Here is a 56146-nt window from a genome sequence, read left to right on the forward strand (position 1 = left end):
CCGCTCGGCGGCCTGCGTGGCACGCTCGAAATCGAACGCCCTGCCGAAGCACCGCGCCAGCGCGACGCCAACGCCCGCACGCCGCAAGGCGGCTGGGTGCGCGATCTCCTGACCGGAGCATCGCGCGAGGAGGAAGTCGCCAGGCCGGCAGCGCCCGCGGAAGCACCGCGCGCAACTCCCGCCCAGCGCTCGCCGCTGCATGTCATGGAGTCGCTCAACTCGCTCTCGGTCGATATTGCCCGGGCGATCGACCACGACGCCTCGATCGAGCTGTGGAACCGCTACCGGCGCGGCGAGCGTGACGTGTTCACGCGCCGCCTCTACACGCTCAAGGGCCAGCAGACCTTCGACGAAATCCGCCGCAAATATCAGGCAGAGGCGGAGTTCCGCACCGCTGTCGACCGCTACTGCGACGATTTCGAGAAGCTGCTCAAGGACGTCTCGCGCAACGACCGCGACAACATCATGGCGCAGACCTACCTGACGTCGGACACCGGCAAGGTCTACACCATGCTGGCCCATGCGAGCGGCCGTTTGCACTAGCTACGATTGCTGCATCAAAATGAAAAAGGCGGGAAATTTCCCGCCTTTTTCGTTTGTCATGGATCGAACAATGACGAGCGCAAAGAACTCAGGCTGCCCTTGCTGGCGCGATGGGCTGCAAGCTATGCCTCCAGCATGAGGAAATACGGTCGCACCTTTCATCTGCCGATATCGGTCGGAGCCACCAGCGACGACAAGGTCATGGCGTCGCTTGAAGGACTAAGGGTGGCTGATCTTGTGGTCACCGAGAAGATGGATGGAGAGAACACAACCCTTCATCGCGATGGCTCTCACGCGCGCAGTCCCGATAGCCGTTATCATCCATCCCGAGACTGGCTGAAGGCATTTGCAGCAAATGTTTCACCGCAACTTGCTGACGATGAACGGATCGTCGGCGAGAACCTCTATGCCCGACATTCGGTTGCGTATGATGCGCTGCCGTCATTTTTTCTTGGCTTTGCATGGATCATCGGGGCCGAAATTCAACCGTGGGATTTGACCCTGGCCCGGTTTGAGGAACTGGGCATCACTCCTGTTCCCACGCTCTATCGTGGGCCTTTCAGCCCCAACCTCTTCGATAATCTGGCTGCGTCCCTGGATAAGGCCAAGCAAGAAGGCTTTGTGGCTAGGGTTGCCGAAGCATTTGCTGAGGCAGACATGCCCATTCGCATGGGCAAATATGTACGGGCAGGACATGTCCAGAGTGAAACCCACTGGATGAAGGCAGAACTGATCACCAACCGTCTGCCAGGCGGCTAAGGTTCCTGGGTCTCAAGCGCCTCGCCGGGTTCGCTCAGATCACCGAATCCGTCCAGCCCACAATATCCTTCGCCGCCTCGCCGAAGGCGCTGTCGAGCGCGCTGACATAGGCCGGATTGCCGCTGCCCGAGACGGGAGCGGATGCGGTGAAGCTCTTCGAGGCGCGCACCTCGCCGTTGCGGTCGTTCAGGATGCGCACGAAGAGATTGACCTCGGCATGCTCGCCACCATTGACGCGGACTTCGAAGGAGCGGATCTCGACGATCACCTGGTAGTCGATCGCCAGCCCCTCGCCCGGCTTGCCGACGCCGGCAAAGCTTCCGGAGCGCTGGAAGGTTTCGGCGAGCCTCGCCTGCACGATCAGCGGCAGCCGGTCGGCCCATTGCGCGCCCTTGAGATACTGGATCGAGCGATCTGACGGCTTGATGACGATGTTCTGGCTGTCCAGCGCCTTGAGCGCGGATGGCTGGGCGATCAGGATCTGGCGGCGGCTGTGGCCATGGGCGTCGATCGACGGGGCGGACAGCTCGAACGTATCGAGCGGCGCCGGCTTGCCTCCCAATGCCGCGCAACCAGCCAGCGTCAGGCCAAGCAAAACGGCCGCCGATCTATACCCACCCAACCCGAACGTCACGCGTGATCCCCACTGTCCCCGGATCGTATGATGAATCCGCATCCGCGGTCCATGTAATTGCTGCGGGCGGGCACGGAAGTCAACGCCGTGCCCTGCCATCGAACTGCCGGACCTCGCCGTCGCCGCCCGACAGGATGCGCTGCGGGTTGCGGCTGAGATCGGTCACCGCCTCTTCGATGCGACTGATCGAACGCCGGCTGTCCTGGACCAGCGCCTCGACATTCGACAGGCCCTGGCCCGAGAAGCGCGCGATGTTGTCGGTGATCGTGCCAAGCCGGGCGTTCAGCGTGTCGGCGACCTGCTTGAACGACTTCAGCGTGTCCCTGGCATCGGCCATGACGCCGTCGGCCTGGCCCGAACCGAGCAGCGTATCGACCCTTTTCAGGATGCCGTCGACGCGCACCGAGGCATCGTTGAGGCGCGACGCAAGCTGTTTGGCGTCCTTGATCGTCTCGTCGATGTCGTCGGCCCGGTCGGCGAACTTGTCGGTCACCTTGGCGATGTCGGCGGCGGCCTTGTTGGCATTTTCGCTGGCCTTCTGAATGTTGGCGAGCGCCACGCGCACCTGCGCCGGATCGATGCCGTCGAGCACATTGTCGACCTTTGCCAGCGTGCCTTGCGTGCGCGTGGCGAAATCGTTGACCGAGCCGACCGCGGTATCGACGTTCTTGATCACTCCGTCGAGCTGTCCGCTGGTCTCCTTCAGATTGGCGGTGACGGCGTCCACATTGGCGACGATGCTCTTGATCTTGTCCTTGTCGACGGCATTGAGCAGGCCTTCGGCAGCCTTCAGCGTGCCGTCGAGCTTGCCGGAAACACCCTTCAGCTCATCCGACAGCGCGCTGACGGCGGTCAGGAACTTGTCGATGCCGTCGGCATTCCTGGCCAGCGCATCGGAAAATGTCTGGGCGTTCTTGACGGTCTGGGTCAGCGGCCCGCGCACATCCCTGGTGAAACCTTCTAGGTCGGAAAGCACCTTGTCGGCGCGGGTGAAGATGTTCTGCGCCGTCTGCAGCAGGTTGGTGACCGCCGACGGATTGGCGATGATCTCGGCCGTCCTGCCTTCCTTTGCCGCCTCTTCCAGCAGGTTCGGTTCCTTGGGATCGGCGCCCTTCAATTCGATGTTGACCTGGCCGGCAAGGCTGGCGATGCCGATATCGGCCTGCGTCGATTTGGTGAGCGGCGTTGTCTGGTCGATCTCGGTCGTAGCAATGGCGGCATTGGGGTCATTGCGGTCGAAATAGACGCGCTTGACCACCCCGACCTTGACGCCGTTGAACAGCACCAGACTGCCGGGGCCGAGGCCGGAGGCCGAACCCTGAATGCGCACGCGCAGCTCCGCCGTCTCGCCGCGATCACCGATCTGGGCGGTCCAATAGACGAACCCGAACGCCGCCAGGATCGCAGCCAGGGTGAAAATGCCGACAATTACGTAGTTGGCTCTGGTTTCCATTGCCCCACTTATGTCTATGCGCGCGCGGCAAGATCAAGTTGCCGAGCGCGTTTTCCGCGGAAATAGGATTTGACCCACGGTTCTTCGCTTTTCAGCATGTCGTCGATCGTGCCTTCGACCAGGATTTTCTTGTTGCCGAGCACCGCCACGCGGTCGCAAGCGGTAAACAGCGTGTCGAGATCGTGCGTCACCATATAGACCGTCAGATCCATCGTATCGCGCAACTTCACCACCAATTCGTCGAATTCGGACGCGCTGATCGGGTCGAGGCCGGACGTCGGCTCGTCGAGGAAGACGATGTCGGGGTCGAGCGCCAGCGCCCGCGCCAGGGCGGCGCGCTTGATCATGCCGCCCGAAAGCTCCGAGGGAAATTTTTGCGCGGCGTCCGGCGGCAGGCCGACCAGTTCGATCTTGAGCAAGGCCAGCTCGTCCATCAGTTTCTTCGGCAGATCGAGATATTCGCGCATCGGCACCTGCACGTTTTCCTGCACGGTCAACGCCGAAAACAGGGCGCCGTGCTGGAAAAGCACGCCAAGGCGCATGTCGATGCGCAACCGCTCGATGTCGCTGGCCTTTTCGAGGTCGAGACCAAACAGCTTGATCGTGCCGGACTGCTTGTGCAGCAGGCCGAGAATCGTGCGCAGCAGCACCGATTTGCCGGCGCCCGAGGCGCCGACGAAACCGAGGATTTCGCCGCGCTTGATGTCGAGCGCCAGTTTGTCGAGGATCAGCTTGTCGTCCAGGGCAACGGTGATATCGCGCACCGACAGCACGATATCGTCTTCTTCCATTCCCTGCACAGCCTTGGTCGCCTTTGAGTTTCTGCGCATCATGTCAGAACTCGATCGATGCGTAGAAGATGGCAAAAAGGCCATCGAGGATGATGACGACGAAGATCGATTTCACAACCGAGGCGGTGACGTGCAGACCCAGCGATTCGGCGCTGCCGCCGACCTTCATGCCTTCTACGGAAGCAATGGTGCCGATGATCATGGCCATGAACGGCGCCTTGATCAGCCCGGCGAAGATGGTGCTGATATCGATTGCCCCGCGCAGCCGGTCGATGAAGGCCGTCGGCGCAATACCGGAATAAAGCCAGGCGGCTAGGATGCCGCCGCCAAGAGCGGCAAAATTGGCGACGATGGTGAGACAGGGCAGCGCGATCACCAGCGCCACCAGGCGCGGAAACACCAGCACGCCGATCGGGTTGAGGCCGATGACCTTCAGCGCGTCGACCTCCTCGCGCATCTTCATCGAGCCGATCNCCAGCACGCCGATCGGGTTGAGGCCGATGACCTTCAGCGCGTCGACCTCCTCGCGCATCTTCATCGAGCCGATCTCGGCGGTGATGGCGCTGCCGGAGCGGCCGGCGATCATGATGGCGGTCATCAGCACGCCGAGTTCGCGCAGGATCAGCACGCCGACCAGATCGACAACGAAAATGTTGGCGCCGAAATAATTGAGCTGGTAGGCGCCCTGCTGGGCGACGATGGCGCCGACGATCGCCGACATCAGCACCACCACGGGGATGGCGCCGACCCCCATGCGATCGATCTGGTTGAAGATCGCCGCCGGATTGATGGCATGGCCGCGCCCGAGCTTCATCTGGGCGCCGCCGATGGTGGCGCCGAGGATGTTCATCGAGGCGAGGAAGTCGTCGCGCATCTCATAGATGCGGCGGCCGACCGCCTCCAGCCCGCGGAGGATGATGTTGGGGCGCCGGACGCCGCGCGATTCGGGCTCGCGCCGGACAGCTTCGCCAACGGCGCCGAGCAGGATCGAGGCGACATCGCTTTGCCCCTGCATCTTGATCTCGACACCCTTCTTTTCGAAGACACTGACCAGGCGATCGATCAGCCAGGCGCCGGCGGTGTCCATCTTCTCGATGTGGGAAAGATCCAAAGCGAGCGTCTGGAAGCCTTTGCGCTGCTCGATCTTGCGCATCTCGGCGTCGATCAGCGCCACTGTCGTCGTCGTCCAGATGCCGGAGAAAGCGCAGCGGAGGACGCCGCCCTCCTCGCCGACCGCAACGCGGGGCTGGTGGTCGGCCTCCTTGGCGGCGTTGCCGCTTGCGTCGCGTTTGCCGATGGTCAACATGGCGTCCTGTTTAGCCTGACGGGTCGTACCTGTCGATTTGCCGACGACGCGTTGTCGCATAGCCGGAGCAGAAAATTATGGCGCGTGTCATTTCGGTTGAGGCCGAGCGTTTTCCCATTGCCGGCACCTTCACCATCTCGCGCGGGTCGAAGACCGAAGCCGAAGTCATTACCTGCACGATCAGTGATGGGGACAATCGCGGATGGGGCGAATGCGTCCCCTACAAGCGCTATGGCGAGACCATGGAGGGGGTGCGCGACGCCATCGAGGCCATGCGCCGGCAGATAGAAGGCGGCATCAGCCGCAAGGAACTGCTCGATGCGATGCCGGCGGGTGCTGCCCGCAACGCCATCGATTGCGCCTTGTGGGACCTGGAGGCCAAGATCAGCGGCGTTGCGGTCGCGGACGCCATCCACGTTGTGCCCTTGTCGGCGCTGGAGACGGCCTACACGCTGTCGCTGGGCGAGCCGGAGGCAATGGCGGCGCAAGCCCGCGCCAATGCCGGGCGGCCGCTGCTCAAGGTCAAGATTGGCGGCGACAACGACATGGCCCGCATCCGCGCCGTGACCGAAGCGGCGCCCGACAGCCGCATCATCCTCGACGCCAATGAAGGCTGGATCGATGCCAACATCATCGAGAATCTCGCTTTCGCCGCCGAACATGGCATAGCCCTGATCGAACAGCCGCTTCCCGCCGGCCATGATGCCATCCTGCGCCACATCGCGCATCCGGTGCCGATCTGCGCAGACGAAAGCGTCCACGAGGCGAAGGACCTCGAAACGCTTGTCGGCCTCTATGACGCCGTCAACATCAAGCTCGACAAATCCGGCGGCCTGACCGCCGCCCTTACCCTTCGCAACCGCGCCCGGGAGCTGGGATTCGGCGTGATGGTCGGCTGCATGGTCGGCACGTCGCTGGCGATGGCGCCGGCAGTGCTTTTGGCGCAAGGCGCCGACTTCGTCGACCTCGACGGTCCGCTGCTGCTTGCCCGCGACCGCCAGCCCGGCCTCGTGTACCAGGGGTCGCTGGTGTCACCGCCTGACAGGATGCTGTGGGGCTGAACGCGCGGCGAGCCCGATCAGCGCCAGGCCGACGATGGCGATCGGGATCATCGCCAGGAAGCCGTCGACGCCGTAGCGCTCGTAAAGCGGGCCGGACGCCAGCGTCACCGCCGCCATGAAGAAGCCGTTGAAGAAATAGGCAATGCCTTGCGCCGCACCCGTGCGTTCTTCCGAAACCGTTTCGCCGATCATCTTCTGCAGGCCGATCAACACCATCGCCACCGACACCGAATGCAGGGTCTGGACGCCGAAGAAACCGGCAACGCCAAGCCCGAGTGGCCAGATCAACGGAAAGGCGATCCAGCGCACGATGGAGCCGACGCCGGCGATCAGCATCACCTTGACGACTGAGACGGAGGCAAAAATACGGTTGAAAAACACGAACATGCAGACCTCGGCCACCACGCCCCAGGCCCACAGCAGGCCAACGACGGAATCGCTGATGCCGACCGATTTCCAGTAGATTGAGACAAAGCCGTAGAGGAAGGCATGGCTGGCGGTGATGATGCCGACGCCGAGGGTGAAATACAGGAAATACGGATTGAGAAGGCTCGGCGCCTGATGCTGGATGTCGGCGGCCGAAAGCGGCGAAGCCCGGCGCGGGCGGCCAAGCCGCGGCGCCAGCAATCCGGCGACGAGCGCGGCAGACAATGCCGCAAAGATGATTACCGGCACGGCCTGCGGGCTCGTCCAGGCGAGGATAAAGCCGCCTGCGACATTGGCGCAGAGATAGGATATCGAGCCCCATTTGCGCATCGCGGTGTAGTTCGAGCCAAAGCGGCGCACACCCGACAGCGCGAGCGAATCGGCGATCGGCGAATGCGGCGTCCACACCACCGTGAGCGCCAGCGATACGGCAAGCACCGCCGCATAGGTGGGAGTGAAGAAATAGCCGGCGGAAAGCACCATCGTCGCGGCCACCAGCGCAATATAGACATCGGCCCTGTCCTTCGCCCGGTCGGCCAGCGCGGTCAGCAGCGGCGTCGTCACCACGCGCAGGAACATCGGCGCCGCCAGGATGATGGCGATCTGCTCGGCGTGGAAACCCTGGGCATGCAGCCACAGCGGGAAATAAGGCACATGCGTTCCCAGCGACACGAACAATGTCGCGAAGATCAGGCTCATGCGCAGTTCGAAATGGCGCGGCTTGACGAGTTGTTCAGGCGAAAGCGGCGGCAGCGACATGAATCGATCCAATTACGCTGCACAAAGGGCTGCAACGCAGATCGATCCCTTAACATGCGCGAAAGCGGTCCGAAACTGCCTGGACCAGTCGATTAACAGGAGGGTTATGCCGCTTCGACGACCCTGTCTTCGATCAGCAAGGGGATGAACGGCTCGTCCGGTGCTTCGGGCAGCACCAGCGCCCAGTGGATGATCTCCATCTTGCCGTCGAAATGTTCGACCACCGCCGTGCAGCTCTCCACCCAGTCGCCGGTGTTGATGTACTGCACATCCTCATAAGTCTCGATCACGGCGTGATGGATGTGGCCGCAGATGACGCCGTCGACATGCGAGCGGCGGGCCTCCTCGGTCAGCACCGTCTGGAACGAGCCGATGAAGTTGACCGCCTTCTTGACCTTGACCTTGGCCCAGGACGAGAACGACCAGTAGGGAAGCCCAAGCAGGTGGCGCAGCCTCGTCACCGCGCGGTTGACCAGCATCGCCGCGTCATAGGCGTAATCGCCGAGATAGGCCAGCCAGCGTGCATTGTGGACGACGGTGTCGAACTGGTCGCCATGGATGACCAGCAGGCGCCTGCCATCGGCGGTTTCGTGGATGGCGCGGTCGGCAACGACGATGCCGCCGAAATGCACGCCTTGGAACTGGCGCGCGAATTCGTCGTGATTACCGGCGATATAGGTGATCGAGGTGCCCTTGCGCGCCTTGCGCAGCAGTTTCTGGACGACGTCATTGTGGCTCTGCGGCCAATGCCAGCTGCGCCGCAGACGCCAGCCGTCGACGATGTCTCCGACGAGATAGATGATATCGGCATCGTGATACCGCAGGAAATCGATCAGGAACTCGGCCTTGGCCGCCTTCGATCCGAGATGCAGGTCGGATATGAACATGCTGCGGAAAGTGCGGGTTTCTGTACCGGACATCAGATCGTCACCGTTGCTTTCGCGCAGGCTATGCCCCGATTCATGCAACAACCGTATGACGGTTGCGATTGGGCCAGCCAAAGGGCTAGCGTGCCGCGCCATTCACAGGAGAAAATCGTCATGGATCTTGGCATCAAGGGCAAGAAGGCCATCGTCTGCGCATCGAGCAAAGGGCTTGGCCGCGGCTGCGCCACGGCGCTGGCCGAGGCCGGCTGCGATCTCGTTGTCAACGGCCGCAATGCCGAGCTGCTGGCAAAAACCGCAGCCGAACTGCGCGAACGCTACGGCGTGAAGGTGACCGAGATCGTCGGCGACGTCTCGAAACCCGAGGTGCAGAAGGCAATCCTGGCCGCCTGCCCCGACCCGGATATCCTGGTCAACAACAATGGCGGCCCGCCCTTGCGCGATTTCCGCGAACTCGACCGCGCAAAGATCCTCGAAGGCGTGACGCAGAACATGGTGACGCCGATCGAACTGGTGCAGGCCGTGATCGACGGCATGGCCAAGCGCGGCTTCGGCCGCATCGTCAATATCACCTCGCTGTCGGTCTACGTCCCGATTCCCGGCCTCGATCTGTCGTCCGGCGCGCGAGCCGGGCTGACCTCGTTCCTGGCCGGCGTGGCGCGCACGGTGGTCGACCGCAACGTCACCATCAACAGCCTGCTGCCGGGCAAGCTCGACACCGACCGGCTGCGCGGCCCGCATGAGGCCGGCACGATAGAAGACCCGGCAGCGGCCGCTGCGCGCAAGACCCGCATCAGCGCCGACGTTCCGGCCAAGCGGCTCGGCACGCCGGAAGAGTTCGGCCAGATCTGCGCCTTCCTGTGCTCGGTCCATGCCGGCTATCTCACCGGTCAGAACATCCCGGTCGATGGCGGCCTCTATGTCAGCGCGTTCTAAAGGGCTCAGTGCATCCTCAGCAGGATTTCCGCGCAACCGATTGAAATAATTCGGTCTTTTAGGCCCCGGTTGTTTTAGCCGCCCTTGCGTCATTTGGCGTCGCGAAAAACCATTTTTGCGTGCTAAAAGGCTGCAAAGCAGGTTTGAGGGAGCGGCCGCATGGAAGGCGAGAACAAGAAAACGGCACGTTCGGACCTCGACGAAGCCGCCCTCTACTTCCATAAGCATCCAAGGCCGGGAAAGCTCGAGATCCAGGCGACCAAGCCACTCGGCAACCAGCGCGATCTGGCGCTGGCCTATTCGCCTGGTGTTGCCGCCCCCTGCCTCGAAATCCGCGACGATCCGGCGACCGCCGCCGACTACACGGCGCGCGCCAATCTGGTCGGCGTCGTCTCCAACGGCTCGGCCGTTCTCGGCCTCGGCAATATCGGCCCGCTCGCCTCCAAGCCGGTGATGGAAGGCAAGGCGGTGCTGTTCAAGAAATTCGCCGGCATCGACGTCTTCGACATCGAGATCGATGCGCCGGGCATAGAGCGCATGGTCGAGACGATCTCGGCGCTGGAACCGACTTTCGGCGGCATCAATCTCGAGGACATCAAGGCGCCCGAATGCTTCGAGGTCGAGGCGCAGTTGAAGGCCCGCATGGGCATTCCCGTCTTCCATGACGACCAGCATGGCACCGCCATCATCGTCGCCGCCGCCGTGCTCAACGGGCTGGAATTCGCCGGCAAGAACATTTCGGACATCAAGATCGTCACCGCAGGCGCCGGTGCGGCAGCGCTCGCCTGCCTCAACCTGTTGGTCTCGCTTGGCGCCAAGGTAGAGAATATCTGGGTCACCGACCGCTTCGGCGTCGCCTACAAGGGCCGCACCGACGAGATGGATCGCTGGAAAGACCCCTATGTGAAGGACACCGAGGCGCGCACGCTGGCCGATGTGATCCCTGGCGCCGACGTTTTTCTCGGCCTGTCGGCCGCCGGCGTGCTGAAGCCGGAATTGCTTGAGCATATGGCGCCTAAGCCGTTGATCCTGGCGCTGGCCAACCCCAATCCCGAGATCATGCCGGAGGTCGCGCGCGCCGCCCGTCCCGACGCGATGATCTGCACCGGCCGTTCCGATTTTCCCAATCAGGTCAACAACGTGCTTTGTTTTCCTTACATCTTTCGCGGCGCGCTGGATTGCGGCGCCAGCGCCATCAACGAGGAGATGAAGATGGCCGCGGTTCGGGCGATCGCCGCGCTTGCCCGCGAAGAACCATCCGACGTCGCCGCCCGCGCCTATTCCGGCGAGACGCCGATCTTCGGACCCGACTTCCTTATCCCCTCGCCCTTCGATCCCCGCCTGATCCTGCGCATCGCGCCGGCGGTGGCCAAGGCTGCCTGCGACACCGGCGTCGCGACCCGGCCGATCACCGACTTCGCCGCCTATATCGACCAGCTCAACCGCTTCGTCTTCCGCTCCGGCCTGGTGATGAAGCCGGTGTTTTCGTCGGCCAAGGCGTCGACCGCCAAGCGCGTCATCTATGCCGACGGCGAGGACGAGCGCGTGTTGCGCGCAGCCCAGGTGGTGCTGGAGGAAGGCATTGCCGAGCCGATCCTGATCGGCCGCCCGCACGTCATCGAGGTCAGGCTGAAGCGCTACGGCCTGCGTATCAAGCCGGGCGTCGATTTCGGCCTGATCAACCCGGAAGACGATCCGCGCTACCGCCATTATGTCGACCTGTTGATCGAGCTTGCCGGTCGGCGCGGCGTGACGACGGAGGCCGCGCGCACCATGGTGCGCACCGACAATACGGTGATTGCGGCACTGGCCCTCAAACGCGGCGACGCCGACGCCATGATCTGCGGCCTTGAGGGCCGTTTCGAGCGGCATCTGCGCAATGTGACGCTGGTCATCGGACCACGCGCGGGCGTCAAGGACCGCGACCTGTCGACGCTGTCGATGCTGATCTCGCAGCGCGGCATCATCTTCCTCACCGACACCCATGTCTCGGTCGACCCGACGGCCGAGGAAATCGCCGAAATGACCATATTGGCGGCGGAGGAAATCCAGCGCTTCGGCATCGAGCCGAAGGCAGCGCTGCTGTCGCATTCGGATTTCGGCTCGCGTGATTCTCCCAGCGCGCTGAAGATGCGGCAGGCAGCGGCGATCCTGGCGCGCGTTGCGCCCGACCTGCAATGCGACGGCGAGATGCATGCCGATTCAGCCCTGTCGGAGCATCTGCGCCAGCGCGTCTATCCGCATTCGCGGCTGAAGGGCGAAGCCAATCTCCTGGTGTTCCCCAACCTCGACTCCGCCAACATCACGCTGACCGCGCTGCGCACGATGATGGACGCGCTGCATGTCGGGCCGATCCTGCTTGGCACCGACAAGCCGGCGCATATTTTGACGCCGTCGGTGACCTCGCGCGGCGTCGTCAACATGACGGCGCTTGCGGTGGTCGAGGCGGCGCACAAGGCGCAGGCGGTGGTTGATTTCAACTGACGCCGTCAGGCAGGCACGAAACGGTAATACCCGGTCTGCGTGAAGGCAAACAACGTGTCCTCCTCGCGGGCGCCCGCCCCGATATTGTGGATGACCAGCGCTCGTTCCGGCACGTCCGCCGAGCGTTCGGATGAGACGATGACGATGTGCGGCAGGTTGCCGGGCAGCATCTGGGTGACGATATCGCCCGGCTGAAAGTCGGGAGGATACTCGCTGGCGGGCAAGGAAACTCCGTTGCGCCCGAAAAAAGCGGCAAGATTGCCGACCCGTCGGTGGTCGATGTTGCGGTCGGTCGCTTTCAGGCCCCAGGTCTTGGGATAGGCGGCGAAATTGGCCGCCATGTCCTCATGCACCAGTTTCTGCAGGTCGAGATTGAAGGCGCGGCGATAGGCGCGCACGATGACATCCGTGCACACGCCCCTATCCGGCGCGACGTCGCCGCCGGGATAGCCGAGGCGGACATAGGCCGGGTCGTAGAAGGTGGTGACGCCGACCTGCTCACGCGCGGCTTCGACCAATTTGCTGCGCCAGTCCGGAGCGGCTGGATTTTCCTGCGCCAAGGCTGCGGGCGCCGCCAGGCACAGGAGGCCGAACTGCAGTGCGGTTCGACGGGTAATCGCGGTCATGCCAGCTCCCCGGGGCATTGCTGGATCGTGGGATAATTCCGGGGCGATTGCGCCTTTTTCATGCAGCGGTGAGATCGCACAGTTGCCGCCCTATCCAAACGCCTCCTGCAACGCCTCTATGGGCTAAGACCATCTTTGGTTGTAGATTGAGGGAACGGTTAACCGCGAATCCGGTAGACAGGCAGGCAAGCGGGGTTCGGGCAATGACGGGCGGACGATGGAGGCTGAAGCACCTGGCTGCGCTGCTCGGCGCGCTTGTGCTTTCGGCCGTCGCCACCACTGAACCGCAGGCCGCCTCCCGCGTTTGCCGTCAACTGGAAGCCGAGCTTGCTTCTTCATCGAATGGCGGCGGCAATTCCAGCATGGTGCGGAAGTATGACAAGGCCATCTCCCGCCAGTTCGAACAGCTATCAAAGGTGCGCGGTCGTGCGAGCGATGCGAATTGCGGGTTTTCGCTGTTTTCGCGCAATGTCAGCCAATGTGCTGCGCTGAACAGCAGCATCGATCGCATGAACGCCAATCTCGATGCGTTGCAAGCCAAGCGCGCGCAGCTTGCCGGCGGCGGCTCGCGGGGCGACCGCGGCCGCATCCTGGCCGCGCTCGACGCCAATGGCTGCCGCGACGAGCCCGCGCCGCGCCGGGAGCCGCTGCAGGAAGCCAGCCGCGAACCCGACGACGGCAATCTGTTCGACCAGCTTTTTGGCGGCAACCGGCAGATCGACACGCTCGATCAGCCCGATGATCCCGGCGAGGAGCGCAATGTGCGCCGCGTCCTCAACCAGCCCGGCGTGCCGGATTTCCCGACGGTTGGCGGCGAGTTTCATACGAGCTGCGTGCGCACCTGCGACGGCTATTTCTTCCCGATGTCGAACTCGGCTTCGCTCGGCGATTTCGAGCGCGACCAGAAGAATTGCGAATCGAGCTGCCCCGGCACCGAAATGCAGGTGTTCTATTCGCGCGGCATGGAAGACGATTCGGCCAACATGACGTCGTCGGTGACCGGCAGGCCCTACAGCGAGTTGCCGACCGCCTATCTCTACAAACAGCCCAACATGTCGCGGCCGCTGGCTTGTGGCTGCAATGCGCAGGCCGGAAATTTCGAGATCATCGGCGGCAACCCGCCACCGCCCGAGCAATCGCAGCCTGATACCGAGACAACGCCATTCATTCCGGTGCCGGCGGCCAAACCCGATCCGGGCGCGGATCCGGAGACGCTGGCGAACGTACAAGGCGGGCTCGACCGCGCCGCCATCAAGCGCCTTGCCGTCAAGCCGGTGGTGTCGCCGGTGTCGCTGATCCCGCCGGACCAGCGCAAGGTCAGGGTCGTCGGGCCAGCGTTCCTTCCCGACCCAGCAGCGGCAATAGATCTGCAAGCTCCGGCCCGGAAGCAAGTCCGGTAAGCGCCAACCTGAGCGGCATGAACAGCGCCTTGCCCTTGCGGCCGCTGGCTTCCCTGATCCTGGCCGTCCAGTCTTTCCAGACCGTACCGGTCCACGGCTCTTCCGGCAACAGGTCGAAGGCCTGCTGCAGGAAGTCGCGATCCTCGTCGGAAAATTCCGGCGCCGGCTGCGGGCCGTCGGCAAGGATGCGCCACCAGCCGACCGCGTCGCTCAGCCGGTCGAGATTGCCGCGCACCGCCAGCCAGAACGGCTCGGCCTTGTCGCCGGAGATGCCGAGCACGATCAGCCGATCCCGCGCCTCGGAAAACGGCATGTGGTGCATGAGCGCACGATTGAGCACGAACAGCTCGTCCGGGTCGAATTTGGCCGCCGATTTCGACGTGGCGGCGGGATCGAAGCGCGCGGCCAGTGCCGGCATGTCATGCACCGCCGCGACATTTTCCGAGGTGCCGACAAGGACGGCCAGCGAAGCCACAGCCATCGGTTCGATGCCCTCCTCGCGCAGGCTTTCGATCGACAGCGCACCGCTGCGCTTCGACAGGCCCTCGCCCGAGGCCGTGGTCAAGAGATTGTGGTGGCCGAAGACAGGCGGCTCGGCGCCCAATGCCTTGAACAGCGCGATCTGCACGCCGGTGTTGGTGACGTGGTCGTCGCCGCGAATGACATGACTGACCCCCATCTCGATGTCGTCGACGACCGAAGGCAGCGTGTAGAGATAAGTGCCGTCCTCGCGCCGCAGCACCGGATCGGACAGTGAGGCCAGATCGACGGTTTCCTCGCCGCGCACCAGATCGTTCCAGTGGATTTCGGTGCGTTCGGGCTGCAGCGGATCGCTGCTGAAATTCGGCAGCAGAAAGCGCCAGTGCGGCCGGCGGCCATCGGAGCGGTATTCGGCGATCTGCTGCTGCGAAAGCGCCAGCGCCTCGCGGCCATAGACCGGCGGCAGGCCGCGCGTGCGGCGCACCTTGCGGCGCAGGTCGAGTTCTTCGGGGGTCTCGTAGCAGGGATAGACAACGCCGGCCCTTTGCAGCCGCTCCACTGCCGCGTCGTAAGTTTCGAAGCGCCGCGACTGGTATTCGGTGGCGTCGGGAAAAATCCCCAGCCAGTGCAGGTCGTAGAGGATGGCGTCGGAAAATTCCTGCCTCGAGCGGGCAATGTCTGTGTCGTCGAAGCGCTGGATGAAACGGCCCTTGTTGTTCATGGCAAACAGCCAGTTGAACAAGGCGGTGCGGGCATTGCCGATATGAATGCGGCCGGTTGGTGAGGGGGCAAAACGGACGGTAACTGTCATGGGCGGGGCGTAACGGATGCTCTTGGAATTGACAAGACGCGCCCCCGCGCGACGCCAAAGACATAATGCACGCCAGCTAAAATGAAAAGGCTGTGAGCCAGAATCCGGCCGGGCCTGTCTCGGGTGAACCGCTCACCAGCGGTCCACGCCGGCAGAATCGGGCTTCCCTCAGCCGCTTTTTGTCCCCGTTATCCACATATGTGACACACAAGATGTTGGGGTCACAAAAGCTACGCAAACGAATCCTTGACGACGCAAACCGAGTCGCCTTTTATGTGCCATGTGCTCTTGTTGAGGGCGCGACCGGAGAGTTTCGAGCCCGGTCATTTTCCCGGATTTTGTGCGTTTTGGCCATGATTTCCGCCTGTTTACGAGGCTGGCGGAAGCGTTGGATCGTGGGGCTTCGGGAGCGAAAAGGGAGATTTGTCGGACTGGAATAAATTGTCTGTTAACACTATATTTAGTGTTTGCAGGCAGGTTCGACGCTAGATAGTGTGAATTTCCCTCGGTCGAGGGAATCGAGGAAAAATTCAGTTTTGAGGGACCCGCAGGGTTCGGCGCAGAGTTGGAACAGCGGCTTCGTAAGAAGCTCGACCAGCAAGGCGACGAAGAGTGCGACAAGGAGAGCCGGTGTTTTCGAACGCCGGCAGACGGCGGACATGCGCGTTTCGCATTGGGGGCAGAAATCCCCGGGGAAAAGCGCTATATATAGACAAAAGGGACCGGACCAATGCGCATCGAGCGTCGTTTCACCAAGCCAGGCCAATCAGCTTACGCGGAGATCGAATTCCGCAAGGCGCTTTCGGAGATCAAGAATCCGGACGGCTCGGTGGTGTTCCGCTTGGACAATATCGATGTGCCGGCGCAGTTCTCGCAGGTTGCCGCCGACATCCTGGCGCAGAAGTATTTCCGCAAGGCCGGCGTGCCCGCGCGCCTGAAGAAGGTCGAGGAGAACGACGTCCCCTCCTTCCTGTGGCGCTCCGTCGCCGACGAGGCCGAGCTTGCCAAGCTGCCGGAAGCCGAGCGCTACGGTTCCGAAATCGACGCCCGCCAGGTCTTCGACCGGCTGGCCGGCACCTGGACCTATTGGGGCTACAAGGGCGGCTACTTCAAGTCGGAAGAAGACGCGAGCGCCTTCCGCGACGAACTCGCCTATATGCTCGCCACCCAGCGCGTTGCGCCGAACTCGCCGCAATGGTTCAACACCGGTCTGCACTGGGCCTACGGCATCGATGGTCCGAGCCAGGGCCACTATTATGTCGACCCGTTTACCGGCAAGCTGACCAAGTCGAAGTCCTCCTACGAGCATCCGCAGCCGCATGCCTGTTTCATCCAGGGCGTGCAGGACGATCTCGTCAACGAAGGCGGCATCATGGACCTGTGGGTGCGCGAAGCGCGCCTGTTCAAATACGGCTCGGGCACCGGCTCCAATTTCTCCATGCTGCGCGGCGAAGGCGAAAAGCTGTCGGGCGGCGGCCGTTCGTCCGGCCTGATGAGCTTCCTCAAGATCGGCGACCGCGCGGCGGGCGCAATCAAGTCGGGCGGCACCACGCGTCGTGCGGCCAAGATGGTCATTGTCGACGCCGACCATCCCGATATCGAGGAATTCATCGACTGGAAGGTCAATGAAGAGCAGAAGGTGGCGTCGCTGGTCACCGGCTCCAAGATCGTGAAAAAACATCTCGAAGCGATCATGAAGGCCTGCATCAATTGCGAAGGCCATGATGACGATTGCTTCGACCCGTCGATCAACACCGCGCTGAAGCGCGAGATCAAGGCGGCCAAGAAGTCGGCCGTGCCGGAGAACTACATCTACCGCGTCATCCAGTTCGCCAAGCAGGGCTACACCGCGATGTCGTTCAAGACCTACGACACCGACTGGGATTCCGACGCCTACCTCACCGTTTCCGGCCAGAACTCCAACAATTCGGTGTCGCTGAAGGACAACTTCCTGCGCGCCGTCGAGGACGACGCCGACTGGCATCTGACCGCCCGCAAGGACGGCAAGGTGCTGAAGACGCTGAAGGCACGCGACCTCTGGGAAAAGATCGGCTACGCCGCCTGGGCTTCCGCTGATCCGGGCCTGCATTTCAACACGACGATGAACGACTGGCACACCTGCGCTTCGGCCGGTGCGATCCGGGCCTCCAACCCGTGCTCGGAATACATGTTCCTCGACGACACGGCCTGCAACCTGGCCTCGATCAACCTTTTGCCCTACCGCAATGCCGACGGCACGATCGATATCGCCGCCTATGAGCACACGGTACGGCTGTGGACCGTCGTCCTCGAAATCTCGGTGATGATGGCGCAGTTCCCGTCGAAGGAGATAGATCGGAAGAGCACACGTCTNCGCCATCATGACCGGCATTGCCTATGCCACATCGGCCGAGATGGCCGGCGAGCTCGGCGCCTTCGCCGACTACGACCGCAACGCCCAGAACATGCTGCGCGTCATGCGCAACCACCGCCGCGCCGCATACGGCGAAAAGGGCGGCTACGAGAAGCTTGCCGTCAATCCGGTGCCGCTGGTCGCGTCCGACCTCAAGCAGCAGGAGCTTTTCGTCCACGCCAAGGCTGCCTGGGACCGCGCCATCGAACTCGGCGAGGAGCATGGCTACCGCAATGCGCAGGCAACCGTGATTGCGCCGACCGGCACGATCGGCCTGGTCATGGATTGCGACACCACCGGCATCGAGCCTGACTTCGCGCTGGTGAAGTTCAAGAAGCTTGCCGGCGGCGGCTATTTCAAGATCATCAACCGCGCCGTGCCGGAAGCGCTGCGCACGCTGGGCTATTCCGAAAGCCAGCTGGCCGAGATCGAGGCCTATGCGGTCGGCCACGGCAACATGAACCAGGCGCCGGCGGTCAACCCCGGCTCGCTCAAGGCGAAGGGCTTTACCGATGACAAGATCGCCGCGCTCAATGCGGCGCTGAAGTCGGCCTTCGACATCAAGTTCGTCTTCAACCAGTGGACGCTCGGCGCCGACTGGGTGAAGGAGACGTTTGGGTTCACCGACGAACAGCTCAACGATTTCTCGTTCGAGATGCTGCCGGCGCTGGGCTTCTCGAAGAAGGACATCGAAGCCGCCAACATCCATGTCTGCGGTGCGATGACCCTGGAAGGCGCGCCCTTCCTCAAGGCCGAGCACCTCGCGGTGTTCGACTGCGCCAGCCCGTGCGGCAAGATCGGCAAGCGTTCGCTTTCGATCAACAGCCACATCCAGATGATGGCGGCGGCACAGCCCTTCATCTCCGGCGCCATCTCCAAGACCATCAACATGCCCAACGATGCGACGGTTGAAGACGCCAAGGGCGCCTACATGCTGTCGTGGAAGCTGGCGCTGAAGGCCAACGCGCTTTACCGCGACGGCTCAAAACTGTCGCAGCCGCTCAACTCCTCGCTGCTCGCCGATGGCGAGGACGACGAGGACGACATGGTCGAGCAGCTTATCGCAGCACCGGCTGCGGCGCGTGCGGCGCAGATCACCGAGCGGATCGTCGAGCGCATCATCGAGCGCGTGTCGCGCGAGCAGGAAAAGCTGCCGGGACGCCGCAAGGGCTACACGCAGAAGGCCAAGATCGGTGGCAACACCATCTTCCTGCGCACCGGCGAATATGACGATGGCCGTCTCGGCGAGATCTTCATCGACATGAACAAGGAAGGCGCAACCCTGCGCGGCTTGCTCAACAACTTCGCCATCGCCATCTCGCTTGGCCTGCAGTACGGCGTGCCGCTCGACGAATATGTCCACGCCTTCACCTTCACCAAATTCGAGCCGGCCGGCATGGTGCAGGGCAACGACGCCATCAAGAGTGCGACGTCGATCCTCGACTACGTGTTCCGCGAGCTCGCCATCTCCTATCTCGGCCGCAACGACCTCGCCCATGTCGACCAGTCGGATTTTTCCAACACGGCATTGGGACGCGGCATCAGCGAAGGCAAGACGGACGCGGTCTCCAAGGGCCTGACCCGTGGCGCCTCGCCGGTAAAGCTGGTGTCGCGGGCAACGAGCAGTGATCCCAAGGGTTTTGCCGGCGCCGGCACCCCTGCCCGCTCGGCGCCCACCGCCTTCTCCGGCTCCAATGTGCTGGCGCTGAAGCCGGCCAGCGACGAGGCGGTCGCCTACAAGCGCGACTATGAGGAGCGGGCCAAGGAATTGGCAGAGGACATCGCCTTCGAGCAGGACGCGGCTTCCACCGACGCTACCGCGGCACTGTTCACCGACGCTGCGGCCAACGAAGCGGCCGAAGCCAAGAAACTCGCCGCCGACCGCCGCGCCAAGTCACTTTTGCAAGGCTACACCGGCAATTCCTGCTCCGAGTGCCAGAACTTTACGATGGTTCGGAACGGGACTTGTGAGAAGTGCGATACGTGCGGCGCCACGAGCGGGTGCAGCTGAGACTTCTCGCGTTTCTTAATCTCAAGCAGAAAGAGGCGGTGCATATTGCGCCGCCTTTTTTTGTTTCATGATCTTCAAAAACAGGTTATAGCGCATCACAAATAACAAAATGAACCGGTGGGGAATGGCATGCCTTATTCAAAAATAATGGGGTTTAGCTATCAAAAAGGAAAAATAAGATACTCTACGCTTTCAAACATCGCATCAAATTTGACGTATTTGAACCACGGGTCAATAAAGTACGACGTAGAGCTCGACCTTTCCGACCTTGTTGAACGGTGGCGTCTCGATTTTAACGAACTTTTTAAAGCACAAAAACCAGACTTAGTTTCTTCCATTGAAATTTGGGAAAGCAAAAGCCGAAATTCATCACGGTATCAAATACTGCCTCTCGGAATACTTTCGCAGTGCTGCAAATCTAACAATATTCCAATAAAAGTTTTTACGCCTCAGGCTTTTATTAAAGGAGGGCCATTTGGCCTCCCTGCTGGCGCCAAACCTATACATGCAGTAGATGCAAAATTTCAAGCGCATCCTCCCCTGTGGGACGAAATGCAGCGAAAGAGTGTGTTAGTTGCTTGGCGAGCGGCACTGGAGTGATTTCATGTTGTTCTCGGCTAACGACACGATTAGCAATGTTCGCATACTAAAATACGTCGGCGCGGGCGCGTTCGGCGAAGTTTATCACGCAATCGATCTGGCAATGAATCGAGAGTGTGCGGTAAAATACGTTGAAAACACGGATCCGGCTGCATTTAAAGCTCATATCGAAGCTCAAGTACTTCATCTTTGCAAACACGATCGCGTAGTCGAAGTATTTGACGTGCAACCAATCACCCACGCTGGAAAAAAGTACGCCGCCATCGAGATGGAGTATCTCCCTGACGGCTCGGCAGAGGCATTCTTGGAGAAACAACATGTTTCATTAAGAATGGCAATAAGATGGGTTATCGACATACTTTTTGCTTTGGAAAATTCTCACAATAATTCCGTTTTGCACCGCGACATCAAGCCTGCAAATTTCATGCTGAAAGGAAAGTACGCGAAGTTGTCTGATTTTGGCCTCGCGAAGGCCACTGGTGGAGTTCCTCACGGCAGCGCTGCGGGGACCCCAATATATTCGGCGCCAGAGCTGTTTTCTGCCAAGGTAACCTCTGTCGCCACAGAGATATTTTCAACAGGGATGTCGCTCTATCAGTTGGCGTGCAACATGCGGGATTGGGGCGCTTTTCCGATAAGCAAATCGATGGTCGAGAAGGGCCAAGTGGTCAAGCGAATTGGTTATCCTGGCTACATTCCTGAAAGATTGAAAAGAGTGTGCAACAAGGCTTGCAACCATGACCCAGCAAAGCGTTTTAAAAGTGCGCACGAGATGCGGCAGGCGCTTGAGAGTCTTTCGATCAGACTGGAATGGATACAAACTCAACCAAACGACTGGATCGCAGAAGATGGAACTAAGGAGCATCGTCTGACGATTGCACCTGGGAAAAACTCATTCGAGGTAATCTATCAGGTGAACGGAAGACGGAAAAACGAAAGCTGCGCGAAATTTTCGACTATGTCAGAAGCGATAGCAGGATTGAGCCAGAAGGTATCGCAAAGCTCACTTCGCTGATCATTAATCGACTTTCCAACGATTATGGACCGCAGGCCTAATGCATGTCGCCTTGAAGTGTGCCGCGGTTCTGGGACAACGACATGCATCAAAACAAAGACTTAAAGCGCGTCGCATGAATCCGTTTCAGCGCGACGCGCTTTAGATGTGGTCTGCGGTAGCCAATTTCTGCCGCCTTGCGCCAAGCCTTCTCGCCGCAATGAACGCCATACCAGGCGACTTGACCACAATCCGCTCTGGCTCCCGTCCGACGCCTACCCCTACGGCACCACCCGCAGCGTCTGCTCATCAAACAGCGGCTCGTCCTGCCCGGCGCGGACGAACAGCACCCTCTGCCCCTCGCCCGCCGGCACCTCGAAATACTGGATCCCATCAGGCATTTCGCCCCAGTCGCCGCAGGGCGGTTCGGGAACCTCGTCATTGGCGAGCGCTTTCAGTTCCTTCGCATAGGCAGCATCCGGGCTGAATGTGTAGCGTTTGACGCCGGCGAGCACGGTGCCCTCGGTGTAGGGCGCCAGCACGCAGCGAGCGCTGACGGCCTTATCGGTCTTTTCCAGCGACAGGCGCAGCACGGCAGCCTCGGCGGTTTCGCCTGATTTGATGTCGAACACCTCGACCAGAGGGTCGGCGCCCTCGCCATCGCTGTATTTGATGGCGAGCGCGTTGCCGACGAATTCGAAATGGATCTGGCGGAAGCCGAAATCGCAGCGCTGTGCCCAGGCGGCCAAACCGACCGTCTTGTCGGCCAGTTTTTCCCACACGCATTTGTCGATCGGTGGGCGTGATGGAACGGGCTCGTCTGCATGCGCAACGGCAATCGCCGCCGAGGCAAACAGCGTGCATATCCAGACAATCGATCTCATGGCGCTATTCATCGCTGCATCCTGTCAAAGTGAAGGCACGAGCCCGACCAGCCAGGCCGCAGCACCAATAAAGCCAGCCGAACAGACCCAAAGCAGCCAGAGCCCGCGCACCCTGCATTCGAGCACCGATGAGGCCGGGTTGACGGGGTCGTAGTGGACGTTGACCTCGCTGCCTTCGGCGTAGCGTTGCGACTGGCCCCGAACCAGGGCGGCCAGCGAAGCGGCGACAGCGGCGCCGAAGGTGACGCGGCTGGAAATGTAGCGCCGACCGGCAACCTCATAGCTGTAGACGATGCGAGACCGAAAGGCGCGGCGCCAGCGTTGGGTGCCGGCATCGATCCGGATCGTCTCAAGTCCCGAAGCATCGATGCGGCCGGCGGCAACCGGCCATTTTGTCGCCCGCCTTGCAAGCACCTTATGGGCTATTCCCATGAGCAGGATGAACAGGCCCATGAAAAACAGAACCATCGCGATGCCGAGTTTTTCCGGCTTATGCAGGAACGGCCTGATCGCCTCCAGAACACCACCGGTGGAAAACACCAACACCGCGGAACCGATCACCAGCCCCGCAGACAGCTTGACCATGAATTTGAAGGCGCCGTCCGGCAAGGTGCGCTCGATCACCGCCTTGCTGGGGTCGGCCGGGTTATAAAACACCGTCACCTCGGCGCCTGTTGGAAACTGCGCCAGGGTTTCATCGACTTCGAAATTGCCAAGATTTTCCTTCACGCTGTAACGCGAGCCGCGATATTTCTTGCCGGCCACTTTGTATTCGAAGGTGATGGCGGGAAAATTCCTGACTTCGGTGACCTTCTCGCTGTCGGCGCCGACGCCCGAGACCTTCACCTTGCGCGCCTCGACGCGCGACGAGATGATCTTGCCTGGCGTCGGCAGCCAGTGGCTCATCGCCTGCACCTCGCGCCATTTGACGAACGTGATGAGCGACAGAGCGGCCGCGACCACGCAGAAAAACCCGACGATCAGAAATTGCAGTTCCACCGCGTCCCCCAATCCCCCCAGGAGTGCCGGAAGCTTCAAATAGATAGCACGGCGACGGCAATGTCTTGTTTATTCGCAAAAGCCGAACCACCCTTCCTCGGGTATCGAAGCCTCGCCAACTTTGTTAAGAGTGGCCCAAACCGTCAGGAGCCACGAGACCAGGATGACAGCACTGCGCGTTCTTTCAGATGCCTTCATTCCGGAACTCCCGAATCACTACAAAGGCAAGGTCCGCGAGAATTACGATCTGCCGGATGGCCGCCGCATCATCATCGCCACCGATCGCCTGAGCGCCTTCGATGTGATCCTGACCGCGATCCCGCTCAAGGGCGAGCTGCTGACGCAGACGGCGCGCTACTGGTTCGAGGAAACCGCCGACATCTGCCCGAACCATGTGCTCGATTATCCCGACCCCAATGTCGTTGTCGGCACCAGGCTCGATATCCTGCCGGTGGAAATCGTTGTTCGCGACTACCTCGCCGGCACCACCAGCACTTCGGTGCTGACGAAATACAAGAACGGCGAACGCGATATGTACGGCATCCGGCTGCCGGACGGGTTGCGCGACAATGAGAAGCTGCCGCAGGCCGTCATCACGCCGACCAGCAAAGCGCTCGATGGCGGTCATGACGAGCCATTGACGCGCGATGAGATTCTGACGCGGGGCCTGTTGTCGGAAGAGCAATGGGACGCCGTTTCGCGCTATGCGCTGGCGCTGTTTGCGCGCGGCAAGGCGCTGGCCGCCAAGCGCGGCCTGATCCTGGTCGACACCAAATATGAGTTCGGCACGGACAAGGATGGCGCCGTCATCCTCGCAGACGAAATCCATACGCCCGACTCCAGCCGCTACTGGCTCGCGGCATGCTATGAAGAGCGTTTCAAGTCAGGCGAGCGGCCGCAGAGTTTCGACAAGGATTTTATCCGCGCCTGGGTCACGGCGCGATGCGACCCCTACAAGGACCGTATTCCGAAAATCCCGGCCGAGCTGATCGAGCAGACGTCGCGGGTCTACACGCAGGCCTTTGAGACCATCACCGGCAAGACCTTCACTGCCGACACCTCGGGAAAGACGGTGCTGGACCGTATTCGCGAGAATTTGAGGCCTTATTTCTGACAGCGATTGCCTGGCAGTCCGCGCCGCGTCATGACGGCCTCACAGCCAGGAAGGTGGTCCATTCCTCGCGATCGCGGCCGACGTTGAATTCGTCTCCGACAAGGACCAGCCCGGCGCTTTCGAGACGGGCCGCGAAGTCGTCCCTGCGCCAGTAGACCGTATGATATTCGCCGCTCTTCTCGCCATCGCCAATGCGCATCGAGACGAGGAAGGCGCCGCCCGGCCGCAACGACCCGGCAATCTTGGCAAGCACCTGGTCGGCCTGCTCGCGCGGCACGTGGATCAGGACGCACAATGCGAGCACCGCGTCGTAGGGGCCGCCGAGATCGTCGGTGATGAGATCGAGAAACTCACCATGCTTGCCGCGTGCGGCCTGCAACTCGAGAAACCGCTTCGTTGCGTCTGTGCGCCGAACCTGGACACCGAGCCCTTCGACGAAGTCCGCATCGTATCCGGGCCCCGAACCGACTTCCAGAATCCGGCCACCTTTGCCGGCGATCTTCACCAGGCGCTTCAGCCATTTCTGTTCTCTTTGGTTCGGAACGTGCCGCACCAGAGCGTCGTAGCGTTCGGCATAGTCCTCATAGGCGTTGATCGTTTGGCGGCTCTTCGCCAGATCCTCGGATGGCACAGTCATCTTTCCCTCCCCTGGTCAAAGAGCTTGCTTAGCCAATGGTGCCGGGAGGCACGCGTCCGTCAAGCATACCGATATCCCTGAGGAAATGATCCGACAGCGAGCGGCGGTCGAGCAAGCCGCGCTTGCGAGGCCTGAACGGCGCGGTGAAGAGGTCGAGCACCGGGCGGCGAAGCGTGTTGTAGAGAGCGATGGTGGTGGTCATTGCCGTATCCTCAGGGTTTGATCCGATGAATGCAGCATGCCGTTTTCCGGGCTTGGTTTCCAATCGAACGTCGCGTAGTATGCATCAGCGGGATTGATGCGTCATGAGCTGGGAACTACCACCATTAGGAGCCATCAGGGTCTTTGAAGCCGCGGCCCGGCTGGGCAGTTTCACCAAGGCAGCCGAAGAACTCGGCATGACCCAATCAGCTGCCAGCTATCAGATAAAGGTGCTGGAAGAACGTGCCGGAACGCCGCTTTTCATAAGAAAAACAAGGCAGATCGCGCTGACCGAGGCCGGACAGCAGCTGGCGCCGCACGCAACAGGCGCGTTCTCGACCCTGGCCGACGCATGGGTCGCCACCAAGGGTGGAGCGACCGGCGTGCTGTCGGTGACGACCATGGAAACCTTCGCATCGAACTGGCTGGCCGTATGGCTTGGAACATTCCAGCTGATGCATCCCGATCTTGCCGTGAAGGTGAATACATCGCACGGGCTGGTCGATTTCACGCGCGGCGACATGGATGTCGGCATTCGCACCGGCAGTGGAAAATGGCCGGGCCTGACGGCTCACTATCTGTTCAAGGCGGACTATACGCCGATGCTCAGCCCGAGACTCGCCGAAAGCGTCGGCGGCATCCACCGCCCCGAGGATCTCTACCAAGTGCCGCTATGCTGTGCCGACGATCCCTGGTGGGAAATCTGGTTCAAGGCTGCCGGCGTGCCGTTCGAGCCCGATCGCGTCATCGCTGGCCCGAAGCTGGGTACGCAGGCCTATGATGCGATGGCGGCGCTGACCGACAAGGGCGCCGCGATCCTCACCAGAAACCTTTACAGCGCCCTGTTGGAAAAGGGCCAGTTGATACAGCCATTCGGCGTGCTTGGATCGGACGGCGACGGCTATTGGCTGGTGCATCTGGAGAGCCGCCGCAACGCGCCCAAAATCAAGGTGTTTCGCGACTGGGTGCTGGCGCAGACGGCTGACATACGCGAGCGTGAACGGCGCTAGACTTTCCCTTCTCCCCTTGTGGGAGAAGGTGGATCGGCGCGTAGCGCCGAGACGGTTGAGGGGTGCGTGACGGAGCACCGTCATTGCCAAGCTGGAACACCCCTCATCCGACCGAGCTTCGCTCGGCCACCTTCTCCCACACGGGGAGAAGGAAGAAGCGCTCAATCCTTGAAGGTCAGCCCGTACTTCGCGACCTGCTCCTTCGGCATATCCGCAAGCGCCTGGCGGGTGGTGTAGCCGCCATAGATCACCTTGCCGTTCTTGATCATCCAGTCCTCGACGTCGCCCTCGGTCACCGTCATCCTGTCGCCGATCTTGTACTTGTTGCCGTTGACCGGCACGTCGGCGAGCAGGCCGATATAGGAGCCGTCGCTGTAGCCGACCAGCTGCAGCCAGATATGCTCGGTGGCGCCGTTCTGGGTCAGCGGGAATTTTACCGTGTAGGTGCCGGGTGTGCCGGCGTCCATCAATTCGTGGAAGCGCTTGAGGGTCGAGCGGCCGCTGTCCTTGGCGGCCTGCATCGCCTTGTCCTCGGTGGAATAGGACACGACGTTCTGCTTCGACTCCGCCAGCGAAGCGCCACTTCCGCCCGGCATGTGGCCGAGCGAACTGAAAAACCCGTAGCCGACGGCGGCGGCAAGTGCGACAGCCACAACTGGATTGCGCATGGATCCCTCCGAAACCCGATCACGGGCACGTTACCGGAAGGCTGTTGCGATACCGCTAAAGGACACAGTGAGCGGATCGTTAGCGAGACGCTGAAAATTCAACCCAAGGCGCAGCGGCAGGCAGCGCAGGCGCACCGGCACCTGCCTGACGTTCAGTCGGCGTCGGCGACGGTCGTCTGCCCGCCTGCCCATGCCCGCCAGGCGCGCTCGTCGCCATGGAAGACGTTGAGGTCGATGCGGCCGGTCACGCCGTGCGACAGGCCGGAGCCGGAATACTGCCAGAACAGCCATTTGCGGCCGGGATAGACTTTTGAGGGATGCCGCGCGACGGCGCGCAGCCAGAACGGATAATCGAGAAACGCACCCTTGAGATTGTCGCGATAGAAATCCGGCGCGGTGTAGATGATGGGCCGCTGGCCGTAATGGCGCTCCAGCTTGTCCATGAACACCTTCATCTTTTCCAGCACGGTGGCCCGCGACGGCCGCCGCTTGCAGGAGGATTCGCCGTTCCACTCGACATCGATTACCGGTGGCAGCGCGCCTTCGACCCTCGGCACATTGCGGATGAACCAGTCGGCCTGCTCGCCCGCAGTGCGGCACCAGTAGAAGAAATGATAGGCGCCGCGCTTCAGCCCGGCGGCGTCGGCATTGCGCCAGTTCTTCATGAACATCGGGTCGAGATGGTCGCCGCCATCGGTCGCCTTGATGTAGGCGAAGTTGGCGCCCTGGGCACGCAGCTTGCGCCAGTTGACATTGCCCTGCCAGCGCGAGACGTCGACGCCGTGGACGGCAAGGTAGCGTGGCGAAGCCTTGCCGAAATTGATCGGCTTGGCGTCGCGGAAACCGTAGCGGGTGACCGGCGAGGCCAGCATGGCCGGCGCCGCGCGCGTCAACCGCTTCGGCGCAGACATCAGAGCGGCGGGCTCGAGCTGTGGTCTGGTGCTCCCCTGCGGCGTGCCCGCGACGATGGCCTCTTCTTCCTCGACCATGGAAAAGGGCGGCGCATTGTCGGCCACAGCGTTGTCGGCCACCATGTCGGACCGCATCGGCGCGAGGTCGGCGGTCTCCGCCGGAGCCGCTGTGACCGGCGCGCTCGGACGCACGACCGAACTGGTCGTCTCGTTCGACGGCTGCAAGCCATCGACGCCCGCTGTGGACGAACAGCCGGCAAGCCACAGCGATGCCAACATGAAACTGACGACGCCTGAAATCCGCATCTGGACCTGTACGCAAAACACAACAGACCGAAGGCAAACAGACGCCGCCGGACAAACCGGCTTCGATTACTAACGAGAAATTACCAACAAAGTTTGAATCAAGTTGTTAGGAATTGGCCCTCTTGTCTTCTCCCCTTGTGGGAGAAGGTGGATTGCCGCGAAGCGGCAAGACGGATGAGGGGTGTTCCAGCNCGCTCTTCCGATCTAACAAAGTTTGAATCAAGTTGTTAGGAATTGGCCCTCTTGTCTTCTCCCCTTGTGGGAGAAGGTGGATTGCCGCGAAGCGGCAAGACGGATGAGGGGTGTTCCAGCGGAGTGAGGCGTTGGCGTTCCCTGGAACACCCCTCATCCGACCGAGCTTCGCTCGGCCACCTTCTCCCACAAGGGGAGAAGGGGAAGCCCTTACCTTCCCAGCCATTGCTGCATGCAGCTTTTCGCCACCACATGCGCCGGTGGCACGGCGTCGGCGGCCGGGCGGCGGGCACGTTCGAGCAGCAGGCGAACCTGTTCGGGGCGCACGCGGTCACGCTCCATGACGAGGAGGACCATCGGGTCGCTCAAAAGCTCGTCCAGGGTGTTGATTCTGTCGCTCATCGGTCGTCTCCTCGATACCGGCCCGCAGACGATAGATAGGCAGGCAATCATGGCCCGCCAATGACGCTTTGCCGGCTATGTCGTGGTTTCGGGATTAATTTCCGGTAAGGCCGGCGTCAGTTCGGAGGCGGCGCGCCTTCATGGTGCGGCAGGCCGTCATCGAGTTGCAGCCAGGGCTGCTTCGAGGCGGTCCACATATGCATTTCCGGCTTGAACAGCGAGGGATCGTCGAGCGAGCCGGTGGTGATGCCGACGATGCCGGCGGAGTCGCGTCGGGAAAACAGCGTGGTGCCGCAAGCGGCGCAAAAGCCGCGCTTGAGGTCCGGAGAGGTGTTGACCGTCGCCACCTCTCCCTCGACGGTGACATCGTCGATGCGAAACAAAAGGCGGGCATTGAAAGCCGCGCCGATCACCTTCTGGCAGCGCCGGCAATGGCAGACGCGCTGGTTGAGCGGCGCCGCCTCGGTGCCGTAGCGCACTGCCCCGCAATGGCATCCGCCCTGGTATTTCGTCATCATTCGAACCCATCGCACTGAAGGTCTCTTGATGATATCGACAGGTACCTTCCGGTCAATTGAAAAGTCCTGATGGCGCCATCGATTGCGCCGATAGGACCAATGGCTGCGCCAAGGCTCCGTAGCCTCGCAGGCACAAAAAAGCCGACCGCCTCTTCGAGACGGCCGGCATGTATTTTCAGGCAAGCTATTTCGTTTCGCTGAGGACTTCGTCCCAGGTCTTCACCTTGGTTTCGCCATTGAGGAAGGGCAGTGCCGCGGCCGTCAGCTCCGGTGCGAAGAAGACGTCGTAGTGGGTGCGATTGGGAATGATGGCCAGCCGGTTCTGCGACAGGTTCTCACGCATCCAGCCGGCATCCTTCAGCCCGCCGCCGAGCATCTGGTAGAACTTGATCTCGTGCTCGGGCTTGTACATGTCGCTGTCGCCATAGGCCAGCATGACTGGCATCTTCAGCTTCGCCACATCGGCGGAATAGTCGTAATCCTTGCGCATGAAATTGCCCAGCGCATCGAGCAGTTTAGGGAAATCGTCGGGACGTGGGGCGACGGCGACGTAGGATTTGTACATCGGCGTGTCCTTCATGAAATCGGCGGCGGCCGCGCTCACCTGCGCCTGCTGGCCGCGCATCTCGTCATAGAAGCCATTGGCGGCGAAGCCGGTCGAGACCAGGACCAGACGTCTCACCGTCTCGGGATGCTGGACGGCCATACGGAAGGCGACGCCGCCGCCCAGCGAATAGCCAAGCACGTCGACCTTGTCATAGCCGAGCGCCTTGACGATACCAGCCATGTCGTCGCCCATCCCCTCCAGGCTGAAGGGTCGCTCGCCGAGCGCGGTGCGGCCATGGCCCTGCAGGTCGACGGCAATGATGGTGCGGTTTTCCGCCAGCTTCGGCAGCAGCGGCGCGAACATGTCCGACGTGCCAAGGCCGCCATGCAGCAGAAGCAGCGGTTCGCCCTTGCCGTAGACGGCATAGTAGTAATTCAGGCCGTCGATCGGCAGCAGGCCGGACTTTTCCGGCTTCGGCATGGCTGTTGCTTCGGTGGTCATGGCGGGCTTGGTCTCCACTGCATTGGCTGGGCCGGGCGCTGCAAACAAGGCAGCGACCGAGGCAAGAATGGCGAAATAGATTGGTCTGGACATGTCGGTCTCCTCGGGTTCCGCCCCAAGGACGAGCGAGCACGCCGCGTGCCGACATGCCCTGCGAAAAAATCCGCGGAAGAATGATCGGTTTGGCTGTTGTCGATCGGTCGCGCGCCTCAGTGGCGCTTGGCTTGCACCAGATAGGCGTCGATCTCGGTCTCGCCGAGCCATTTGGCGGCTTCCAGCCGGTGCAGGCCCTCGACCAGGATGTGGCGCTTGCCGTCATGGCGAACCTGGATCGGCGTCTTCATGCCGTTTTCCAGTATGTCTTCGGCCAGATGCCGGACCGTTTCGGGATGCAGCGTCTTCTTGCGCGCCGTCGGCACGTAGATTTCGTCGACCTTGACCTTCTGCACTCTCAGCATACCGGCTCCCGAGGCGGAAAATGCCGCCTCGCCTGAGATAGTCGGTTTGCCGGGTGCGGCCAAGAGCGGCCAAGCAATTGTGTCGTATGCAATTGCTGGCCCGATCGTTTCCATTTGACGCTTGGCCGGCAGATGGCCGAAATGGCGGCCTGTCACTTTTCCGGTGTTCATGACCCAACTGCCGACCGAATTTCCCGATTTCGGACTGACGCCCGAGCAGCGCCGCGAGGCAGTGCGCGGCCATTACTATGAATGGCCGGGAATGGACGGCGAGCGCGGCGAGATCTGGTGTTATTCCAACCGCTTTTCCTACCGCGCCGGCGAGACCGTGACGCTGCATGTCAGTTCGAGAGTGCCGCGCTTCAGCATTGTCATTGTCCGCGACGGCGGCAGCGAGACAAAAGTCTTCGAGCAAACGGGGCTTTCGGCGCGCTGGCAGGATACGCCCGACCAGTGCTCGGTCGAAGGCTGCGGCTGGGAGGCGTCGTTTCAATTCAGCATCGGCAAGGATTGGCCGTCCGGCGCCTACCGGCTGACGCTGACGGCGGACGGCGGCGACGGCAAGCCGATCCACTGCCACCACCTCATCATCGTCGCGCCCCTGCCCGGCAAAAAGCCCGGTCGCGTGCTGCAGGTGGCGGCGACGGGCACCTGGCTGTCCTACAACACCTGGGGCGGCTCCAACGCCTATCAGGGCATCACCGGCCCGGGCCGCGACCAATATGCGCGCATGGTGTCGACGCAGCGGCCCTGGTGCCGCGGCTTCGTGGTGCTGCCCAAGGATGCGCCGCGCGTGCCGCTGGAGGTTGCGGTGCCGCCGAAAACAGTGCCGCGCTATCCGCACATGGAATGGGCGTACGCCACCGGACATTCGAAGAAATACACCTCCTCCGGCTGGGCGAGCTATGACAGCCACTTCTTCCGCTTTGCCGAGCGGGCCGGCTATGGCGTCGATCTCGCCAGCCAGCACGATTTGCACTTCTCGCCCGAGATTCTCGACGGCTACGACTGTGTGGTCTTCGTCGGCCATGACGAGTACTGGACCTGGGAAATGCGAGACGCCGTCGACAGCTACGTCGAGCGCGGCGGTCATGCGGCGCGCTTTGCCGGCAATTTCATGTGGCAGACCAGGCTCGAGGACGAAGGCCGGCGGCAGGTCTGCTACAAATACCGGGCGCGCGCCGAAGACCCGGCCTATGGCGGCGACGTCACCCGCGCCACCAACTCCTGGGAAGCGCCTGAGATCGGTCGTCCCGGCGCAATGACGTTCGGCCTCAACGCGACGCGCGGCGTCTATGCCGGCTGGGGCGGATGCGCACCGCGCGGCATGCGCGGCTTTCCGGTCTATCGGCCCGAGCACTGGGCCTTTGCCGGCACCGGCATGTACTATGGCGACCTGCTTGGCGCCGACAGTCATGTCTATGGCTATGAGGTCGACGGGCTCGATTTCGAGATCCGCGGCGGCCTGCCCTATCCGACACCGGACAGCGGTGCGCCTGACGGGCTGCAGGTGCTGGCCGTCGGCATGGCGAGCCAGGTCGAGGAAAGCGCCGACATCCCGATCGAGGACCAGTTTCTCACCGACGAGGATGGCCGCTTTACGGCCGAAACGCTATTTGGCGAGGCGACCGACGCCAATCTGGAAAAAGTCAAACGCGGCAACGGCATGATCGTCAATTTCCCGCGCGGCAAGGGCGAGGTTTTCCACGCCGGAAGCTGCGAATGGGTGGCCGGCCTGCTCAGGCAGGATCCGATGGTCGAGCGCGTGACCAGGAATGTAATCGATCGCTACCTCGGAAAGTCCTGACATGCAGAAGCCCTCATCAACTGGTTCAGAAACGCGCGCGCCATCGCACCTGTTCTACCTCTCCAGCCTGCGCCGGCCGCTGATCGACCGCGCCGAAGGCATCTATATGTGGACGCAGGACGGCCGCCGCTTCATCGACGGATCGAGCGGGCCGATGGTCGCCAATATCGGTCACTCCAACCGCAACGTGCTCGATGCCATGAAGCGGCAGATGGACCGCGCCACCTTCGCCTACCGGCTGCATTTCGAGAACGAACCGGCGGAAGAACTGGCGCGGGAGCTCGCCGGCAAACTGCCGGAGGGCATGGACCGAATCTTCTTCGTCTCCGGCGGTTCGGAGGCGACGGAATCCTGCATCAAGCTGGCGCGGCAATGGGCGGTCGCGACCGGCCAGCCGAAGCGCTGGAAGGTTATCACGCGTTTTCCCTCCTATCATGGCGGCACGCTGGGTTCGCTTTCGATAACCGGCGACGATGCGCTGGCCGAAACGTTCACACCGATGATGCGGGTGATGCCGACCGTGCCGGCGCCGACGGCATGGCGCGACCGCGACAATCTTTCGATGGAGCAGCGCGGCGTCCGCTATGCCGACATGCTGGAGGAGAAGATCCAGGCCGAGGGCCCGGACAGCGTGCTCGCCTTCATCATGGAGCCGATCGGCGGTGCGGCGACTTCGGCCCTCGTCGCACCGGACAGCTATTATCCGCGTATACGCGAGATCTGCGACCGCTACGGCATCCTGCTCATCCATGATGAAGTGATGAGCGGCGCCGGCCGCACCGGAAAATTCCTTGGCGGCGACCATTGGAACTGCAAGCCCGACATCGTCGCGCTGTCGAAGGGGCTTGGCTCCGGCTATGCGCCGCTCGGCGCGCTGGCCGCCCCGATGCGGCTGGTCGAGCCGCTGCTGGCGTCGGGCGGCTTCCAGCATGGCCACACCTATGCTGGCAATCCGCTCGCCTGCGCGGCCGGGCTCGCCGTGCTCGGCGAGATGGACCGCCTCGACCTGATCGCCAATGCCGCCGCGATGGGCGACGTGCTGATGGACGGGCTGAAAGGGCTGGCGAAGCGTTTTCCGTTCATCGCCGATGTCCGAGGCAAAGGCCTGCTCACCGGCGCCGAGATGGTTGCCGATCCCGAAACTCTACGGCCGATCGAACAGGGCAAGAAAGCCACGCAGCGCCTGCTCGACCTCGCCTACGAGCGCGGGCTGATCATCTACGGCCGCAGGGTCAAGGGCGGTGTAGACGGCGACAATTTCATGGTGGCGCCGCCGATGATCGTCACGGCTGAAGAGGTCGGCGAGATCATTTCCATCATCGGCGATTCGCTGGAAGTTCTGGCCGCCGAACTCGACCTGCCGGTCGAAGGCTGAGGGCTAAAGAATGGCGCCGAGGAAAGTCATCATCACCTGCGCGGTCACTGGCTCGGTGCACACCCCGTCCATGTCGCCCTATCTGCCGGTGACGCCGGACCAGATCGCGACCGGCGCCATCGCGGCGGCCGAGGCTGGCGCCTCAATCCTGCATCTCCACGCCCGCGATCCCAAAGACGGCCGGCCGACCGCCGATCCTGAGGTGTTCATGCAGTTCCTGCCGCGCATCAAGCAAGCGACCGATGCGGTGATCAACATCACCACCGGCGGTTCGTCGCTGATGACGCTCGACCAGCGGCTGGCGGCACCACTGCGGGCCGAGCCGGAAATGTGCTCGCTCAACATGGGCTCGATGAATTTCGCGCTGTTCCCGATGCTCGACAAGCCAAGGGAGTGGCAGCACGAGTGGGAACCAAAGCTGCTCGAAGCCACGCGCGACACCATCTTCAAGAACACCTTTGCCGATATGGAAGGCGTGCTCGAAAAGCTCGGCAAGGGCTGCGGCACGCGCTTTGAGTTCGAATGCTACGATGTCGGCCATCTCTATTCGCTGGCGCATTTTCGCGACCGCGGGCTGGTGTCGGGGCCGCTGTTCATCCAGTTCGTGCTCGGCATTCTGGGCGGCATCGGTGCCGATCCCGACAATCTCATCCACATGAAGCGCATTGCCGACAAGCTGTTCGGCGACAGCTACCAGTTCTCGGTGCTCGCCGCCGGCCGCCACCAGATGCCGCTGATCTCGATCGCAGCGGCGATGGGCGGCAATGTCCGCGTCGGGCTGGAGGACAGTCTCTACGACGGACGCCAGCTGGCGAAATCCAACGCCGACCAGGTGCGCAGGATACGTGGCATTCTCGATGGCCTGTCGCTGGAGGTGGCCACACCGGCGGAGGCGCGGGAGATGCTGGCGCTGAAGGGTGGGGACCGGGTGGCGTTTTGAGATGATTGAGATGGCGGCGCCCAGTCGCACCCCCCTCTGTCCTGCCGGACATCTCCCCCCCAAGGGGGGAGATTGGATGTCGCCACGGCCTTCGCAAACTTCCAAAGTTGCAGGATGGACGGCAGCGCAGAAACTGCTGATCTCCCCCCTTGAGGGGGAGATGGCCGGCAGGCCGGAGGGGGGTGCCTTGGCATCATACCTCCAGTGACTGCCTCGCCTAAAGTCACCCTCCGCCCCGGCACCATCGACGACGTCGACACCATCCATGCCGCGCTGCTCAAGCTCGGCACCCATATCGGCGCGCATCAGGAGATCACGTCCACTGCCGACGATCTCCGCCGCTACGGCTTTGGCGACAAACCCGCCTTCTCCACCCTGATCGCCGAGATCGGCGGCGATTTTGCGGGGCTCTGCCTGCATTTCCCGATCTTCTCGACATGGATGGGGCGGCCCGGCGTCTATATCCAGGACCTCTATGTCGAGGACCGGTTTCGCGGCCGCAAGATCGGCGAAAGACTGCTGCGCCGGGTCGCGCGCGACTGCCGCCGGGATGGCGGCGCCTATCTCAGGCTGTCCGTCGACACCGACAATGACGGCGCCAAGGCTTTTTATGAGAGACTGGGCATCGCCTGGTCGAGCTACGAGCAGACGCAGAAGATTGTTGGCGATGCCTTTTTCGCCTTTGCCGATGCAGCGCAGGATGGGGACGCGGAATGAAAGCCTTCTTTGCCGAGGAGCAGAAACGCCACGACCCGAAGGCCTTTCTGTCCAGCGGTGCGCCGCAGCCCAATCCCGAACAGCCGGAGCGGGTAGAGCGATTGTTAGCCGGCGCAAAATCCGCCGGATTGATGATCGAGCGGCCCAGGGAACATGGCCTAGGCCCGGTGGCGGCCGTGCATACGCCGGAGTATCTCGCCTTCCTCGAACACATTTTTGCGCGCTGGCAGCGCATCGAGGGCGCATCCGCGGAAGTCATCCCCAACATCCATCCACTGGCCCGCACAGGGTCCTATCCGGCCTCGGCGGTCGGCCAGGCCGGCTACCACATGGCCGACACCGCTTGCCCGATTTCGGCCGAGACCTGGCAGAGCGCGCTGTGGAGCGCCTGGAGCGCGGTCGAGGCGGCTGAAACCGTCATGGCTGGCGCGCCCGCCGCCTATGCGCTCTGCCGGCCACCCGGGCACCATGCCTTTGCCGATGTCGCCGGCGGCTTCTGCTTCATCAACAATTCAGCGGTCGCGGCCCAGGTGTTGCGCAAGCAGGCAGCGCGGGTGGTGATCCTCGATGTCGACCTGCATCACGGCAATGGCACGCAAGGCATCTTTTATACGCGTTCCGACGTCCTGACGGTGTCGCTGCACGCCGATCCGGTGCGCTTCTATCCGTTCTTCTGGGGCCATGCCGATGAGCGCGGCGAAGGTCCGGGCCTCGGCTATAATTTCAACCTGCCATTGCCGCGCAAATCAGCCGACGCGGCGTTTCTGGAGGCCCTCGAAGTGGCGTTCCAGCGTATCCGCGCCTTTTCGCCGGACGCGCTGGTCGTGGCGCTCGGTCTCGATGCGTTCGAGGGCGATCCGTTCGGCGGGCTTTCGGTGACCACGCCCGGTTTCTCGCGGATCGGCGAGGCAATTGCCAAGCTCGGCCTGCCGACGGTTATCGTCCAGGAAGGCGGCTATCTTTGCGACGCGCTCGGCGACAATCTCACGGCGTTCCTCACCGGTTTCGGCGGCAAACAGCGATAGCTGACTAGCGCTGCTGCCTCAGCATGGCGATCACCCGGTGCACGCTTTCCAACGTCTCGTCGATCTCTGCCGCCGTGTTGTAGTGCGCAATACCGATGCGCACGACGCCCTGCTCGGCCGGAATGCCGAGATGGTGGACGATCTCCCAGGCGTAGTTGTGACCCGACCATAGAAAAATGTTCTCGGCATTCATCTGCCGCACGATCGTCTCTGGCACGATGCCGTCGACGGTGAAGGACACGGTCGGCACGCGCTCAATGACACGCTTCTGATCGGTGATGCCGCGGATGGTCAGGCCCTCAATGGCGGACAGCCCATCGATCAGCCTCAGCGCCAGCGGGTTTTCGTAGGCGATCGACACTTCGTATGCCTTTGCGATCTTTTGCCTTCGCGAACCGCCCTCGCCGGCCGCAGCACCGAGTTCGGCGAAGTAATCGACCGCTGCGGTAAGCCCGGCCATCAGTTCGATCTGCGGCGTGCCGAGTTCGAAGCGCTCCGGCAGGCCATTGGAAGAGCAACGGCATTTGTAGGGTTGCAGCGCATCGATGATGTCGCGGCGTCCCCACAATATGCCCATATGCGGGCCGAAGAATTTGTAGGCCGAGCAGATCAGGAAGTCGCAGCCGAGATCCTGCACGTCGACCAGCCCATGCGGCGCGAACTGCACGGCGTCGACATAGACCACCGCGCCGGCCTGTTTGGCGATGGCCGTCAGCGCTTTCACCCGATTGATCGAGCCGGTGAGGTTCGAGGCATAGTTCAGCGCAACGAGTTTTGTCCTGTCGGTAAGCAGAGCGCTGAGCGCCGCCTCCTCGACCTGCCAGCTGTTCTCGTCGAAAGGCAGGAAGCGCACCAAGAGGCCAAGATCTTCGGCCAGTTGCAGCCAGGGCGAGACATTGCCCTCATGATCCATGCGGGTGACGATGATCTCGTCGCCCGGCTTGAAGCCGCGGCCGAGCGTGCGCGACATGTGATAGGTCAGCGTCGTCATGTTGGCGCCGATGATTATTTCCTCCGCGCTCGCTGCACCCAGGAAATCGGCCATCGCCTCATGGGCGTCGTCGAACACCTTTTGCGCGGCAAGCGTGGTTTCGAAATAGCCGCCGAGATTGGCGTTGGTGGTGAGGAGGCAGCGCGCCACCGCATCGGCAACCGCCTGTGGCACCTGCGTGCCGGCCGGATTGTCGAGATAGATGCGCCGGCGGCCTTTGTCGGTCAGGTCCAGCGCCGGAAATTTTCCCCTGACGGTCTCGATCGGAAAATCCATTGCTGTCCCCTTCCCCTTGTGTTTTCTACGGAATTCCGCCCGGAGTGCCCGCTTACGGACAAGGATTGCCCACGCGCTGGTGGATCGCGTCGACGGCCTTCTGCATCTCGTCGGTCCAGGTCACGTCGACTGAGGACAGCGCCATCTCGAGCTGGGCAATCGTCGTCGCGCCGATGATGCTGGAGGTAACAAAGGGTCGGCTGGCGACATAGGCGTTGGCGAACAGCGCCGGTTCGAGGCCGAAGGAGCGCGCCAGTTCGTTGTATTCGAGCTGCGCCTCCGCCGCATTTGGCGTCTCGTAGCGCTGGCCGCGGTTGAACAACTGCGAGCGCGAACCCTGCGGCCGTGCGCCATGGTCGTATTTGCCGGTGAGATAGCCCTGCGCCAGCGGCGAATAGGCGAGGAAGCCGACATCCTCGCGCCCGCAGACTTCGGCCAGGTTCACCTCAAAGGTACGGTTGACCAGATTGTAGGCGTTCTGCAGCGAAACGATGCGCGGGCCGACGCCCTTGTCGGCCTCGGCGATGAAGCGCATGACGCCCCAGGAGCTTTCGTTCGACAGGCCGAGATGGCGGATCTTTCCCGCCTTCACCAGTTCCTCGAAGACTGCGAGTGTCTCGGCGATCGGCGTCTCGCCGGGCGGCGCGCCAACGGCATCGGCACGGCGCGGCACAGCACCCACGCGGGTCGGGTTGGCGCCCCAGGGGATGTCGCGCTCCGGCCAGTGGATCTGGTAGAGGTCGAGATAGTCGGTGCCGAGCTTGGCGAGCGATTTGTCGATGGCGTCAAAGATGTCGGCGCGCACCAGTTTTGACGGCCGGTCGCCACGAAACCAGCGGTTGGCGGTGCGGCCGACCACTTTCGAGGCCAGGATGACCTTGTCGCGATTGCCCTTGGCCTTCATCCAGCTGCCGATGAACTTCTCCGTCCGCCCCTGCGTCTCCTCCTTGGGCGGTATCGGGTAGAGCTCGGCCGTGTCGATGAAATTGACCCCGCGCGCAAAGGCCAGATCCATCTGCGCATGGCCATCGGCCTCGGTGTTCTGCTGGCCCCAGGTCATCGACCCCAGGCAGATCTGGGTAACAAGAAGATCGGTCCGACCGAGACGGCGTTTGTGCATGGGGTTTCTCCGGCGGGAGGTTTGCGCGGACGGCGCGGGGAGGAGATTCCAGCATAAAGCAAAGGCTGCGGCTTCTCCAACCCCCTGCCGGCTCCGGGTGGTGCCTCAGTTTGAATTCCTGAGCCACGGGATAGTCGCATGGCATTCACTCTCAGCCGCCTCAGCGGTCTCGTAAAATCCTCCTCCGAAGCTGTTTTCGGAGGGTGCCCAGTAAGCATATCTCTCGTCGAGACCGTGTTCGCCTTCGTACCAAGCGTCCTCACGGAACGTGTAATAAGAAGCTTCACCTACTTCAAATCTGACGATATTGGCCCGTGCAAGCCGATCATCTCGATAGATCGTTTTGAGTACAGTGCTCATCCCAGTCACTTTTTTTGCAAGGTCCGCGCTTTTCCGGCTTTGGCGCAACGCGCGTCCATCTTCTCGCAACGCTCTTTCATCGACCAGGCTGATACACTACTCGGCTCCAACCTTTGCGTGAATTGTGAGAGTGCTCTAACGGCGTGCCCCAGCCAAAGCCCGCCGCTTGGCTTCGTCGATCAACATGTTGGCCACCTGCATGCGGATCATGGCGCGCTGGCGCAGATGCGGCGCGACACGGTCGGGATGGTTGGCGAAGGCGAAGCTGCGGCGCATGCGGCCGAGATCGGCGTTCTTGACGGGATGATCGAGGCCGAGTTCGACCGCGATTGCGTCAGGATCGATCGGTGGCAGCTTCTCCTCGGGCTTTGCTTCCTCGCCGGCCAGTGCCTGCTTGGCCTGGTCGAGAAGGGCTGCGAATTCGGCGGCGAGATCGGCTCCCGCCTCGCGGTATTCGGCGGCGAATGTTTCGCCCGAGACCTTGATGCGGCCGGAATGAAGCTCGTCGGCCACGGAGAGATAGTCGAACGGGATCGACGGCCGCGCGCCGGTCTCCCCGCCAGCCTCGTCCTTGTCGGAGGCAACGAACAGATCGTCGAGCAAGGAAGCGAAATCCCGCTTGGCGCCGATGTCAGCCTCCCCCTCGTTTAAGCGTGCGAACAGAGCCGGTCGCAGCATAGAACCGGCTCGTTAAAAATGAATGCCGCTGATCTTAACCAGTTTAGGCGTTTGCGAGGCTTGCGCGGGCCCGGTTGGCGATGTGCAAGACCCAACAAAAAGCCGGACTGCATTTGCATGCAGTCCGGAAATTCGCCAGGAGTGGCGAGGAAAAGCCGGCCATGTGCCAGCGTCTATGCATACGGTGGGGATGCGCCACAAGTTTCAGCGCACGCGGCAATTGTGCCGAAAAAAATTCGCTTGGCATGGCTGCCATGCAAATGCTGCACTGCACAATCTTCACAATTTTCCTATATTCGGCGCCGTGGAGGATCAACAAGGGGCCGAATCATGGGGTTCTTCACTGAAATGTTTGCCCGTCCGCGTCCGCAGGAGCATCAGCGTTATCGTTCCGCCCTGGCACTGCTGCACTCGATGAGCAATGCCGACCGCGCCGACATCGGCGTCAAGCCGGCCGATTTCCCACGCATCGCGCGCGAAATGTCACTGCGTTGAACCAGCGCGAGACGAGGTTTCCCGGCAGCGACCGGGAAACCTCGGAATGCCGAATTCGTCAACGATTCCCGAGATAGGCACCCTTGGTCAGCGGCACGCCATTGTGGCGCAGGATGTCGTAGGCGGTGGTCACGTGGAAATAGAAGTTGGGCATGGCGACATGCAGCAGATACTGCATGCCGGGCATCGAGGCTTCGCGCTGGCCAAACTTCAGTTCGACCACCCTTTCATCCGAACCCTCGAATTCGGCGGCCGAGAATGACGCCAGCAGATCGAGCGTCTTGGTCAGGCGCGCCTGAAGCTCGGCGAAGGTCGCTTCATTGTCTTCGTATTTCGGCACCTCGCGACGGGCCAGCCGTGATGGCGCGCCCTTGGCGTGGTCGGTGGCGACCTGCACCTGCCTGACCAGCGCGTACATGTCGGGCGCCAACCTCGCGGTCAAAAACACCTGCGGGTCGATCTTGCGCTCGGTTGCATTCTGTTCGGCCGCCGACAGCACGCCGGACAGCGCCTTCAGCCTGGCCGAAAACACCGGCACCGAGGCTTCATACATCGATAGTGTCACGTTCAAATCTCCATTGCGGCTGAAGCGCCGACGGCGGGACGTAGCGCCTTCCCGGAGGATTTTTCAAGCGTCACCACGTCGCCGCAATCTCTATGATAGACTCCTTCGTGGTGGAGATTCTCCGATGAGACGCGTCTTTCTGGCAGCGGCCGCCTTTTGCTCCCTTGCCGCATCCGGCCAGGCTGTGTTCGCCGACGATGAACCGGCAGCCGATGACCAGGCCCCTTACGTCGATGACAGGTCGGACGCCGCAGCCGTCATCCGCTCGCTCTACAGCGCCATCAACCGGCACGAATTCGCCCGCGCCTGGGCTTACTACGGCGATACCAAGCCGGCAAAGGATTTTGATACCTTCGTCAAGGGCTATGACGGCACCGACAAGGTCGACGTCGAAACCGGCGCCATTTCCGATGAAGGTGCGGCCGGCAGCATCTATTACAGCGTTCCGGTCGCCATCCGCGCCACCGACAAGGACGGCAAGGAAGCAGTTTTCGCCGGCTGCTACACGCTGCGCCAGGTCAGCGCTCAGATCCAGGCCCCGCCGTTCCGACCGATCTTTATCGACAAGGGCGCGCTGAAGCCATCCAAGGCCGATTTCGAGGGGGCGCTGCCGCCAAGCTGTGGTGACGGGCCGCCGCCGCCGAAGAAGGACACCGCACTCGAGCACGTGAAGAAACTGTTCGCCGCTGATTATGGCGATCAGTGTGACAAGCAATTTCTCGGCGAGGAGCCGAACATCTTTTCGATCAAATACAAGGCAAAGGACGCGGCTGCCAGCGATCCCGACAAGGAAACGCGGCTTTTCGAGTTCTACTGCCAAGCGGCAGCCTATAACGCAAGTTCGGTCTACTACATGACCGACGAAGTATCGGGCGTGCGGCAGTTGCAGTTCACCGAGCCCGAAATGGATATCCGTTACGAGAACAATGACAGCGACGGCAAACTGCTGGGCATGGATATCATCGGCTTCCGCACAACCGGCTGGGCGGCCAATTCCGAATATGACGAAGAAGCCAAGACGCTGACCACGTTCAACAAATGGCGCGGCATCGGCGACGCCTCGGACAAGGGGATATACCTGTTCCGTAACGGCGATTTCTCCCTCGTCCAATATGATGTGGACGCGTCTTACGATGGCGAGGAGAACCCGCAGACGGTGGTCGACTACAACACCGCGCCGTAGGGGTCTTAGCAGGAACCGCCGCGCTCAAGCAGTCCTTCACATTCGCCTTCTCGTTTCAGGCCGGGAACGCATCGGCCGGAAGAAGGCGCGAATGTCTTCGACCAGAAGACTCGGTTCCTCCAGCGCAGCGAAATGGCCGCCTCGCGGCATCGATGTCCATCGCTGAACGTCAAAGACCCGCGCCACCCAGGATCGAGGCGGCATCGGCAACTCGCGAGGGAAAAGCGCTACCCCAAATGGCGGCGAAACGCGTTCCAGCGTCTCGAACGCAAGAGGGAACAGTCGATTCTCCTTGTAGAGCCGCAAGGACGAGGTGAGCGCGTTGCTGAACCAATAGAGCGAAACATCCGTAAGGAGCGTGTCCATGCCGAAGGTGCGCTCCACGTCACCGTCGCAATCGCTCCAGCTACGGAACTTCTCGATCATCCAGGCTGCGAGACCGATCGGCGAGTCTGTCAGAGCATAAGCAAGCGTCTGAGGCTTCGTGCCCTGCAGATGGGCATAGGCGCCCTCCGTTGCCGTCCAGGCCGCGCCGTTTTCCAGAAAGGCCTGCTCCTCAACGGTGACGGGTGGCAGACCTGCACCCAAGGGTGGCCGATAGCTCCCGGGAATGTAATTGACGTGGACGCCAAGCACGCTTTCGGAATGGAGCCGTGCCATCCAGGCGGAAACGCCCGCCCCGATGTCGCCTCCTTGGGAAGCGAAGCGGTCGTAGCCGAGCCCCCGCATCAACTGTACCCATAACTCCGCGATGCGGCCGGAATGGAAGCCTGGTTCCGTCGGCGCCTGGGAAAAGCCGTATCCGGGCAAGGAGGGAACTACCACGTGGAAAGCGTCGGCCGGGTCACCACCATGGGCAGCTGGGTCTGCCAGCAATGGAATGACGTGTTCCATTTCGATGAACGAGCCGGGCCAGCCATGCGTTATGATCAGCGGCAGCGGCGCCGGTCCGTTGCCTGGCTGGTGGACAAAGTGGACATCTAGGTTGTTCAGCCTCGTCAGATATTGCGGCAGCCGGTTCAGCCGCGCCTCTTGCACTCTCCAGTCGAAGCGGTCTCGCCAGTAATCCGCAAGGCGCTTGATGAACGGCAGGTCGGCCCCATCACTCCAGCCCGCTTCGCTTAGCGGAATTGGCCATCGTGTTGCGCTAAGCCGGCGCTGGAGATCTTCAAGTTGTTCGTTCGGAATTTGGATCTTGAAGGGGTGAGCGTCCATCGCTGTGCTTCCGATCTGTTGGATCATATCAGCCTACCCCAGTAAGGATATCGGCCGAACCATGATCGCCAAAACCAACGGGCACCTCTGGGCCATATGCCTCAGGGCGCTTTTGACAGCATCCAGTTCAACGTTTGGCGCCAGTCCACCATGCGGATCGGCGTGCCGTGGGTGCCCGTTTCAAAACGGACGAACCGGGTCGGATAGGCTTTCGAGTTCGCAATGATGGAGCGGAAGAAGGCTTCCTGTTTCTCCACGGGAAAGACCGGGTCCTTGCTGCCCTGGCCGAAAAACACCGGCACGTGACGCCTGTAAGCCGGGCTCGAAAGGAAGCTGTCATCCCATAGCGAGCCGAGCAGCAGCAGCCCGCTGATGCGCCGTCCGGTATCGTCGCGGCCGGCAAGTTTCCAGCACAGCGCACCACCCATCGAGCCGCAGGCGACGAAAATCTTCGCGTCCGGCGAGGCCTCGGCATAGTGGCCGATCAGGGCTGCGATCTGCGCCGCGCCCTTGTCGCCGAAATCGGTGAAATCGGGTGAGAGATAAAGGCCGCCATTGCCGGCCATCAGGTTCTTGATGCGGTTGAAATTGCCGCCGAAGGTGAAGTCGTCGACACCCTGCTTGCGGCTGCCGCCCTGCCCGTGCAGGTAAAGCACGATGATGCCGGCGCCATCGGTCTTGCCGACAGCGACATGCCTGACATCGCCGGCATCGGTTTTCAGCATCAAATCCTGCTGCACCTTGCGCACGCCGGTGTCGGTATACTGCGCATGCACGCGCTTTTCCGGCACTTCGTCGCGGTCGTTGATGTCGCGCATCTCGCGATAGTCGATGACGGTGTAGGCGCCTTTGTCCGTGGACGAGAGCGTCGCCGGATAGGCGAAGAGGTCATCCTTGTAGGGTTTTAGTTCGAGCGCGTCGGCGTGGGCGGCAGAGAACAGGAAAAAGAGCGAAATCAGAAGGCTATGGAGCGCGGCCGCCCCCCTCTGGGCTGCCGGCCATCTCCCCCTCAAGGGGGGAGATTGGATATCACGCCGCCTTCCGCCAATCTTCAAAGCTGCAGGATAGACGCCGCCATCGAGGCTGCTGATCTCCCCCCTTGAGGGGGAGATGGCCGGCAGGCCAGAGGGGGGTAGAAGCGCTGAGGCAAGTAAAGAGAGAGCCATGCTAAAGGCATGCGTTTTTCGGCTTCGCTTTGTCAATCCTGCAGCACGCCGCCGGCGTCTTCCAGCGCCTCGCGGGTGTCGACATCGATCGACGCGCCGTCGCCGATCTCGACGTCGATGACATCCAGTCCCTCGGCCTCGACCAGATGGCGGGCGCCGGTGTCGCCCTCGAGGTGAGCGATGCCTCCAAACAGCGCGCGTGGCAGCAGCACCGGATTGCCGCGGCGGCCGTCATGGGCGGCACGCACCACTGAGCGGCCGCCGTCCCTACGGAAGGCCTCGATCAACCGGTCGAGATCGGCCGATGAGATACCCGGCATGTCGCCGAGGACGATCATGGCGCCGGCCGCCTCGGCTCCAACGCGGGCAATGCCGGCTTTTAGAGACGAGGACAGGCCGTCGGCAAAATCCGGATTGTCGGCGAAGATCACGTCGAGGCCGGTCAAGGCTTGGTGCACCCGCTCACGCTGGTGGCCGGTGACGACAACGGTGCTGGTTGCCTTCGAGGCCAGTGCGCGCTCGACTGTCCGGCGCACCAGCGGTTTGCCGTCGAACAGCGCCAGAAGCTTGTTCGGCCCGCCCATGCGGCTGGAGCGACCGGCGGCCAGAAGCACGATCTCGACCTTCAGCCCGGCTCTCGCCGGCAGCGGCTCGCGCGGCTGCGGCCGGGTCGGGATTTCCATCAAGAGGCCGCCAACGCCCATGCCGGCGATGTCCTTGGCGGTGACGTCGAGGCCGGCGATCAGCCTGTCGAGCACCCAATCGAAACCGTTCTCCTTGGGGCTGCGGGCGCAACCGGGCGCGCCGATGACGCGCTTGCCGTCGAGCGTGCCCAGCACCAGCAGATTGCCGGGATCGACGGGCATGCCCGCGCGGATCACCGTGCCACCTGCTGCCTCGATCGCCGCCGGAACGACATCGTTGAAATCGCTCATCGCCGAGGCGCCGAAGATCACCACCATGTCGTTGTCGCGCGCCAGCGCGGCCGCTGCCTCGGCTACAGGCGCGATCTCGTGCGGCGTGCGGCGCTCCGTCGTCAGCCGGCCGCCGGAGCGTGCCAGCCGGGCCTCGGTGACGCGCAGCGTCTTGTCGAGCACGCTGGCCTTGATGCCGGGCAGCATCGTCTGAATGACGCCGATGCGCACCGGCTGATAAGCGTTGACGGCGAAGATCTCGTCACCGGCGCAGATTTTCACCACCTTGTCGACCAAAGCTGAGGCGACGGCGAAGGGGATGATCTTGACCGTCGCCACCATTTGCCCCGTCTCGACCGGCGCGTGCTGCGCCAGCGTGGCGATGGTGATGGTCGGGTCGACCGCATTGATGGCGTCGATCATGGCGGCATCGACGGTGAAGAGACCGGCGGCCTTGGCATGGAGGTTGACGCGGCCGGTCGCGGCCGGTTTTGCCTCGATGTTGCGGTGGGCCATGCTGGCAGCAATCTTTTCGGCCGCCGCATCCTCGCTGAGGTCATCGGCGGCAAGCACCGCCACGACGATCTCGGTAATGCCGGCCGCCTTCAGCACCGCCACGTCCTGCGTGCTCAGCCTGTGCGCCTTGCGGAAACGCCGCTCGCCCGCCGTCGTGGCATGCGCCAGCACCGCGCCTTGCGCCTGATCGATCGGGATCGGCCCGAACTTCACGCCGCCGCGCCTTTGGCTTCGAGACCGCGCGAGCGAAAGGCGTGGATCGTCTGCGCCAGGATGGCGACGGCGATCTCGGCCGGGCTCGCCGCGCCAATGTCGATACCGATCGGTGCGTGGATGCGGGCGATCTGGTCGGCGCTGGCGCCGAGCGCCAGCAGGCGCTCGACGCGCCTGGCGTGTGTTTTGCGGCTGCCGAGTGCGCCGACATAGAAACAGTTGGCGTCGAGCGCGGCCTTCAGTGCGAAATCGTCGATCTTCGGATCATGGGTGACGGCGGCCAGCGCCGTATAGCTGTCGAGCGGCTGGCGTTTCAGCACATCCTCCGGCCATTCGGCATGGAGTGCTACATCGGGAAAACGGTCCGGGGTGGCGAAGGCGGTGCGCGGATCGACGATCTCCAGGGGATAGCCGGCGATCCTGGCCATCGGCGCCAGCGCCTGACTGATATGGACGGCGCCGACTACCACCAGGCGCGGCTGCGGCAAATGCGCGTTGAGGAAGAAGGTGCGCCCTTCAGCCTCGACCGAACCCGAATTGCCGGTGCGGAAAGCCTTGGCGATCGCTTGACCGAGATCGCCGGCAACCTGGTCGCCTTCTCGCACGATGCGGTCGCGGCCGTCGCCGAGATCGGTGACCAGGATCGCCGCACGGCGGGCACGGCGTTCGGCATTGAGGGCTTTGAGAGCGTAGGGATCCATGCCTAACCGAGCCGCTCCACATAGACCTTGATGCGGCCGCCGCAGGATAGGCCGACCTGCCAGGCGGTTTCGTCGGCAACGCCGAATTCCAGCATCTTGGCTTTCCCCGAGTCGATGACGTCGATCGCCTCGCTCACCACCGCGCCCTCGACGCAACCGCCCGAGACCGAGCCGTGGAAATTGCCTTCGGCGTCGATGATCAGATGGCTACCGACCGGCCTCGGCGCCGAACCCCAGGTCTCGACCACAGTGGCGATGGCGACATCCTTGCCGTCCTTCATCCAGCCTTCCGCGATGATCAAGGGGTCGCGGGCCTCATCGAGATAGATGCTGTTGTCCATGATCGCTTGCCTCAAAGTCTGTTTTCTCTGGGAGCCTGTTTTCGGAATCCAATATGGCTATGCGGCGCGCCTGACACCAGCGTCCTGCCAGCGACGCGGATCGACCGAAGCGGCGGATTTCTTGTCCAGCGAGGCGCAGAGGTCGGCCAGCGCATCGAGATTGTGTACCGAGCGGAACTCGTCGACATGAGGCAGCATCGCCTTGACGCCGCGGGCGCGGGCCTCGAAACCGTCAAAGCGCAGCAACGGGTTGAGCCAGATCAGCCGCCGGCAGGATTTGTGCAGGCGATCCATCTCCTCCGACAGGCCGGAAACATCGTCGCGCTCCAAACCGTCGGTGATCAAAAGCACCACCGCGCCCTGCCCGAGCACGCGGCGTGACCAGTGCTTGTTGAACTCCGCCAGCGTATCGCCGATGCGGGTGCCGCCCGACCAGTCCTTCACCGCCGCCGAGCAGTCGGCAAGGGCGGCATCGGGGTCGCGATGGCGCATCTGCCGCGTGAGATTGGTCAGTCGCGTGCCGAAGACGAAGGTGTGCACGCGCCGCCGTTTTTCGGTCAGCGCATGCAGAAAGTGCAGGAAGATGCGCGTGTACTGGCTCATCGAACCGGAGATATCGGCGAGAACCACCAGCGGCGGATGCACTTCGCGGGCTGAGCGGAATTTCGGCAGGATCAGTTCGCCGCCGGTGCGCGCGGCCGAGCGCATCATGGCGCGTGGATCGATACGGCGGCCATGCAGGTCTGCCTTGAAGCGTCGGGTACGGACCATGTCGAACGGCAGCCGCAGCCGGGCAATCGCCTTCTTGGCGTCTGCCATCTCGTCGGCATTCATCTGGGCAAAGTCCTTGCCGCGCAGCACTTCATTCCCGGAGAAGGTTAGCCGGGCGTCGACTTCGATCTCCGGGATTTCCCTGACCGGCCGATTCTTCTCGTGGCCTTCGAACATGGCCTGGCTGACGCGATTTTCTGCCGCGCGCGGCTTTTGCTTCTCCCTGGTGTCGGGCGCCACAGGCGAGAACATCGCCAGAAGTTTCTCGATCAGCTCGCGCGATTTCCAGAACAGCCGGAAGGCTTCGTCGAAAACAGGGTGATCCTCGTGCCGCGACACCAGCACGGCATGCAGCGTCCAGTAGAAATCGTCGCGCGAACCGATGCCGGCTGCCAGCACCGCCTCGATCCCATCCTTGACCGAAGCCGGCCCGACCCGCATGCCGGATTTGCGCAAGGTGCGGGCGAAATAGACGATGTTGTCGGCGATGCGCCCGTCTTCCGTCGCCTCTCTGGGGTCGGTCTCTTTGGGGTAAGCACCCGGCGCCTTCACTGCCCTACTCCGCAGCCGCCAGTTCGGCCTTGACCTCATCGAGGATGCGCCGGCCCTCGCCCGCGCCGATGCGGGCAATGTCGTCCTGGTATTTCAACAAAACGCCGATCGTGTCGGAGACGGTTTCGGGATCGAGCGCCACCTTGTCGAGTTCGGTCAGCGCGCCGGCCCAGTCGATGGTTTCGGCGACACCCGGCGCCTTGAACAGCTCGACCCGGCGCAGCTTCTGGATGAACGACACCACTTCCGCGGAAAGTCGGCTGTTGGCCTGCGGCACCTTGCGGCGCACGATCTCCAGCTCGCGCTCGGCATTGGGATAGTCGACCCAGTGATAGAGGCAGCGCCGCTTCAGCGCGTCGTGGATTTCGCGGGTGCGGTTGGTGGTGATGATGACGATCGGCGGCTCCTCCGCCTTGATGGTGCCGAGCTCAGGCACCGTCACCTGGAAGTCGGACAGGATTTCGAGCAGGAATGCTTCGAAAGCCTCGTCGGTGCGGTCGAGCTCATCGATCAGGAACACCGGGGCCGCACCCGCCATGCCGGTCAGCGCATCGAGCACCGGGCGGCGGATCAGGTATTTTTCGGAAAAGACATTGCGCTCCATGTCGGAGCGGTCGACCGAGCCTGCCGCCTCCTCCATGCGGATCTCTATCATCTGCGCGGCGTAATTCCACTCATAGACAGCGGACGAGACGTCGAGCCCTTCATAGCATTGCAGGCGGATCAGCCGGCGGCCGAGTGCCTGCGCCAGCACCTTGGCGATCTCGGTCTTGCCGACGCCGGCCTCCCCTTCAAGGAACAGCGGCCGCTGCATGCGCAGGGACAGGAACAGCACCGTTGCCAGCGAGCGGTCCGCGACGTAGTCCGCGCTGGTCAGGAGATCGAGCGTTTCGTCGATCGTCCGCGGCTCGGGGCGCGGTTTCAGCTCGGTCATTCTTTCTCCGTTGCCGCCTCTGCTCCGCTCTGCAGCACGTGGTAGTCGCGGGCGTGGTAGATCAGCGGCCGCAAATTATCGCCCATGCGCAGGCCTGTCACCTTGCCAAAAAGCACACGATGGGTGGCGAGATCCTTGGTGTCGATCAATTCGCAGTCGAAAACCGCAAGAGCGCCCTTCAGGGTAGGCGCGCCCGTCGATATGACATCCCACTCGCCAAGCGCGAAACGCTCATCGGCCGACAGCCCGGTCAGGCCTGAAAACGCCACCGATAGGGGCTGCTGGTGCGAAGCCAGCGTGTTCAGCGCAAACCGGCCGTTTTGCACGAACAGCTCGTTCTTGGCATTCTCGCGGTTGAGACAGACGAGAACCGTCGGCGGCGTGTCCGACACCGAACAGGCGGCAATCACCGTCGTGCCGCGTTTGCCGGCGGGCCCGTCGGTGGTAACCACATGGACGTGGCCGGCAAAATGCGCCATCGCGTCGCGATAGGCCTGAGGCCCTATGTCGTTCAACTTCAACACCGATGATTTTCCATAAGCGGGAATCCAAGCGTTATATATGGCGGCACACAATAGGCCACAAGCGAAGTGGTTGACGCCAATCCGCAAATTCCCGTGTTGCGCCTGGGGCGGGCAGCCTTTAGGTCTTGGCGGAAGAGACGCTGGAAGCATGCGACCGGCACGGAGGAATTCGTCGTCAGAATGCGACCCCCAACAGCTGTAATAGCGGCACTGCTCTGGCTGCTGCCGGCAAGCGCCGGCGCGCAGACTTTGCTTGTCGGCGTCGCCGCACCCCTGTCCGGTCCGTCGGCGATCCTGGGCAAGCAGATTGAGGCGGGTGCTGCCCTGGCAGCAGAAGCCAACGGCGCCGAGATCAGGACGGTCGACGATGCCTGCACAGCCGATGGCGGCGCCGCCGCCGCGAGGGAGTTCGCGGCGGCGAAGGTCAAGGTCGTCGTCGGCTTCCTCTGCACCGAGGCGATCCATGCGGCGCTGCCGATCCTCAAGGACGCTGACATACCGGTCATCACCGTTGGCGTGCGCACCGAAAGCCTGACCGATCGCCGCGCCAAAACCGGCTGGCCGGTCTATCGGCTGGGGCCGCGCGGCGATGACGAGCGCAATGCGGTGGCCGCCATCCTGACCCGGCTGTGGCAGAGCGAATTGTTCGCCATCGTCGATGACGGCACCATCTATGGCCGCGAAATCGCCGAGACGCTGCGCGCCGCAGCGGAGCAGGCAGCGCTGAAGCCGGTCTTCACAGACACGTTCCGGCCGCAGCTCGACAACCAGATCGGGCTGATCGGGCGGCTGAAGAAGGCGGGCGCCACGCATGTCTTTGCCGGTGGCGACGGCGACGACATCGCCATTATGGGCCGCGACGCCGGCCAGCTCGAGGCCGGCATTGTCTTTGCCGGCGGCGAGAATTTGCGCACGCCACCCGGCGATGTGCCTTACGCCGTCGGCACGCTGATGATCGCGCCGCCGGAATGGGCCGATGTCGCCGATCCCAAGGTGCTGGCGGCGTTTACGGCCAAAAACATCGCGCCGGATGGCTATGCCTTGCCGGCCTATGCGGCGGTGGAGATTGCCAAGGCGGCCTCGGCCGCGCCCGAGACCTCGGGCAAGGGGCTGGCCGACGCGCTAACCGGGAACGATTTCACCACCGCGATCGGCCCGCTGCGGTTCGACGACAAAGGCGATCTGAGCCAAAACCTCTATCGCGCCTTCCGCTTCGACGGGACGCGTTTCGTGCCGGCGGAGACGAACTGATGTTTCGCACCGGGCCGCGCAATCTGATCACCGATGTCGCCGGCCTGCGCGTCGGCAACGCGTCGGACGCCAGGCTGAAATCGGGCGTCACCACCGTATTGTGCGACGAACCGGCGGTCGGTGGCGTGCAGATCCTCGGCGGCGCGCCGGGCACGCGCGAGACCGACCTGCTCGAACCGCACAATTCCATCGAGGCGGTTCATGCCGTCGTGCTGTCGGGCGGCTCGGCCTTCGGCCTCGACGCCGCCTCCGGCGTTCAGGCAGCGCTGCGCGAAAAAGGCATTGGCGTCGACGTTGGCGGCTTTCGCGTGCCGATCGTGCCGGCGGCGATCCTGTTCGACCTGCGCAATGGCGGCGACAAGGATTGGGGCCGTTATCCTCCCTACCGCGACCTCGGCTACGAAGCCGCCCAGGCGGCAACAGTCGACTTTCCGCTCGGCACAATCGGCGCCGGCACCGGGGCGCTGAGTTCCGGGCTGAAGGGCGGCCTTGGCTCTGCCTCGACTGTGCTCGACAGCGGCGTCACCATCGGCGCACTCGCCGCCGCCAACCCGACCGGCTCGGTAACGATCGCGCGGACCCGCTATTTCTGGGCGGCGCCCTTCGAGATCGGCGATGAGTTCGGCGGGCTTGGCTATCCCTCGCCAATGCCGGACGATGCCAGGCGGATCCTGTTGAAATACCGCGACAAGCGTGCCGGTGGACAAGCCGAGGCCGGTGGCAACACCACCATCGCCGTCATCGCCACCGACGCCGTGCTGACCAAGGCGGCAGCCAAGCGGCTGGCCATTTCAGCGCATGACGGCTTCGTGCGCGCCATCTGGCCCGTGCACACGCCGGCTGACGGCGATCTGGTGTTCGCGCTGGCGACGGGGAAGAGCGGCATAGAACTCAGCGCCGACGATGCCGTCGATTTCTTTGCCGCCGCCGGCGCCACCATGGCGCGCGCCATCAGCCGCGGCATCCATGCCGCGACGCCGGCCGATGGCGATCTGTTTCCGGTGTGGTCGTCGCGCTGACTTTCAGTCAGGTCGGGTCGGACTCCTCTTCCTCGAAGCTGACCGCGACATCCGAATTCGCCGACAGCCAGACTTTCTGGCCCTCGACCTCGGCAAGCAGGCTCAAGGGAATGTAGTGGTGATGCCCCTGATGGGTGCCCTCGCCGCTGTCGGCCTTGGTCAACTTGATCCGCTCGCCATCGACCCTGTCGACGGTGCCGATGTGAACGCCGTCGGCGCCGACCACTTCCATATGCTCGCGAATCTTGCTGGCCTCAGTCATGGGGTGTTCTCCTTTTGAAAACGATCGACGATAACAAACAGAGGCGAAATTGGATGCATCGCCTTTCGAATAGCACGATGTTTTGACTGTCTCGTGATAGGGAACGATCGAACCACGGCAGGCGGAGCGGAACCCCGATGCGAAATCTCGTCCTGATTGGCGTTTGCCTGCTGGTCCATCTCGCATCCGCCATGGCCGCCCGAGCGGGCGATGTCGCCGAGCTTGAAATCCTCGGCTTCAGCAAGGATGGCAGCGTCTTCACCTTCGAGGAATATGGTGTGGCAGACGGTTCGGGCTTTCCCTATGCCAATCGCTACTACATCAACACCGCCGACGACACGTTCCTGAAGGGCACGCCAATCCGGGTCCGGCTGGAGGATGAGACCGCCTCGCTCGAGACGGCCCGTCAGCAAGCCAGGCAAAAAGGCGAAGCAATCATTGCCCAGGCCGAGCTTACCGCCAACCGCGGCATCACCGCCGGCTTCAACCCGGTGACCGAATTGTCGGCCGACCCGTTCCGCATGGTGGTCAACCCACGGCCGATCTTTTCGCCGGTCGACCCGCCGCTGGAATTCCGGCTGGACGAGATCGGCATGAATGACACCGAAAGCTGCCAGAGCCAGGGCGAGGTCAACGGTTTTCGCCTGCTGCGGATCGAGGCCAGGGATGGCGGCCGGACCCATCTGCTGCATGAGGATAAATCGATCCCGAAAAGCCGTGGCTGCCCCAACGGCTACAGGATCGGCGCGGTGCAGACGTTCTCGATGGACAGCATCAGCGCCTATGCGGTGCTGATCGCGGTGCGCCAATACGGCTTCGAAGGGCCGGATTTTCGCTGGATCGCCGTGACCGGACGCCTGTGACATCGCTCGATCAATCCAGTTGGCGCAAGCGCGCCGGAAATCGCGTCAGCCGCGCCGTACCATCGACGGGCACGGCGCTTGTCGGCGCCTTGCTGTGGGCGATGGCCATGGGCGCCAGCGCGCTGACCGGTCTTTGGCTCGACAATTGGGAGACCCCGGAAAAGATCCGCTTCGTCGCCCTGCTGTTTGCGACCGGCGCGGCATTGGCCTTTCCCGTCGGGTTGTTCGCGGCGCGGCTGGTCTCGCTCGACCGGCATTGGGAGGTGGCGTTCGCCGCCGCCTTCGTCTGCCTGCTTGCCACGACGCTCGCCTTCACCGGCGGGTTGTTTGCGCTGCAATACCGCTCCTACTATGCCGAATGGCACGCGGAGGCCTTCACCGCCCGGTGGGCGTTCGAACTGGTCTTCACCTCGCTGACGGCGCTCTACCAATTCGTGGTGCTGGGTATCAGGCTCTATTTTCCGCTCGGATTCATCGCGCTTGCCGCCGCCAGCGTGTGGTTTGCGCGCCAGCAGCGTTGAGCATTCGGTCCGCCTCTGTTAGGACGCGCACTTAACCACGGACACATCAGGACTGACGGATGATCCCTCGCTATTCCCGGCCGGAAATGGTCGCCATCTGGTCGCCGGAAACCCGCTTCCGCATCTGGTTCGAGATCGAGGCCCATGCCTGCGATGCGCTGGCCGAGCTCGGCGTCATTCCCAGGGAAGCCGCCAAAACCATCTGGGAAAAAGGCGGCGCCGCCCAATTCGACGTCGGCAAGATCGACGAGATCGAGGCCGTGACCAAGCACGACGTCATCGCCTTCCTCACCCATCTGGCCGAATTCGTCGGGCCGGATGCGCGTTTCATCCACCAGGGCATGACCTCATCGGATGTTCTCGACACCTGCCTTGCGGTGCAGCTCAGCCGCGCCAGCGATATCCTGCTGGCCGACCTCGACGGCCTGCTCGCCGCGCTGAAACGCCGGGCCTTCGAGCACAAGGACACCATCACCATCGGCCGCAGCCACGGCATTCATGCCGAGCCGACCACGTTCGGCGTCAAGCTGGCGCAGGCCTATGCCGAGTTCTCACGCTGCCGCGAGCGGCTGGTGCACGCGCGGGAGGATATTGCCACCTGCGCCATATCGGGCGCGATCGGCACCTTCGCCAACATCGATCCCTATGTCGAAGAACATGTGGCGAAAAAGCTTGGGCTGAAGCCGGAGCCGGTGTCGACGCAGGTCATCCCTCGCGACCGCCATGCCATGTTCTTTGCCACGCTCGGCGTCATCGCCTCGTCGGTCGAGCGGCTGGCGACTGAGATCCGCCATCTGCAGCGCACCGAGGTGCTGGAAGCGGAAGAGTATTTTTCGCCGGGCCAGAAGGGCTCGTCGGCAATGCCGCACAAGCGCAACCCGGTGCTGACCGAAAACCTCACCGGCCTTGCCCGCATGGTGCGCTCCATGGCGCTGCCGGCGATGGAGAATGTGGCGCTCTGGCACGAGCGCGACATTTCGCATTCCTCGGTCGAGCGCATGGTCGGCCCGGACGCCACGATAACACTCGATTTCGCGCTGTCGCGGTTGACCGGCGTCATCGACAAATTGCTGGTCTATCCCGACAACATGCTGAAGAACATGAACAAGTTCCGTGGCCTTGTGCATTCGCAGCGCGTGCTTTTGGCGCTGACGCAAGCCGGCGTCAGCCGCGAGGACGCCTACCGCCTGGTGCAGCGCAACGCCATGAAGGTATGGGAACATGGCGCTGATTTCCTTGAGGAATTGTTGGCCGACAAGGAAGTCACCGCAGCGCTGCCCGAAGCCGAGATCCGCGAGAAATTCGACCTGGGCTATCACACCAAGCATGTCGACACGATCTTCAAGCGGGTTTTCGGATAGGATCTTCCATGCGGCTGGCTGTCCTTTCCGACATCCATGGGAACCTGCGCGCGCTTGAGGCGGTTCATGCGCAGATCAAAGACGCTTCTCCCGACATAATCGTCAATCTGGGCGATTGTCTCTCCGGGCCGCTATGGCCTGAAGAAACCGCGCAATATCTGATTGCACAGAATTGGCCGACCGTGCGCGGCAATCACGACCGTGTGCTGGTCGAGCCGCCTGCTTCCGGGTTGGAAGACGTCGATGCTTTCACCCACCAATGCCTGTCCCAGGCGTCATTGACCTGGCTCTCGGCATTGCCGGTCACCCTGTCGCCTGCCCAGGACATCCTGCTTTGCCATGGCAGCCCCAGTGACGACGACGTGTTCCTGCTCGAGGAAGACGGAGGCAGCCACTTCCACCCGTCCAATGAAAAGCAGATCAGGCACAAGCTGGGCAGCGCCGGCGCCGGGCTGACCTTGTGCGGCCATACACATACGCCGCGCGTTGTGCGCTTGTCGGACAACCGGACAATCCTCAATCCCGGCAGCGTCGGCGTCCAGACATTCCCCGGCCTGACCGTGACCGGCAGTCCGCATGCCCGCTACGCCCTCGCTACGCGCAAGGACGGACAATGGTCGTTCAGCCATCACGTGGTCAATTATGACTGGACCGAAGCATCCGGCCGCGCCACGGCGACCGGATTCGACAACTGGGCGCACGGGCTGCTGACGGGCTACGCCGCCGGCTCGGTGTAGGACCCGAACCGCCGCTCAGCCTGCGGTGCCCGGCACGGTGCGGATAACCGTGCCC

Annotated in this window: 56 protein-coding genes and 1 pseudogene (1 of these 57 cut by a window edge); 24 read left to right on the forward strand and 33 right to left on the reverse strand. The window is 62.6% G+C overall.

From position 1 onward, the window contains the following. Both X771_RS01000000165460 and X771_RS138535 read left to right on the forward strand, forming a co-directional pair. Positions 1-543 (forward strand): hypothetical protein (locus X771_RS01000000165460; RefSeq protein ID WP_033001501.1); only part of this gene is annotated, 543 nt, incomplete at its 5' end. A 6-nt stretch (positions 544-549) separates the two neighbouring features. Further along, on the forward strand, positions 550-1302 hold the full coding sequence (locus X771_RS138535; RefSeq protein WP_023816580.1) for an RNA ligase family protein: 753 nt from the start codon (positions 550-552) through the stop codon (positions 1300-1302). A gap of 34 nt (positions 1303-1336) precedes the next feature. Here X771_RS138535 and X771_RS138530 read toward each other — a convergent pair whose 3' ends face one another. The 4 genes from X771_RS138530 to X771_RS138515 are packed head-to-tail and all read right to left on the reverse strand — an operon-like array spanning position 1337 to position 5486. Next, positions 1337-2035 (reverse strand): ABC-type transport auxiliary lipoprotein family protein, encoded by a 699-nt coding sequence (locus X771_RS138530; RefSeq protein WP_023690140.1) that lies wholly within the window; start codon positions 2033-2035, stop codon positions 1337-1339. Then, on the reverse strand, positions 2016-3389 hold the full coding sequence (locus tag X771_RS138525; protein ID WP_023690141.1) for an MlaD family protein: 1374 nt from the start codon (positions 3387-3389) through the stop codon (positions 2016-2018). Before X771_RS138525 ends, X771_RS138530 begins: the two co-directional genes overlap by 20 nt. Before the next feature lie 14 nt (positions 3390-3403). Next, positions 3404-4219, reverse strand: coding sequence for an ABC transporter ATP-binding protein (locus tag X771_RS138520; protein WP_196813757.1), 816 nt, complete (start codon positions 4217-4219; stop codon positions 3404-3406). A gap of 4 nt (positions 4220-4223) precedes the next feature. Beyond that, complete coding sequence (locus X771_RS138515; RefSeq protein ID WP_023690142.1) at positions 4224-5486, reverse strand: ABC transporter permease; 1263 nt, start codon at positions 5484-5486, stop codon at positions 4224-4226. Positions 5487-5563: 77 nt separating this feature from the next. Between X771_RS138515 and dgcA the strand changes: the two genes are divergently transcribed. Next, positions 5564-6547, forward strand: a complete 984-nt coding sequence (gene dgcA / locus X771_RS138510; protein ID WP_023690143.1) for an N-acetyl-D-Glu racemase DgcA — start codon at positions 5564-5566, stop codon at positions 6545-6547. On the opposite strand, the gene X771_RS138505 is transcribed toward dgcA, so the two are convergent. Next, complete coding sequence (locus X771_RS138505) at positions 6518-7732, reverse strand: MFS transporter (protein ID WP_023690144.1); 1215 nt, start codon at positions 7730-7732, stop codon at positions 6518-6520. The genes dgcA and X771_RS138505 overlap by 30 nt on opposite strands. A 104-nt stretch (positions 7733-7836) precedes the next feature. After that, entirely contained in the window at positions 7837-8652 is an 816-nt protein-coding gene (locus X771_RS138500) for a UDP-2,3-diacylglucosamine diphosphatase (RefSeq protein ID WP_023690145.1), read from the reverse strand. 120 nt (positions 8653-8772) lie between these two features. On the opposite strand from X771_RS138500, the gene X771_RS0135080 reads away from it, so the two are divergent. Next, positions 8773-9552 carry an SDR family oxidoreductase gene (locus tag X771_RS0135080; protein WP_023816575.1) on the forward strand — a complete coding sequence of 260 codons (780 nt, stop codon included), beginning with the start codon at positions 8773-8775 and terminating at the stop codon, positions 9550-9552. 159 nt (positions 9553-9711) lie between these two features. Then, positions 9712-12036 carry an NADP-dependent malic enzyme gene (locus X771_RS138495; protein ID WP_023690146.1) on the forward strand — a complete coding sequence of 775 codons (2325 nt, stop codon included), beginning with the start codon at positions 9712-9714 and terminating at the stop codon, positions 12034-12036. Between the two features lie 5 nt (positions 12037-12041). Here X771_RS138495 and X771_RS138490 read toward each other — a convergent pair whose 3' ends face one another. Continuing rightward, positions 12042-12662 carry a DUF1287 domain-containing protein gene (locus tag X771_RS138490; protein WP_023690147.1) on the reverse strand — a complete coding sequence of 207 codons (621 nt, stop codon included), beginning with the start codon at positions 12660-12662 and terminating at the stop codon, positions 12042-12044. A 203-nt stretch (positions 12663-12865) separates the two neighbouring features. Between X771_RS138490 and X771_RS138485 the strand changes: the two genes are divergently transcribed. Beyond that, the gene (locus X771_RS138485) at positions 12866-14062 is read left to right on the forward strand and encodes a DUF2865 domain-containing protein (RefSeq protein ID WP_023690148.1); all 1197 of its coding nucleotides are present in this window, start codon (positions 12866-12868) and stop codon (positions 14060-14062) included. Here X771_RS138485 and gltX read toward each other — a convergent pair. Next, the gene (gltX, locus tag X771_RS138480; protein ID WP_023690149.1) at positions 13980-15353 is read right to left on the reverse strand and encodes a glutamate--tRNA ligase; all 1374 of its coding nucleotides are present in this window, start codon (positions 15351-15353) and stop codon (positions 13980-13982) included. The two genes, X771_RS138485 and gltX, sit on opposite strands and share 83 nt — an antisense overlap. Before the next feature lie 730 nt (positions 15354-16083). Between gltX and X771_RS01000000165465 the strand changes: the two are divergent. From X771_RS01000000165465 to X771_RS138465, 3 genes and pseudogenes are all read left to right on the forward strand, one after another. Then, positions 16084-19756 (forward strand): annotated as a pseudogene (locus X771_RS01000000165465) (vitamin B12-dependent ribonucleotide reductase). Positions 19757-19885: 129 nt separating this feature from the next. After that, entirely contained in the window at positions 19886-20356 is a 471-nt protein-coding gene (locus X771_RS1000000168370) for a hypothetical protein (RefSeq protein WP_156936041.1), read from the forward strand. A 4-nt stretch (positions 20357-20360) separates the two neighbouring features. Further along, positions 20361-21371: a serine/threonine-protein kinase gene (locus X771_RS138465; RefSeq protein ID WP_084566833.1), complete on the forward strand. Its 1011-nt coding sequence runs from the start codon at positions 20361-20363 to the stop codon at positions 21369-21371. Between the two features lie 260 nt (positions 21372-21631). Here X771_RS138465 and X771_RS138460 read toward each other — a convergent pair whose 3' ends face one another. Next, positions 21632-22234, reverse strand: coding sequence for a hypothetical protein (locus X771_RS138460; RefSeq protein WP_245262764.1), 603 nt, complete (start codon positions 22232-22234; stop codon positions 21632-21634). 24 nt (positions 22235-22258) lie between these two features. Beyond that, the gene (locus tag X771_RS138455; RefSeq protein WP_023690154.1) at positions 22259-23233 is read right to left on the reverse strand and encodes a DUF3592 domain-containing protein; all 975 of its coding nucleotides are present in this window, start codon (positions 23231-23233) and stop codon (positions 22259-22261) included. 172 nt (positions 23234-23405) lie between these two features. Between X771_RS138455 and X771_RS138450 the strand changes: the two genes are divergently transcribed. Then, on the forward strand, positions 23406-24347 hold the full coding sequence (locus X771_RS138450; protein WP_023690155.1) for a phosphoribosylaminoimidazolesuccinocarboxamide synthase: 942 nt from the start codon (positions 23406-23408) through the stop codon (positions 24345-24347). A gap of 28 nt (positions 24348-24375) precedes the next feature. Here the strand turns inward: X771_RS138450 and X771_RS138445 are convergent, their stop codons facing one another. Further along, on the reverse strand, positions 24376-24984 hold the full coding sequence (locus X771_RS138445) for a class I SAM-dependent methyltransferase (RefSeq protein ID WP_023690156.1): 609 nt from the start codon (positions 24982-24984) through the stop codon (positions 24376-24378). Positions 24985-25012: 28 nt separating this feature from the next. Beyond that, positions 25013-25186, reverse strand: a complete 174-nt coding sequence (locus tag X771_RS1000000168930; protein ID WP_023669054.1) for a hypothetical protein — start codon at positions 25184-25186, stop codon at positions 25013-25015. A gap of 103 nt (positions 25187-25289) precedes the next feature. Here X771_RS1000000168930 and X771_RS138440 point away from each other — a divergent pair, with 103 nt between their 5' ends. Continuing rightward, on the forward strand, positions 25290-26195 hold the full coding sequence (locus X771_RS138440; RefSeq protein WP_023690157.1) for a LysR family transcriptional regulator: 906 nt from the start codon (positions 25290-25292) through the stop codon (positions 26193-26195). Between the two features lie 161 nt (positions 26196-26356). Here X771_RS138440 and X771_RS138435 read toward each other — a convergent pair whose 3' ends face one another. The 6 genes from X771_RS138435 to X771_RS1000000169925 all read right to left on the reverse strand — a co-directional run bounded on the left by X771_RS138435 (position 26357) and on the right by X771_RS1000000169925 (position 30698). After that, the gene (locus tag X771_RS138435; protein WP_023690158.1) at positions 26357-26863 is read right to left on the reverse strand and encodes a DUF2314 domain-containing protein; all 507 of its coding nucleotides are present in this window, start codon (positions 26861-26863) and stop codon (positions 26357-26359) included. Positions 26864-27015: 152 nt separating this feature from the next. After that, a complete protein-coding gene (locus X771_RS138430) occupies positions 27016-28080 on the reverse strand; it encodes a GH25 family lysozyme (RefSeq protein ID WP_023690159.1) in 1065 nt (354 codons plus the stop codon). Between the two features lie 402 nt (positions 28081-28482). Continuing rightward, positions 28483-28674, reverse strand: coding sequence for a hypothetical protein (locus X771_RS138425; RefSeq protein ID WP_023690160.1), 192 nt, complete (start codon positions 28672-28674; stop codon positions 28483-28485). Positions 28675-28790: 116 nt separating this feature from the next. Then, entirely contained in the window at positions 28791-29189 is a 399-nt protein-coding gene (locus tag X771_RS138420) for a GFA family protein (protein WP_023684918.1), read from the reverse strand. A 187-nt stretch (positions 29190-29376) separates the two neighbouring features. Beyond that, positions 29377-30333, reverse strand: a complete 957-nt coding sequence (locus X771_RS138415) for an alpha/beta hydrolase (protein WP_023690161.1) — start codon at positions 30331-30333, stop codon at positions 29377-29379. 116 nt (positions 30334-30449) lie between these two features. Continuing rightward, positions 30450-30698: a ParB N-terminal domain-containing protein gene (locus X771_RS1000000169925; RefSeq protein WP_023669061.1), complete on the reverse strand. Its 249-nt coding sequence runs from the start codon at positions 30696-30698 to the stop codon at positions 30450-30452. Between the two features lie 169 nt (positions 30699-30867). Here X771_RS1000000169925 and X771_RS138405 point away from each other — a divergent pair, with 169 nt between their 5' ends. The 5 genes from X771_RS138405 (at position 30868) to X771_RS138385 (ending at position 36562) form a co-directional block, all read left to right on the forward strand. After that, a complete protein-coding gene (locus X771_RS138405; protein ID WP_023690162.1) occupies positions 30868-32505 on the forward strand; it encodes a N,N-dimethylformamidase beta subunit family domain-containing protein in 1638 nt (545 codons plus the stop codon). 1 nt (position 32506) lies between these two features. After that, positions 32507-33880, forward strand: coding sequence for an aspartate aminotransferase family protein (locus tag X771_RS138400; protein WP_023690163.1), 1374 nt, complete (start codon positions 32507-32509; stop codon positions 33878-33880). A gap of 10 nt (positions 33881-33890) precedes the next feature. After that, complete coding sequence (locus tag X771_RS138395) at positions 33891-34820, forward strand: 3-keto-5-aminohexanoate cleavage protein (RefSeq protein WP_023690164.1); 930 nt, start codon at positions 33891-33893, stop codon at positions 34818-34820. Between the two features lie 204 nt (positions 34821-35024). Further along, on the forward strand, positions 35025-35537 hold the full coding sequence (locus tag X771_RS138390) for a GNAT family N-acetyltransferase (RefSeq protein ID WP_023690165.1): 513 nt from the start codon (positions 35025-35027) through the stop codon (positions 35535-35537). After that, positions 35534-36562, forward strand: coding sequence for a histone deacetylase family protein (locus tag X771_RS138385; protein WP_023690166.1), 1029 nt, complete (start codon positions 35534-35536; stop codon positions 36560-36562). Before X771_RS138390 ends, X771_RS138385 begins: the two co-directional genes overlap by 4 nt. Before the next feature lie 4 nt (positions 36563-36566). On the opposite strand, the gene X771_RS138380 is transcribed toward X771_RS138385, so the two are convergent. The 4 genes from X771_RS138380 to X771_RS138370 all read right to left on the reverse strand — a co-directional run bounded on the left by X771_RS138380 (position 36567) and on the right by X771_RS138370 (position 39987). Continuing rightward, a complete protein-coding gene (locus X771_RS138380; protein ID WP_023690167.1) occupies positions 36567-37829 on the reverse strand; it encodes a cysteine desulfurase-like protein in 1263 nt (420 codons plus the stop codon). Between the two features lie 52 nt (positions 37830-37881). Beyond that, positions 37882-38949, reverse strand: coding sequence for an aldo/keto reductase (locus X771_RS138375; RefSeq protein ID WP_023690168.1), 1068 nt, complete (start codon positions 38947-38949; stop codon positions 37882-37884). A 105-nt stretch (positions 38950-39054) separates the two neighbouring features. Then, on the reverse strand, positions 39055-39309 hold the full coding sequence (locus X771_RS1000000168375) for a hypothetical protein (protein ID WP_156936042.1): 255 nt from the start codon (positions 39307-39309) through the stop codon (positions 39055-39057). 135 nt (positions 39310-39444) lie between these two features. Next, complete coding sequence (locus X771_RS138370; RefSeq protein WP_245262765.1) at positions 39445-39987, reverse strand: hypothetical protein; 543 nt, start codon at positions 39985-39987, stop codon at positions 39445-39447. A 330-nt stretch (positions 39988-40317) separates the two neighbouring features. On the opposite strand from X771_RS138370, the gene X771_RS1000000167465 reads away from it, so the two are divergent. After that, positions 40318-40482 (forward strand): hypothetical protein, encoded by a 165-nt coding sequence (locus X771_RS1000000167465; RefSeq protein ID WP_023690170.1) that lies wholly within the window; start codon positions 40318-40320, stop codon positions 40480-40482. Positions 40483-40540: 58 nt separating this feature from the next. Here X771_RS1000000167465 and X771_RS138365 read toward each other — a convergent pair whose 3' ends face one another. Then, entirely contained in the window at positions 40541-41047 is a 507-nt protein-coding gene (locus tag X771_RS138365) for a DUF1993 family protein (protein ID WP_023690171.1), read from the reverse strand. Positions 41048-41171: 124 nt separating this feature from the next. On the opposite strand from X771_RS138365, the gene X771_RS138360 reads away from it, so the two are divergent. Beyond that, a complete protein-coding gene (locus tag X771_RS138360; RefSeq protein WP_023690172.1) occupies positions 41172-42230 on the forward strand; it encodes a DUF1176 domain-containing protein in 1059 nt (352 codons plus the stop codon). 36 nt (positions 42231-42266) lie between these two features. On the opposite strand, the gene X771_RS138355 is transcribed toward X771_RS138360, so the two are convergent. The 8 genes from X771_RS138355 to X771_RS138320 form a co-directional block, all read right to left on the reverse strand. Beyond that, positions 42267-43472, reverse strand: coding sequence for an epoxide hydrolase family protein (locus X771_RS138355; RefSeq protein ID WP_245262767.1), 1206 nt, complete (start codon positions 43470-43472; stop codon positions 42267-42269). A 74-nt stretch (positions 43473-43546) separates the two neighbouring features. Then, the gene (locus tag X771_RS138350) at positions 43547-44458 is read right to left on the reverse strand and encodes an alpha/beta hydrolase (protein WP_245260151.1); all 912 of its coding nucleotides are present in this window, start codon (positions 44456-44458) and stop codon (positions 43547-43549) included. A gap of 185 nt (positions 44459-44643) precedes the next feature. Then, the gene (locus tag X771_RS138345) at positions 44644-46254 is read right to left on the reverse strand and encodes a molybdopterin-binding/glycosyltransferase family 2 protein (protein WP_023690175.1); all 1611 of its coding nucleotides are present in this window, start codon (positions 46252-46254) and stop codon (positions 44644-44646) included. Continuing rightward, a complete protein-coding gene (locus tag X771_RS138340) occupies positions 46251-46955 on the reverse strand; it encodes an XdhC family protein (RefSeq protein ID WP_023669076.1) in 705 nt (234 codons plus the stop codon). Before X771_RS138340 ends, X771_RS138345 begins: the two co-directional genes overlap by 4 nt. Before the next feature lie 2 nt (positions 46956-46957). Next, positions 46958-47296 (reverse strand): XdhC family protein, encoded by a 339-nt coding sequence (locus X771_RS138335; protein WP_023690176.1) that lies wholly within the window; start codon positions 47294-47296, stop codon positions 46958-46960. A gap of 57 nt (positions 47297-47353) precedes the next feature. Further along, a complete protein-coding gene (locus tag X771_RS138330; protein ID WP_023690177.1) occupies positions 47354-48619 on the reverse strand; it encodes a VWA domain-containing protein in 1266 nt (421 codons plus the stop codon). 4 nt (positions 48620-48623) lie between these two features. Continuing rightward, the gene (locus X771_RS138325) at positions 48624-49553 is read right to left on the reverse strand and encodes a MoxR family ATPase (protein WP_023690178.1); all 930 of its coding nucleotides are present in this window, start codon (positions 49551-49553) and stop codon (positions 48624-48626) included. Beyond that, positions 49550-50077, reverse strand: coding sequence for a flavin reductase (locus X771_RS138320; RefSeq protein WP_023690179.1), 528 nt, complete (start codon positions 50075-50077; stop codon positions 49550-49552). The genes X771_RS138325 and X771_RS138320 overlap by 4 nt, the downstream gene beginning before the upstream one ends. Before the next feature lie 180 nt (positions 50078-50257). Between X771_RS138320 and X771_RS138315 the strand changes: the two genes are divergently transcribed. Further along, positions 50258-51328 carry a branched-chain amino acid ABC transporter substrate-binding protein gene (locus tag X771_RS138315; RefSeq protein ID WP_023690180.1) on the forward strand — a complete coding sequence of 357 codons (1071 nt, stop codon included), beginning with the start codon at positions 50258-50260 and terminating at the stop codon, positions 51326-51328. Further along, positions 51328-52347, forward strand: coding sequence for a P1 family peptidase (locus tag X771_RS138310; RefSeq protein ID WP_023690181.1), 1020 nt, complete (start codon positions 51328-51330; stop codon positions 52345-52347). The genes X771_RS138315 and X771_RS138310 overlap by 1 nt, the downstream gene beginning before the upstream one ends. Before the next feature lie 7 nt (positions 52348-52354). On the opposite strand, the gene X771_RS138305 is transcribed toward X771_RS138310, so the two are convergent. Beyond that, a complete protein-coding gene (locus X771_RS138305) occupies positions 52355-52609 on the reverse strand; it encodes a DUF2171 domain-containing protein (protein WP_023690182.1) in 255 nt (84 codons plus the stop codon). A 137-nt stretch (positions 52610-52746) separates the two neighbouring features. On the opposite strand from X771_RS138305, the gene X771_RS138300 reads away from it, so the two are divergent. From X771_RS138300 to X771_RS138290, 4 genes are all read left to right on the forward strand, one after another. Then, positions 52747-53472, forward strand: a complete 726-nt coding sequence (locus X771_RS138300) for a DUF2259 domain-containing protein (protein ID WP_023690183.1) — start codon at positions 52747-52749, stop codon at positions 53470-53472. A 101-nt stretch (positions 53473-53573) separates the two neighbouring features. After that, positions 53574-53993, forward strand: a complete 420-nt coding sequence (locus tag X771_RS01000000165470; RefSeq protein WP_245261354.1) for a hypothetical protein — start codon at positions 53574-53576, stop codon at positions 53991-53993. A 59-nt stretch (positions 53994-54052) separates the two neighbouring features. Then, positions 54053-55354, forward strand: a complete 1302-nt coding sequence (gene purB / locus X771_RS138295) for an adenylosuccinate lyase (protein ID WP_023690185.1) — start codon at positions 54053-54055, stop codon at positions 55352-55354. A gap of 8 nt (positions 55355-55362) precedes the next feature. Further along, entirely contained in the window at positions 55363-56091 is a 729-nt protein-coding gene (locus X771_RS138290; RefSeq protein WP_023690186.1) for a metallophosphoesterase family protein, read from the forward strand. A 15-nt stretch (positions 56092-56106) separates the two neighbouring features. On the opposite strand, the gene X771_RS138285 is transcribed toward X771_RS138290, so the two are convergent. Continuing rightward, a protein-coding gene (locus X771_RS138285) for a VOC family protein (protein ID WP_023690187.1) crosses the window boundary here: on the reverse strand, positions 56107-56146 show its 3' portion. The gene runs 776 nt beyond the window's last position; 40 of the gene's 816 nt are visible here — the last part of the coding sequence; the start codon falls outside the window, past its right edge; its stop codon occupies positions 56107-56109.

The organism is Mesorhizobium sp. LSJC269B00 (assembly GCF_000502815.1).
Lineage (GTDB): Bacteria > Pseudomonadota > Alphaproteobacteria > Rhizobiales > Rhizobiaceae > Mesorhizobium.

What these genes read in the sequence shown, in the direction of transcription:
- X771_RS138420 (WP_023684918.1), bottom strand. Translation starts at nt 29,189, where the DNA reads ATGACGAAATACCAGGGCGGATGCCATTGCGGGGCAGTGCGCTACGGC.
- X771_RS0135080 (WP_023816575.1), top strand. Translation starts at nt 8,773, where the DNA reads ATGGATCTTGGCATCAAGGGCAAGAAGGCCATCGTCTGCGCATCGAGC.
- X771_RS138445 (WP_023690156.1), bottom strand. Translation starts at nt 24,984, where the DNA reads ATGACTGTGCCATCCGAGGATCTGGCGAAGAGCCGCCAAACGATCAAC.
- X771_RS1000000168375 (WP_156936042.1), bottom strand. Translation starts at nt 39,309, where the DNA reads ATGAGCACTGTACTCAAAACGATCTATCGAGATGATCGGCTTGCACGG.
- X771_RS138385 (WP_023690166.1), top strand. Translation starts at nt 35,534, where the DNA reads ATGAAAGCCTTCTTTGCCGAGGAGCAGAAACGCCACGACCCGAAGGCC.
- purB (WP_023690185.1), top strand. Translation starts at nt 54,053, where the DNA reads ATGATCCCTCGCTATTCCCGGCCGGAAATGGTCGCCATCTGGTCGCCG.
- X771_RS01000000165470 (WP_245261354.1), top strand. Translation starts at nt 53,574, where the DNA reads ATGGCCATGGGCGCCAGCGCGCTGACCGGTCTTTGGCTCGACAATTGG.
- gltX (WP_023690149.1), bottom strand. Translation starts at nt 15,353, where the DNA reads ATGACAGTTACCGTCCGTTTTGCCCCCTCACCAACCGGCCGCATTCAT.
- X771_RS1000000167465 (WP_023690170.1), top strand. Translation starts at nt 40,318, where the DNA reads ATGGGGTTCTTCACTGAAATGTTTGCCCGTCCGCGTCCGCAGGAGCAT.
- X771_RS138490 (WP_023690147.1), bottom strand. Translation starts at nt 12,662, where the DNA reads ATGACCGCGATTACCCGTCGAACCGCACTGCAGTTCGGCCTCCTGTGC.
- X771_RS138525 (WP_023690141.1), bottom strand. Translation starts at nt 3,389, where the DNA reads ATGGAAACCAGAGCCAACTACGTAATTGTCGGCATTTTCACCCTGGCT.
- X771_RS138485 (WP_023690148.1), top strand. Translation starts at nt 12,866, where the DNA reads ATGACGGGCGGACGATGGAGGCTGAAGCACCTGGCTGCGCTGCTCGGC.
- X771_RS1000000168930 (WP_023669054.1), bottom strand. Translation starts at nt 25,186, where the DNA reads ATGACCACCACCATCGCTCTCTACAACACGCTTCGCCGCCCGGTGCTC.
- X771_RS138310 (WP_023690181.1), top strand. Translation starts at nt 51,328, where the DNA reads ATGTTTCGCACCGGGCCGCGCAATCTGATCACCGATGTCGCCGGCCTG.
- X771_RS138340 (WP_023669076.1), bottom strand. Translation starts at nt 46,955, where the DNA reads ATGGATCCCTACGCTCTCAAAGCCCTCAATGCCGAACGCCGTGCCCGC.
- X771_RS138430 (WP_023690159.1), bottom strand. Translation starts at nt 28,080, where the DNA reads ATGCGGATTTCAGGCGTCGTCAGTTTCATGTTGGCATCGCTGTGGCTT.
- X771_RS138360 (WP_023690172.1), top strand. Translation starts at nt 41,172, where the DNA reads ATGAGACGCGTCTTTCTGGCAGCGGCCGCCTTTTGCTCCCTTGCCGCA.
- X771_RS138315 (WP_023690180.1), top strand. Translation starts at nt 50,258, where the DNA reads ATGCGACCCCCAACAGCTGTAATAGCGGCACTGCTCTGGCTGCTGCCG.
- X771_RS138370 (WP_245262765.1), bottom strand. Translation starts at nt 39,987, where the DNA reads ATGCTGCGACCGGCTCTGTTCGCACGCTTAAACGAGGGGGAGGCTGAC.
- X771_RS138495 (WP_023690146.1), top strand. Translation starts at nt 9,712, where the DNA reads ATGGAAGGCGAGAACAAGAAAACGGCACGTTCGGACCTCGACGAAGCC.
- X771_RS138305 (WP_023690182.1), bottom strand. Translation starts at nt 52,609, where the DNA reads ATGACTGAGGCCAGCAAGATTCGCGAGCATATGGAAGTGGTCGGCGCC.
- X771_RS138465 (WP_084566833.1), top strand. Translation starts at nt 20,361, where the DNA reads ATGTTGTTCTCGGCTAACGACACGATTAGCAATGTTCGCATACTAAAA.
- X771_RS138380 (WP_023690167.1), bottom strand. Translation starts at nt 37,829, where the DNA reads ATGGATTTTCCGATCGAGACCGTCAGGGGAAAATTTCCGGCGCTGGAC.
- X771_RS138435 (WP_023690158.1), bottom strand. Translation starts at nt 26,863, where the DNA reads ATGCGCAATCCAGTTGTGGCTGTCGCACTTGCCGCCGCCGTCGGCTAC.
- X771_RS138355 (WP_245262767.1), bottom strand. Translation starts at nt 43,472, where the DNA reads ATGATCCAACAGATCGGAAGCACAGCGATGGACGCTCACCCCTTCAAG.
- X771_RS1000000169925 (WP_023669061.1), bottom strand. Translation starts at nt 30,698, where the DNA reads ATGCTGAGAGTGCAGAAGGTCAAGGTCGACGAAATCTACGTGCCGACG.
- X771_RS138505 (WP_023690144.1), bottom strand. Translation starts at nt 7,732, where the DNA reads ATGTCGCTGCCGCCGCTTTCGCCTGAACAACTCGTCAAGCCGCGCCAT.
- X771_RS138500 (WP_023690145.1), bottom strand. Translation starts at nt 8,652, where the DNA reads ATGTCCGGTACAGAAACCCGCACTTTCCGCAGCATGTTCATATCCGAC.
- X771_RS138290 (WP_023690186.1), top strand. Translation starts at nt 55,363, where the DNA reads ATGCGGCTGGCTGTCCTTTCCGACATCCATGGGAACCTGCGCGCGCTT.
- X771_RS138405 (WP_023690162.1), top strand. Translation starts at nt 30,868, where the DNA reads ATGACCCAACTGCCGACCGAATTTCCCGATTTCGGACTGACGCCCGAG.
- X771_RS138400 (WP_023690163.1), top strand. Translation starts at nt 32,507, where the DNA reads ATGCAGAAGCCCTCATCAACTGGTTCAGAAACGCGCGCGCCATCGCAC.
- X771_RS138325 (WP_023690178.1), bottom strand. Translation starts at nt 49,553, where the DNA reads ATGACCGAGCTGAAACCGCGCCCCGAGCCGCGGACGATCGACGAAACG.
- X771_RS138520 (WP_196813757.1), bottom strand. Translation starts at nt 4,219, where the DNA reads ATGCGCAGAAACTCAAAGGCGACCAAGGCTGTGCAGGGAATGGAAGAA.
- dgcA (WP_023690143.1), top strand. Translation starts at nt 5,564, where the DNA reads ATGGCGCGTGTCATTTCGGTTGAGGCCGAGCGTTTTCCCATTGCCGGC.
- X771_RS138460 (WP_245262764.1), bottom strand. Translation starts at nt 22,234, where the DNA reads ATGAGATCGATTGTCTGGATATGCACGCTGTTTGCCTCGGCGGCGATT.
- X771_RS138335 (WP_023690176.1), bottom strand. Translation starts at nt 47,296, where the DNA reads ATGGACAACAGCATCTATCTCGATGAGGCCCGCGACCCCTTGATCATC.
- X771_RS138300 (WP_023690183.1), top strand. Translation starts at nt 52,747, where the DNA reads ATGCGAAATCTCGTCCTGATTGGCGTTTGCCTGCTGGTCCATCTCGCA.
- X771_RS138425 (WP_023690160.1), bottom strand. Translation starts at nt 28,674, where the DNA reads ATGAGCGACAGAATCAACACCCTGGACGAGCTTTTGAGCGACCCGATG.
- X771_RS138440 (WP_023690157.1), top strand. Translation starts at nt 25,290, where the DNA reads ATGAGCTGGGAACTACCACCATTAGGAGCCATCAGGGTCTTTGAAGCC.
- X771_RS138395 (WP_023690164.1), top strand. Translation starts at nt 33,891, where the DNA reads ATGGCGCCGAGGAAAGTCATCATCACCTGCGCGGTCACTGGCTCGGTG.
- X771_RS1000000168370 (WP_156936041.1), top strand. Translation starts at nt 19,886, where the DNA reads ATGCCTTATTCAAAAATAATGGGGTTTAGCTATCAAAAAGGAAAAATA.
- X771_RS138375 (WP_023690168.1), bottom strand. Translation starts at nt 38,949, where the DNA reads ATGCACAAACGCCGTCTCGGTCGGACCGATCTTCTTGTTACCCAGATC.
- X771_RS138530 (WP_023690140.1), bottom strand. Translation starts at nt 2,035, where the DNA reads ATGGCAGGGCACGGCGTTGACTTCCGTGCCCGCCCGCAGCAATTACAT.
- X771_RS138415 (WP_023690161.1), bottom strand. Translation starts at nt 30,333, where the DNA reads ATGTCCAGACCAATCTATTTCGCCATTCTTGCCTCGGTCGCTGCCTTG.